The sequence below is a fragment of the Acidimicrobiales bacterium genome, from assembly GCA_035546775.1.
In the GTDB taxonomy this organism is placed as follows: Bacteria; Actinomycetota; Acidimicrobiia; order Acidimicrobiales; family JACCXE01; genus JACCXE01.
This window is the reverse complement of the sequence record DASZWD010000065.1, coordinates 1-51,802: the sequence shown is the minus strand read 5'-3', so window position 1 is coordinate 51,802 and position 51,802 is coordinate 1. Positions and strand designations below refer to the sequence as shown.

Here is a 51,802-nt window from a genome sequence, read left to right as displayed (position 1 = left end):
CCCTCCTCCGATTCTTGTGATGTTGAAGGAGGGTCTTTGCCTTCCAACATCACAAGTTCGGGGGTTTCGAGGTCGGGGCGGTCGTCGAGCAGCGTCATCGCAGGGCCAGTCCGAGGGCGTGGGCGAAGGCGGCTTCGAGTTGCTGGCCGGGGCTGACCTGCACGACCTGAGCGCCGATCTCGCGGGCGCGGCGCGCCGCGTTCGGATCGGCGTCCTCCCACCGCACGAGGGCGACGACCAGCGACGTCCCCTTCTCGATCAGCAACCGCACGCGCGACGCCGTCTGACGGTCGAAGCCCGTCGACACGATCACCATGTGCATGTCGCCGCGGCGCTCGGTGATGACGCGCTCGACGGCGTCGTGCACCGACGCGTCGCTCAGTTGCAGGCGCGCCAGCTCGTCGAGCATCGCGATGCGGGCGCGGCCGCCGCGCAGCTCGGGCGCCAGCACCGCGTCGTTGCTGGCCAAGCGCACCGAGAAGCCCTGCTTGATGTTGTACGCCCCGAGCGACGCAGTGGCGCGCACGGCGAGTTCGAAGGTTTCCGACGGGTCGCCGGGGCTATGCGCCTTGCGCTGGTTGTCGATGACGAGGGTGACGCGGTCGGTGATGCCCTGCTCGGACTCGCGCACGAGGTAGCGACCGGTGCGCGCCGCCGCCGTCCACACGATGCGGCGCGGGTCGTCGCCGGGGACGTAGTCGCGCATGCCGTAGAACTCGAAGCCCTGCGGCCACGGCTTGCTCACCGGCGGCCGGAACGGCGGGTCTTCCCACATACGGGTGAGGGGGCGGTCGAAGATGGCGTCGGTCGTCGGGTGCACGATGACCTCGACGGGCTCGGTCAGCGGCTGCTGGTGACGGGCGAGGCCGAACGGGTCGGTCCATTCCGCCGAGAGCGGACCGAGTTGGTACACACCGCGCAACGCGGGGCGGATGGCGTAGGTGTGCACGAACTCGTTGCTCGGGCCGACGACGGGTACGGGCACGCGCACCGCGTCGGCGAGGAACGGCGACAGGTGCTCTTCGAGCACGAAGGCCCGCAGCGCCCGCGGGGCGCGCAGCGTCACCTCGACCTCGGCGAACTGCCCGACGCGCATGCGCGTCGGCAGAGCGGAGCGCTCGGCGACCAGGCGGCGCTTGCGGCGCGACGTCGCCGTCGCCGCGATCACCATGGCGACCCCGGCGTAGACGAGCAGGAACAGGGCGCGACCGCCGAGGGCGCGCGCCAGCAAGAAGCCGGCGCAGCTGCCGACGAGCACGACCGCGCCCGTCGGGGTCAGCCCCGTGTATCGCTCGACGAATGCGCCCACTGCGACGGCTTACGAAACGACGCCGAGGGGGACGGGGATGCGGGCGAGGATGCGCTCGAGCACGGCGCCCACCGTCTCGTCGCGCAGCTGCGCGTCGGGGGTGAGGATCAAACGGTGCTCGACCACGGCGTTGACGAGGGCGCGCACGTCGTCGGGCAGCACCACGCCGCGGCCCTGCGACGCGGCGCGCACCTTGCACGCCTTCACCAGGCTGATCGACGCCCGCGAGCTCGCGCCCATGAGCAGCGACGGATCGGTGCGCGTCGCCTGGCACACGTCGACGATGTACATCTTCACCGGCTCGGGCAGCTCGACGTCGTGGGTGAAGCGCTGCATGGCGATGATCTCTTCGGTCGCCGAGACCGGACCCAGGCGCGTGATCGCCTCGCTCGACGCGTTGGCGTCGAGCAACTCGCCCTCTGCCTCGCGGTCGGGATAACCGACCGACAGCTTCAACAGGAAGCGGTCCAGCTGCGCTTCGGGCAGCGGGAACGTGCCCGCCATCTCGAGAGGGTTCTGCGTGGCGAGGATGAGGAACGGCGTGGGCAGCGGATGCGTGTGGCCGTCGATGGTGACGTTGCGCTCCTGCATCGCTTCGAGCAGCGCCGACTGCGTCTTGGGCGTGGCGCGGTTGATCTCGTCGACGAGCAGCACGTTGGCGAACACCGGGCCTTCCCGGAACGTGAAGGTGCCGGTGCGGGCGTCGAGCACGGGGGCACCCGTCACGTCGGAGGGCAGCAAGTCGGGCGTGCACTGGATGCGACTGACCCGGGCGTCGATGGAAGTCGACAGGGCGCGGGCCATCATCGTCTTGCCCGTACCGGGCATGTCCTCGAGCAGGCAGTGGCCGTCGGCGAGCATGGCCGTCAGCACGAGGCGCAGCGCCGCTTCCTTGCCCTTGATGACGAGCGAGGCGTTGTCGACGATGCGCTCGAACGCCTCCTGGAATGCCTGCGCGTTCATGGTGGCGCGGCGCGTACTGCGCAGCGCCCGAGCGGTCGTAGCCATCTTCTTCGGGGTTCCTTTCATGCGGACTGCAGTTCTTTGCCGAAGTACGCGCCGCGTACGTCGGGGTCGGCGAGCACGTCGGCCGGCGGGCCCTGCGCGATCACCGCGCCGGCGCGCATGGCGACGAGGCGGTGGGCGACGGACGCCAGCACGTTGACGTTGTGTTCGATGATCAGCACCGCGCAGTCGAGGTCGCTCGAGATGCGCGTGACGAGCGGGCCGAGCACGTCGATCTCGCCGTGGGCGAGGCCCGACGCCGGCTCGTCGAGCAGCAGCACCTTGGGGCGCGCTGCCAGCTGGCATGCGAGGTCGACCATGCGCCGGGCGCCGAGCGACAGCGCGCCCACCGGCGTGTCGGCCGAGGATTCGAGGCCGAGCAACTCGAGGAGGCCGTCGACGCGCTCGTCGACGCGGCGCTCCTCGGCGCGCGCCGGCGGCAGCCACAGGCCGGCGAACACCGAGCTCTTCGTGGTAAGGCGCGTCTCGAGGGCGACGGCGATGCAGTCGCGCACGGTCAGCGACGGGAACAGCCGCACGTTCTGATACGACCGCATCAGGCCGAGGGCGGCGCGACGATGCGGAGCCAGTGTTGTGATGTCGGTACCGAGCAACCGCACCGCCCCGCCGGCCAGCGGCAGCTCGCCGGTCAGGCAGTCGAACAGGCTCGTCTTGCCCGCCCCGTTCGGGCCGAGAATGCCGACGACTTCACCGGCGGTCACGTCGAAGGCGACGTCGTCGACGACGCGCACGTCGCCGTAGGCCGCGCTCACGTGGTCGACCTCGAGGACGGCGTCGCGCTCGCCGTGCAACAGCCGCTGCGCCCGGGCGATCTCCGAGCCGCCGCCCGTGGCCGCGCCGCCGGCGCCGAAGGCCACGCTGGCGAACAACTCCGGGTGCTCGCGCAACGCGGCCGCGGGCCCCGAGTAGCGCACGCGCCCGCTTTCGAGAAACAGCGCGTTATCGGCGAGGTCCATCGCCGTGCTGATCGACTGTTCCACCACCACGATCGCCACCCCTGCAGCCCGCAACTCCGCGAGGGTGGCGAGCACGGTGTCTAGCACTTCGGCCGACAGCCCGAGCGACAACTCGTCGATGAGCAGCACCCGCAGCTGCGGGCACAGCAGCGCTTGCGCCAGCGCCAGCACGTGCTGCTCGCCGCCCGACAGATTTCCCGCCGCGGTGTCGAGGCGCGCCGCCAGCACCGGAAAGCGCGTGAGCACGTCGTCGATCGACGCATCACCGGCGGCGACGGAGAGGTTGTCGCGCACGGACAGCGTCGGCAGCACGGCGTCGTCGCCCGGCACGTACGCCACGCCTGCGGCCGCCCGCGCCTGCGGGAACCACGTCGTCACGTCGACCCCGCCGACTTCGACCGTGCCGTGCGCCGCCGGTTCGAGTCCGGCAAGCGCCCGCAGCAACGACGTCTTGCCGGCGCCGTTCAACCCGACCACGGCGAGCACCTCGCCCGCCGCCACTGCGACCGAAACCCCGGCGAGCGCCACCGCCCCCCCGTACGCCACGTCCAGCCGATGACACGCAATCACCGCCCCATCCTCCGAACTGGTCCTGTGGGCGACCGGGTCTCGGTCGCCCACAGGACCAGTTCGGGCCGCGGCGGCGGTGACGCCGTCGACGGGACGCAGGCGCGTGCCTTCGACGGGGCCGTACCCGTCGCCAACGATGCGGTAGCGAACGGGCACGACCGGGGCCTGGGCGCCGCGATCGGCGACGGGGATGCGTTCGCGCCCGTCGACGCCGCGCAGGCGCAGCTGGTCGTTGCCCTGCAGGTGCATGACGACGCGCACCGCGGCGTCGCGCAGTCCCGCCACCATGCCAGCCAGACCGCCCGGACGGACCGACAAGACGATGAGGGCGCCCGGGCCGTTGAGGAAGCCGACGAGCCCGGCGCTCACCATCGCCAGCACACCGTTGACCGTGGCGCCGAGCACCGGACCCGAGACCGCGCTCAAACCGCCGATGACGACCACGAGAAACAGCCCGGCGCTGCCGACGGCGGAGAACGCGTTGGGTTGCGCACCCCCGAGCGAGTACGCCAGCAATCCGCCGCCGAGGCCGGCGAGCAGGCCGGCGACGGCGAAGCCTTCGAGGCGCAAGCGCGTCACGTCGACGCCAAAGGACGCCGCGGTGCGCGCGTTGTCGCGCGACGCGATCAACGCTCGCCGCAAGCGGGAGCGTCGGAGGCCGAGCACGATCGCCAGCGCGCCGAGCAAGACCGCCACGGCGAACCAGTAGAAGTAGCGGTCGCTGCCGAAGTCGAGGCCGAGCATGACGGGCCGCGGGAGGTCGGTCGGCAGGGCGCGCCCGAGCAATTGTCCGTCGCTCAGCAGCACCGCCGGGACCGCGAGGGCGAAGGCGAGGGTCATGATCGCCACGAACGGACCGGGCAGGCGCAATGCCGGCAGCCCGACGAGCGGCGCGATCGCCGCGGCGGCGAGGGCGCCGAGCACCAACGCGATCGGCATGGGCACGTGCCACGAGGCGCCGGCGAGGGTCGCCACGTAACCACCGACGGCAGCGAAACCGAGTTGGCCGAGCGACACCTGGCCACCCCAACCGGAGAGCACGAGCAGGCTCAGGCCGATCACGATCTCGGCAACGACGACGATGCCGAGACTCAGCTGTCGCGGCGTGGCCACCAGCGGATAGCTGAGGAACGCCATGCCCACGACGAACGACGAGCCGCGCAAGAGCCCGTGCACGCCCGGCGTGATGCGGACGTCGTCAGGCACCGGTGCCGGTTCAGGCGCGGAGGTGAACACCGATTCGGCGTCGCGCTCGGCGCGGCTGGCGCGGCCGCGCTGGATGAACAGCGCCACGCCGATGATGACGACGAGGGATCCGGCGAACTGCACGTGCGAGTGGAAGTTCCAGAACATCGCCTGGTCGAGCACGCACAGCAGCACGGTGGCGACGAGCGACAGACCGATGCTGGTGAGCCGCGCCAGCACCACCGCGGCGAGCACCAGGGTTAGCGAACCCATGTCGAGGCCGACGACCGGCGCGCTCGATGCGAGCACCACGCCGAGCACGCCGGCGGCGCCGCTGAGCAACGCGGCGACGACCCACGGCGACGCCGTCTCGCGCACGATGTCGACGCCGAGGGTGGCGGCGCGCTCGGCGTTGGCCGCGGTGGCGCGACTCACGAGGCCGCGGCGCCCGACACGGAAGCGCAGCGTCAACGCGCCGAACGCACCGACGGCGACGACGACCGCGAGGATCTCGTAGAGGTGGAAGCGCGCCCCACCGCTGAGCGTGAAGCCGAGCAGTGTGTGGCCCGGCGCCAGGAACCGCGACGCTTCGGGCACGGGCGGCTTGCCGTTGATGCCCGTCCCCGGCCGCGGACCGTAGGGCAGCCACGACCAGATGTGGTGGCCGAAGAACTTCGTCGGCCGCGTCGTGAGCAGTCCCGGTGCGCCGCCGAGCCACACCGCGAGGGCGAGCGTCGCCACCGTCGGCACGATGCGCGGGGCGCGGGCGAATCGCGCCGCGATCTGCACGAAGGCGAGGCGCCCGGCGCCCCGGGCCAGCACCAGCGCCAGCGCGCCGCTGATGACGATGTTGAGCGCCAGCGCCCACGGGTGGTGGTGCAGCAGGTACGCGCGAAAGAGGTCGGGGTTGTGCTGCAGCTGCGACATCGACGCCCCGTGCGGGCCGAGGCAGTGGCACAGGCCGTTGCCGAGGACGGGCCACTGGTTGTAGAGGACCCAGGCGTAGAACAGCGTGGCGGCGAACGCGCCGAGACCGAACTGCGCGAAGCTCAGGACGCGGGTGCGCGAGTAGAGCAGCGAGATGCCCATCGCATGGAGGCCCAGCACGCAACCGGTGACGACGCCGAGCCCCGCAATTCCGAGCGGCAGCCCCTGCGGTCCGAGCGCGACGAGACCAATCAGTCCTCCGACTAGCAGCAGCTCAGGCCGCCCCCGTACCTTACTGATCAATCGTTCGGTCAGAAGTCGTACATTGCCTTGCTTGCTCGGAACTGTCAATATTCTCGCGAGAAGTCGTCGGAACGATCGTTAAGTTATGGCCCTGGACTCCACCGAAACCGCCACGCTCCTGCCGCCGGGCATCGACCTGCCACCGGCGAAGCGCCGTCTCTACGAGACGGCGATGGAGCTGTTCGGGCGCGACGGCTACCACGCCGTGTCGATCCGCGACATCGCCACCGCCCTGGGCCAGCAACCCAGCGCCATCTACTTCCACGTCACGAGCAAGCAGGAACTTCTCTTCGAACTGGCGCTGATGGGCCACCGCTCGCACTTCGAGACGATCCGCAACGCGCTGCTCGACGCCGGCGCCGATCCGCACGACCAGCTGCGTTCGGTCGTCGCGGCCCACGTGCGCGGTCACCTCACCTACCCGTCGATGGCGCGCCTCACCAATCGCGAGATGCGCGCCCTGCCGCCCGACGAGCTCAAGACCGTCCTCGACATCCGCACGCAGACCGAGCAGATCTTCATCGACGTGCTCGACCGCGGCGTCCGCCTCGGCGCCTTCCACTGCGATGACACCTTCCTGGCGGCCAAGGCCATCGGTGCCATGGGCGTGCGCCTCCCCGAGTGGTGGACGCCCGACGGGCCGCGCACGCCTGAGCAGATCGTCACCGCTTACACCGAGTACGCGCTCAAGCTGACCACGTAACTCGGGTCCAACGGACTGACTTTCGACTCTGGTCCGGGTCCCGCGCCCGCCGCAGGCTGGCGGCATGACCTACGCAGCCAATCACGAGTCAGACGAGTGGCAACAGGCGCGTAAGCGAGTCACCGAACGGCGCGACTTCGGCGCGCACGTCGTCACCTACGTCGTCGTGAACGCCTTCCTCGTCGTCGTGTGGTCCATCACGGGGCACGGCTACTTCTGGCCCGTGTGGATCCTCGCCGGGTGGGGCATGGGCCTCGTCCTGCACGCCTGGGACGTGTTCCTCCGTCGCCCGGTCACCGACTCCGACATCGAAGCCGAACTCCGCCGCCGCCACGACTGACGTTCAGCGCACGACAACGTGGTGTTGTCGCGCTCTCGTCACATCTAGCGCAGCGTGCGGCGGATGCGCTTGTAGCGCCGGGCGTTGCCTTCGAGTTCGTCGAGGAACTTGGACAGGCGCGCCACCTTGTCGCGCACTTGACGCTGGAGTCGCTGGTTGATGGCGATGGCCTCGGCGACGATTTCCGAACGGCGACCGTCGGGCTGGCCGGCCGTCCACTCGGCCCGCAACGCCGCCAGTTCGTCTTCGGCCGTCAGGACTTCGGCGATCTCGTCGAGGTTGAAGCCCATCACCGACTGGAGCTCGCGGATGCGAACGACGCGGGCGATCTCGTCGTCGCTGTAGTGCCGGCTGCCGCCGTCGCGCGGTTGGGCGCGCACGAGGCCACGCTCCTCGTAGTAGCGCAGCGTGCGGCTCGAGATCCCGAGGTCGCGGGCGACACGACTGATCGGCGTACTCATGCCAGCACGAACTCGTCGCCCACCGGTTCCTCTTCGACGTGGACGTACTTGCCGCCGCGCAGCCACGACGCCGCCGCCGCGATGATGCACATGATCAGCGACGCGGTGAACGCGATCCGCAGGCCATGGATGAACGGCCCCGAGATGAGCTGCGGGAAGAACGTCTTGCCCGTGAGATGCGCCGCGCTCGCGGCTGGCAGGGAGTGCAGCGTCTGCGCGCCGAGCAACTTCTGCATCGGGTTGTAGCCGAGGAAGGCGGCGAACAGGCTGCCGACAGGCGGCAGGCTGGCGATGGCGTGTGCCTGGGCCGGTGGCAGCCCGCTGCTGACGAGGCCGTTGTACATCGTGTGGGGCAACACGCTGGCGAGGCCGATGATCATCAGCGAGAAGAACACGCCGATGGACAGGACCTGGCCGCAGTTCATAAATGTGGCGCGCATGCCCGACGCCGCCCCGCGCTGCGCGGCGGGCACGCTGTTCATGATGCCCGTCGTGTTGGGCGCCGCGAACAGGCCGAAGCCGATGCCGTTGAGCAGCAGCAGGAAGGCGAAGACGGGATACGAGAAGTTCGCCGGCAGCGCCATCAGTGCGGCGAAGGTGACCGCGGCGAGCGCCATGCCACCCGTCGAGAACGGGCGGGCGCCGTAGCGGTCCGAGAGCCACCCCGACACAGGCCCGGCGAGCAGGAAGCCGACGGTGATTGGCAGCATGAAGATGCCGGCCCACAGCGGTGTGCGCTCGAAGCTGTAGCCGTGCAACGGCAGCCAGATGCCCTGGAGCCAGATGATGAGCATGAACTGCAAACCGCCGCGACCGATCGAACTCAACAGGCTCGCCGCGTTGCCCATCGAGAACGCCCGGATCTTGAACAGGTCGAGGTTGAACATCGGGTCGTCGACCTTGGTCTCGATGATGCAGAAGGCGATCAGCAGCGCCACGCCGCCGATGAGCTCAGCCAGCACCGTCGGGCTCGTCCAACCCATGGTGTGGCCGCCGTAGGGTTGGATGCCGTAGGTGATGCCGACGAGCACGGCGATGAGCCCGGCGGCGAAAGTGATGTTGCCCCACCAGTCGAGCTTGGCCGTCGACGTGGTGCCGACTTCCTTCAGCTTCATGTACGCCCACACGGTGCCGAACAGCCCGAAGGGCACGTTGATCCAGAACACGAGGCGCCACTGGATGTCGGCGAGGATGCCGCCGACCACGAGCCCGATGAACGAACCGGCGATCGCCGCGATCATGTTGACGCCCATCGCCATGCCGCGCTGGTCGACGGGAAAGGCGTCGGTGAGGATCGCCGTGGAGTTCGCCATGAGCAAGGCGCCGCCGATGCCTTGCACGACGCGCAGCACGATCAGCTCGATGGCGCCGGTACTGCCCGTCCCGGGTGTCAGCGACAGCGCGATCGACGCGATGGTGAACACGAGAAACCCGGCGTTGTACATGCGGACCCGACCGAAGATGTCGCCCAGGCGGCCGAAGGTGACCACCAGCACCGCCGTCACCACGAGGTATCCCATCAGCATCCACAGCAGGTAGCTGATGTTCGACGGCTGGAGCGGGTCGAGCTTGATGCCGCGGAAGATCGCCGGCAGTGAGATCAGCACGATCGACGAGTCGAGCGCCGCCATGAACATCCCGAGCGTCGTATTCGACAGGGCCGTCCACTTGTAGCGGTCCGGCCGGGTTTCCACCGCCGTCATCCTGCAACTCCTTACGTTGACGTGCACGTCAACTTAGCACGATGCGGGCGGCTACCTCGTTGGGGTCGAAGGAGTTGGCGTCGATCGTCACGTCGGCGACCGAGGCGAACAGCGGGTCGCGGCGCGCCGCTTGCTCGCGGAGTTGCGCCGCGACGTCGTCGTCGAGCGGGCGATACGACTCGGCGCGCACGCGCTGGGCCAACACGTCGGCGTCGGCGCGCATCCACACCACGAACGCCGATGCCAGCGCCGTCCGGCAGTCGGCGAACTCGATGGTCGACGAGGCGGCGGCGATCACAGACGGCTCCGCAGCGCGCAGCGCTTCAAGCAAGAGGTGCCGCTCGCGCTCGTGCAGAGCGTCGATCCCGTCGCGCCGCGCGATCTGCGCCGCCGTCATTCCGGTCTCGTCCTCGAGCTGGCGGTCGCTGTCCACAAAGCGACGGCCGGCGCTCGCCGCCAGCGCCTGACCGACTTTTGACTTACCCGCCGCCATCAGGCCGACGACCACGACGTGGTCCGTCAGGAGAACTCCGGCATCACGTCGCGGGCGAAGGCCTCGACCTGCTTGCGGCCCTCGCCCGGCCAGCCGCAGACGAGGTAGCCGGCGCCGAAGTCGCGCCACTTGCCGGCGTGTTTGCGCGCCGTGTCGAGGTCGTCGAGCGAGAGCGACCCGGCGCGCATGATCGAGCGCGGGTCGCGGCCCGCCTGCTCGGCCAGCTCGTCGACCCGCGCGCTGGCGTCCGCCAGCTGGTTCGGCGATCCGAACGAGTGCCACACGTCGGCGTACTTCGCCACGAGCGGCAGCGTGCGCTTGGGACCCGCGCCACCGATCCAGATCGGCGGCCCCGGCTGCTGCACCGGTTTCGGATTGATGCGAGCGTTCGACAGCGACACGACCTTGCCGTCGTACGAGACCGTCTCGCCGGTGAAGAGGCGCTTGGCGATCTCCAGGCTGTCTTCGAGCAGGTCGAAACGCTTGCCCGTCGCCGGGAACGGGATGCCCAACTCGTGGTGCTCCTTGTCGAACCAGGCGGCGCCGAAGGACAACTCGAGCCGGCCGTGCGACGCGTGGTCGATCGTGACCGCTTCGGCGGCGAACACCGACGGATGGCGGTACGTCATGCCGGCCACCAGCAGGCCGAGGCGGATGCGCGACGTGACGCCGGCGAGCGCGGCGAGCGTCGTCATGCCCTCGAACGTCTCCCCCGGCCCGTCGCCGTACATCGGCTGGAAGTGGTCGAAGCCCCACACGCCGTCGAAGCCGAGGTCCTCGGCGAACTTCGTGCGGCTGACGATCTCGTCGAACGGCATCCGCTGTTGCGCGACATCGAGTCCAAATCTCATGCGCCGCACGCTACGCGGTGTATGGCCGCGGCAGCTGCGGCTTTCAAGCACCGTTACCGGGTTGAATCAAGCGCCGATGCCGGACGATCACCCCGCTAGGGGTGCTCGAAAGCGGCGGAAGCGTCGGGGACGCCGAAGCGTGACGCGCGTGACTCGGAGTACGGGGCGGGTCGGTCGTCATAACGTGCGGGCATGCAAGGTCCGATGGAGGGGATGAAGGTCGTCGAGGTCGGCATGTGGGTGGCGGGGCCGGCGGCCGCGGCGATCCTGGGCGACTGGGGCGCGGACGTCATCAAGATCGAGCCGCCTGACGGCGACCCGTTCCGCGGGTTGATGTCGGCGTTTGGTGGCGACGGGTCGAGCCCGCCGTTCGAGCTCGACAACCGCAACAAGCGCAGCGTGGCGCTCAACCTGTCGACCCAAGAGGGCCGCGCCATCGCCCAGAAGCTGGTCGCCGACGCCGACGTGTTCGTCACCAATGCCCGCCCCGTCGCCCTCGAACGCGCCGGGCTCGACTACGACGCGCTGCACGCCCTCAACCCGCGCCTCGTGTACGCGCAGGTCAACGGCTACGGCATGGAAGGCGAGGACCGCGACCGCGCCGCGTATGACGTGGGCGCGTTCTGGTCCCGCGCCGGCGTGGCCGCCGCCCTCGCACCTGAGGGCACCGATCTGCCGTACCAACGCGGCGGCATGGGCGACCACATGGCGGGCATGGCGGCGGCCGGCGGCATCGCCGCCGCGTTGCTGGCCCGCGAGCGCACCGGCGAAGGCCAACTCGTCTCCACGTCGCTCATGCGCATCGGCATGTACATGATCGGCTGGGACATCAGCATGTCGCTGCGTCTCGGCGTGCCAACCACGCCGATGTCGGTGAAGTCGCCGCCCAACCCGCTGATCAACGGCTACACCACCGGCGACGGCAAGCGCTTCTGGATGCTCGGCCTCCAGGGCGACCGCCACTGGCCCGACGTCGTGCGCGCGCTGGATCGACCCGAGTGGGCCGACGACCCGCGCTTCGACAACATCGTCGCCCGCGCCCTCAACTCCGCGGAACTGGTCAAGGCGATGAGCGACGTGCTCGCCACCAAGACGCTCGCCGAGTGGGGCGAGATCTTCGACCGCGAGAACGTGTGGTGGGCGCCGGTGCAGGAAGGCCACGACGTCGTCAACGACCCGGTCGCGCTGTCGGCGGGCGGCTTCGTCGACGTGCCCGACGCCAACGGTGGTGAGCCGATCAAGGGCGTCGCCTCCCCCGTCGACTTCTTCGGCACGCCGGCGGGCCCGCGCGCCACGCCGCCGGAGTTCGCACAGCACACCGAAGAGGTGTTGCTCGAACTCGGGTATGACTGGGATCAGATCATCGGACTGAAGGAAGGAGGCGCGATCCCGTGACGCCGCAACTCGTGCGCGTGCAGAACTTCATGTTGTCGCAGGACGGGTTCGGCGCCGGCACCAACCAACGCCTCGACGCCCCGTTCGGCGACGCGTCATCCCCCGACGTCAAGCTCCCCGGCGACCTCGGCGCGTGGGCCTTCGCCACCGCGCATTGGGGAGGCGGAACGAACCCGAACGGGACGCTCGGTCTCGACGACTACTTCACCCGCGACTTCCCCTTCAACATCGGCGCCGAGATCATGGGGCGCCACAAGTTCGGTCCCCAGCGCGGCCCGTGGGAGGACTTCGACTGGGAGGGCTGGTGGGGCGACGAGCCGCCGTTCCACACGCCGGTGTTCGTCCTCACCCATCACCCGCGCCCGAGCTTCACCCTCGCCGACACGACGTTCCACTTCGTCGACGCCACGCCCGCGGAGGCGCTGGCCCAAGCCAAGGAAGCGGCGAACGGAAAGGACGTACGCATCGGCGGCGGCGTCAACACCGTGCGCCAGTTCGTCGACGCCGACCTCATCGACACCATGCACGTCGCCGTCGCACCCGTCGAGATAGGCGCGGGCGAACGGCTGTGGGAGTCACCCGACGAGCTGCGCGACCGTTTCAACATCGAGTCGGTGCCCAGCGTCAGCGGCGTGACCCACCTGCTGTTCTGGCGCCGCTAGCTGTAGGTGACGCCGCCGCGTAGAGCTGGTCGACCTCGGAGCGCCCGAGTCGCTAAACCGTGTCGCCATGACACGCGGCATGGCAGTGGTGACGGGGGCGAGCAGCGGCATCGGTGAAGCGACGGCGCGACGGCTCGCGGCCGAAGGGTTCGACGTCGTCATCGGCGCGCGCCGAAAGGACCGGCTCGACGCGATTGCGGCCGACATCGGTGGGCGCGCCATCGCGCTCGACGTCACCGACGAAGACAGCGTGTGCGCCTTCTGCGAGCAGATCCCCGAGTGCCGCGTGCTCGTCAACAACGCCGGCGGCGCCCTCGGACGCGACCACGTGTCGGAAGCGAACGCCGACGAGTGGGAGACGATGTACCAGACCAACGTGCTCGGCACGATGCGCATGACGCGGGCGCTGCTGTCGAAACTCGAAGGCAGCGGCGACGGCCACGTCGTCATGATCAACTCGATCGCCGGCCACGAGGCATACGTAGGCGGCGCCGGATATAACGCGGCGAAGTTCGGCCTGCGCGCGGTGACAAAGGCGCTTCGCCTCGAACTTGTCGGCACGCCGGTGCGGGTCACCTCGATCGACCCCGGCATGGTGGAGACCGAGTTCAGCATCGTGCGCTTCCACGGCGACGAAGACAAGGCCGCCGCGGTCTACGCCGGTATGACGCCGCTGTCGGCCGACGACGTCGCCGACTGCGTCGCCTTCGCCGTCACGCGGCCGAGCCACGTGAACATCGACACCATGCTCGTCATGCCGCGGGATCAGGCGTCGGCCAGCGTCGTGCACCGTCGCGCCTGATCACAGGGCGCGCTCGCGCACGATGGCGGCGACGTCGAGGCGCCGGATCGTCCGGCGAGCGGGCACCTGCATCGCCAGTGCAATGACGATCAGCGCGGCCGCGAGGAGTGGCGGCGTCGCCGGCCGCAACTTCAAGCTGAAGTGGTACAGGTCACTGTCGAGCGATGCCATGAGCCAGCCCGCCGTGAGCCAGCCGGCAAGGAGACCCGCCGGGATCGCCGCCAGGACGAGCAGCACGTTTTCGCCGGTCATCATGCGGGCGAGCGTGACGACCCGCCCACCGGCGGCGCGCAGCGTCGCCAGCTCCACCGTGCGTTCCGACAGGTTGACCGACAGCGTGTTGAACAGGACTACGAACGCCAGCACCGATCCGAACACGAGCATGACGCCGACGATGGCGTAGAAGAGCCCGAGGAGTCGGCTCACCGCTTCCTCCGACGCCCGGGCATCGCGGAACGCCACGACCTCGGGGAGCGCCGTCAGTCCGCGACGCATCTCCACCCGGTTCGCTCCCGCCTTGTAGCGCACCAGTGCCGATGCGACCGCCACGTCGCCGGCGACCATGCGCGTCGTCGCCACCGTCGCGTAGGCGGGGCCACCAATGGGTTCGTTCACGAAGCCATCGACGCGCAATCGGGTGGGGGCGCCGTTGGGTGTCGCGATGTCGACCGCGTCGCCCGCCCGCAATCCGAGCGTCGAGCGCAGCCCGTCACCCAGGAGAAGCGACGTCGACGGCAGCGCCGAGGCGAAGGCGTGCATGGTGGTGTGCGGCGACAGCCCGGTGAGCACCGTCTGGTACCGATGGCCGGCATGGCTGAGCACGACCGGCGCCTCAACTGCTTGCTCCACCGCCGCAACCCCCGGCACGGAGGCGATCGCCGACAACGTCGCCGGGGTCGGCGGGCTGGCGAAGAACAGTTGGGCGTCTTGACGCTGGATGCGGTGGAACTCGTCGTGGAGCACGAGCGACACCGTGTCGAGCAGACCGAGCGACGAGAGGACGAGCACCGCCGCCAGCGCGACACCGATGCCGGTGGAGAAGCCGCGGCGCGGGCTGCGGGCGAGGTTCCGCAACGCCAGCCGGGCGCGGACCGGAAGGTCGCGTAAACCCGGGAGCCGCTCGGCCGCCACGCGATGACCCGTTCCCGAAGGCGCCACGCCCCGCATGGCCTCGGCGGGAGGCACGCGCGTTGCCGAGTGCGCCGGCCCGAGAGCCGCCAACGTCGCCGCCGCCGTGCCGAAGAGCAGGCCGATCACCGGCGTTGCCGGGTGGAAGGTCGCGATCGTCAGGGGAATGCCGAGCGCGGAGGTGTAGCTGTGGGTGAGCCAGACCGCGAGCGCCAGCCCTCCGACTGCGCCGACGAGCGACCCGACGCCTCCGGCCACGGCGCCGTAGGCGACGTAGTGCCGCAGCAGGCGCCGACGCGGATAGCCGTTGGCGCGCAGCATGCCGATCTGGCTCCGTTGACCCCTGACCAAGCGCCCGAGCAGCACGTAGGTGGCGAGTCCGGCGGCCGCGAGGAAAAGCAGCGGGAACAGCAGCGCGAGTTGGCCGAACCCCGCCACGTCCTGTTGGAGCGCGGCGTTGGACGGCTGCTGATCACGCAAGACCACGTCGGCGCCTTTGGTGGCGGCCGCCGCGTGCACGGTGCGCGCGAACTGCGGTCCCGCGGCGCCCGAGGCCCGCACGAGCACCTGCGGGGTGACGAACGGACCGGCCACCGCCGCGATCAGCTGCGGGTTGGCGAACGCGACCCCGAACTCGTCCGACGAGGTAAGCAGGTCCTCGCGGTCGCGCGCCGGCCACAGGTACTCCGGCGACGTCGCGATGCCCACGATCGACAGCCGGCGCCACGAGGACCCGTAGACCTCGATGCTGTCACCCACGGCAAGGTGGAAGTGCTCGGCCATGTGCCGTTCGAGGACGACCGAATCAGCGTCACCGCGACGCAACCTCGTCCCGCTCTTCAGCTGGAGGGCGTCGATGGTTCTCGGACCCACCGATGGGCCGACGAGCCGACCGATCAGAGAGTGCGCCGATGCGCCGCTGCCGATGCGAAAGGGGACGTCGGCTTGGACGCGGGTGGCAACCGCACCTATCCCTGGTGCGCGCCGAAGCCGTGCCGCGACCGCATCGGTGTTGGCACCCGAAATCGTGGCGTCGGCGAAGTTGAGTCGCGCGTAGATCGCCGCGTACGACGACTTGAGGTTCCCGTAGCTGTCATAGGCAGCGCCGAACACCGCGATACCCAGACCCAACGTGAGCGCGACCGCGCAGAACTGCAACCACTGCCGGCGCGTGTCGCGCACCAGCTTGCGGGCCAGGAGGCTCACCACTCCAGTTCCTCGGCCGGCAGCGGATCGCTCACCTTCTCGTTGCGCCGGATGAGGCCGCCGTGCAGGGACACGACGCGATCGGCCATCCGGGCGATCGCCTGGTTGTGGGTAACGACCACCACGGTACGTCCGTCGTCCTGGTTGACGCGGCGCAGCACCGACAGCACCTGGCGACCGGTCGCAAGGTCGAGCGCGCCGGTCGGCTCGTCACACAGCAGGATCGGCGGATCCTTGGCCAAGGCCCGGGCGACGGCGACGCGCTGCTGTTCCCCGCCCGACAGGGCGGCCGGGAAGTGGTCAACGCGGTCGCCGAGCCCGACGGAGTCGAGCAGGGCCGCGGCGCGGTCCTGCGCACCGACGAGTTCGGCGATGAGGGCGACATTCTCGACCGCGGTGAGGGTCGGGACGAGGTTGAAGAACTGGAACACGAACCCCACGGTGGTCCGCCGGTACTCGGACAAGCCTTCGCTGTCCAGCTGTGTCAGGTCGGTGCCGTCGACGCGTACGGTGCCGGCCGTTGCGACTTCGATACCGCCCACCACGTTGAGCAGCGTCGTCTTTCCCGACCCGCTTGGTCCGAGCAACACCACGAATTCACCGGCGTTGATCGTGAGGTCGACACCGGCGAGCGCGTCCACGGCAACCGCGCCCGAGCCGAAGCGGCGGCGCAGTCCGGACAGTTCGACCGCGGCCCCACCCGAGCTCATCGCCGTGACCGCCAATCGGCGCGGCGCCGTGGACTCATCGACGCCGCACCGATTGCCCACCCGTCGACGGCGAGGTCGGGATCGATCATCCGATGCAACATGACACCGTCGAAGAGGGCGATCAGCAACCCCGCCAGCGCAGCCGTGTCGGCAGCGGCGACGTCCCGCCGCGATGCAAGTGCTTCGGTCATCGCGGCGCGGGCCGCCTCCATCGCCGCCGCCACCAGCGGCCGCACGTCGGAATCACCGAACGCCTCGATCGTCAGCTCGAACAGGACGCGCACCGCCGGGTCGCCGAGGTCAAGGGCGTCCAGCCAGCGCAGGACGTCGCCGATGCCGGCGCTGACGGATTCGGCGTCGCGCACGAGGGTCATCGGCACGTCCAGGTCGGCGCCGAGCATGCCCAGCGCCGCTTCGGCGAGCAGCTTCGACTTGGTCCCGAAGTGGTAGTGGACGAGCGCGTTGTTGACGCCGGCACGTTCCGCAATGGAGCGGGTTGAGACCTTCCGGAACCCGCGCTCCGCCAGCAATTCACCCGCCGCGGCGAGAAGCCGCTCACGCGTCGCTACCTTCGGCTTGGTCGACATTGGTCACTGGTTTAGTCAATGACCAATGCCGACGCAAGCGGCCCCCTCAGTGACGACTGCAGTCCCGTTCGGCAGTGCGCAAGAGCTGGTCGGACCATTGGAGGATGTCGTTGTTCTGGATCTGCACCGCCATCACCGACAGTCGCTTTCGCCGATCCTCCTCCGCCGACTCGATCGCCGTTTCGATGGCCGTCGCCGCCGCCGGAACGTCGTAGGGATTGCAGAGGAACGCATCAGTCAACTCGTCAGCCGCTCCGGCGAACTCGCTCAGTACCAGCGCGCCGGCGCCTTTCACCGCCGCCTGCGACACGACGTACTCCTTGGCGACCAGATTCATCCCGTCGCGCAACGGCGTCACCAGCGCCACGTCGGCCGCGACGTAATACGCCATCAACTGCGACTGGCTCACGGCGCGATGGATGTAACGGAACGGTACGTCGTGGCCGGGCGACGTGAACCGTCCGTTCAGCCGCCCGACCGCGCGCTCGACGTCGGCGCGCAGTTGCTGATACTCCGGAACCCGCTCTCGACTCGGCGGCGCGACCTGCACGTAGACGATGCGCCGGCGCAAGTCGGGGCGTCGATCGAGCAGGTATTCAAGCGCCGCCAAGCGCTCGGGGATTCCCTTGGTGTAGTCGAGGCGCTCGACGCCGAAGAGCAGAATCCGGTTTCCCAGCCGACCCCTGAGTATCTCGGCCATGCGGCGTGTGTGCGGGTTCGCCGCTTGGGCGCTGAACGCGTCGAAGTCGATCGAGGCCGGAACGACGACGGTCCGGGGAGCGGCGCCGAAGCCGAATTCGGCCCAGGCGCCGCCGAAGCGCTCGGCGTCACCGCGCGTATGGAAGCCGACAAGGTCGGCGCCGCCGAGCCCAAGCAGGATCTCCTCGCGCTGGGGCAACCGGCGGTAGATCGAAGGCGCCGGAAACGGGGTGTGCAGGAAGAACGAGATCGGGTTGTCGACGCCGGCCTCACGCATGAGTCGAGGCGTCAGCAGCAAGTGGTAGTCCTGGATCCAGTACGTCGGTCGACCGGGCAGCCGTTTGCCGGCGATCGTCGCGGCAAGCGTGAAGGCTTTCGCGGCGTCCTGATACGGCTTCCACCATTCCCGGTTGAACACCGGCGGGACCACCCCGTCGTGAAACAACGGCCACAGCGTGCGATTCGAGTAGCCGGCGTAGAAGGCGTCGGCCTGGGGCCGCGACATGCTGAAGGTGTAGATGTCGAAGTTCAGGCCGTCGATACGCCGCGGCGGAGCATTGCCGCGTCCGCCACCGTCCCAGCTCACCCAGGCACCGCCGCGCGCGTCGAGCGCCTTGCTGACGATGGGGGCGAGACCACCCGGCGAACGCGACCAGCCGCCGGACGAGAACGACACCGGCGGTCGACTGGTGACGGCCACGACTGCCGGTGCCTGATGGGCTTGGCCGCCCCCGGACCTGGACAACGCATCGGGCGGAGATGACGGCGGCTCGCGGTCCGTGACCGAATCAAACGAGCTCGCGTCCAGGTCCGAGGGCATACGTGAACCGTGCCAACATCAGCTCGCGGTCACCTCGCGGTCGGGTAACGGTTTGGTGACGTTTCTCGGTGGCCTACAGGCTGGCCTTGTATCCCAGACCCCGAACGGTGAGCACGAAGCGGGGCTTCGCCGGATTGGGCTCGATCTTGGCGCGCAGCCGGTACACGTGTACGTCGACGAGCTTCGTGTCGCCGATCGACTCGTACCCCCACACCGCCTCGAGCAGCTGATCGCGCGAGAAGACCCGCCCCGGCGCGGCCACCAGTTCGCACAGCAGCCGGAACTCGGTACGGGTGAGATGCACCGGCTCGCCGTCGACGCGCACGACCCCCTCGTCCGGGATCACGTCGATGCGGTCGCCGAGGCGCACAACGACGGGGTTGACCCCGAAGCCGTTGACGCGCCGCAGCATGGCTCGGATGCGCGCCGAAAGCTCTTTCGGCTCGAACGGCTTGCACACATAGTCGTCGGCACCGGCTTCGAGACCGGCGACGATGTCGAAACTGTCGGTACGCGCGGTGACCATGATGATCGGGACGTCGCTGGTGGCCCGGAGTCGCCGACACACCTCGAACCCGTCGAAGTCAGGCAGCATCACGTCGAGCAGTACGCATCCGTACGCCCGGCTCGCGAACACAGCCAGGGCCTGCTCGCCGTTGGCGGCGACGTCGACGTCGTAGCCCTCGTCTTCGAGCAGGTGGCGCGTTTGCGAGCGGATGTCGGGGTCGTCGTCTACGAGAAGAATGGATCGCATGGGCCTAGAGCAGCGACGCGTAGTCGTCGCGGGACACGGGCTCGGACGTGACGGTGCCGTCCGCGCGCGGCACGTCGACAGGCGCGCCGCCGAGGGTGAAGGTGACCTGGCCCACTCCCGGCCGGGCGGTCAGCGAGCAAACCACCTGCGCGATCGCCAGCAACTGATCGTTGCCACCCAAGGTCGACACCTCCGGAGTCAAGTCGACCGCCACAACCCCGCCGCGCAGCTCGACCCGGTCCACGAGGTCCGGGCCGCCGAAGGCGGTGCGCAGCCGGGGCACGTCGGCGGGTGACTCGGCCAGCGCGTTCACCACGTCGCGCAGGGCGACCGGGGACTCGAGCGAACGCTCGACGGTCACGAGTCGTTGATCTTGCACGAAACAGAGTGCGACCGGCTCTGCCGCCTGCGGCGTCGTGGTGGCGACGAGCGGGCGCGCGTTCTTCTTGAGCAAGTCGAATGGAACGGAGCGGCGGTCGACGACTCGCGGGCTTGCCTGCGTCGTCACGCCGCAGGCGGCGAAAGCCGCGGCGAACATGACGACGCACAGGCGCAGGGGCTTAGGCATCGGCGCTCACCGGGAGTTCGACGACGAAGCGGGAGCCACCGCCAGGCGCGTCCTCGACCCACACAGAACCTGCCTGCAACGCGACGTGCTCCGCCACGAGTGCCAAGCCGAGGCCGGTGCCCGATCCCGTACCCGCGTCGAGTCCCGCGGCGCCGCGCGCGAAGCGGCCGAAGATCGCCTGTCGCTCGGCCGGATCGACGCCGGGCCCGCGATCGTCGAACTGGATGCGGACCATCCCTGCTTGGCCACACTCGACCGATATCGCGGAGGTTCCGCCGGCGTAGCGGGCGGCGTTGTCGATGATGTTGCCGATCGCCTGCGCGGCGCGTCGCCGGTCCGCCACCATGGTTCGGGGTGCGCCGGGCGCGACGGTGACTACGTCGGCCGCGAGTCCGTGCGACGTTGCCAGCCGCGTCACGAATGGCTCGATGGGAATCGGCTCGAGGTCGAGGACCGCAGTGCCAGCGTCCATGCGCGAGATCTCGAGGAGGTCCAGCACCATCCGTTGGAACCCCTCGATCTTTTGTGACAGAACGGTGAAGGCCTCGATGACTTGGGGTGGCAGTTGTTCTCGCCGTCGTTCGATGATCTCGACCGCGGCCGCTACGGCCGTGAGCGGGGACCGCAGTTCGTGGCTTACGTCGGCGGCGAAGCGTGCCTCACGGTCGATGCGCGTCTCCAGCGCCTCGGCCATCGAGTTGAAGGCGCGGAACAATCGGCGGAAATCCGGATCTGCCGCCTCGTCCAGACGCGTGTCGAGCGCGCCGTTGGCGATCCGCTCCGCCGCGTCTTCGACGGGCACGAGCGGCTTCACGAGCTGGCGCGCCGATGCTCGCCCGAGCAGGGCCGCGACCACGGCCGAAAGGGCAGCGGCGCCGAGGAGCACGCGGCCCACCAGCGACAGCGTGCGGTCGAGGTCCGCGAGCGGGAACACCTCGAAATACGAGGCGTCCACTGCAGCGAGGTGCACGCCGACGACGAGTTGGAGCGTCGAGTTGCCCGAGCGCACGCGCTGATGCGCCGCGGCACCTCCGTCGACCTTGGCGATGAGCGCAGCCGGGAGGGAATTCGCTCCGACCGCGACCGAGTTGGAGAACCACTCGCCGCGGTAGTGCACCACCTGATTCGACGCAGCACCCCCGCCGAGGCCGTTGAGGAACGTCGACAGGTCGGGATTGTCGCCCCGCAAAACGGTTCGTACGAGGCGTGCGTTGACATACGCCTGACGCTCGGCGGCGGACTCACGCTCGGCGATCAGGTATCGGCGCGCGACGAAGTACGTCGACGCCGCCATCGCGATCGCGACGCAGAGCGCCGTGACGGCGAACGCCGCCGCCGCCCGACGGCGCAGGCCGAGCCGCGGTCGAATCCTCAACGGGGAGGTCGCATGCCGTCACTCCAAACCTTTGTGACATCCGACTTCGCCACCGTATCACTTGTATCTCTACACTTAATGCTGTGAAGCACCCTTCTCCGGCGGAGGCACTGCTGGTGGCGTCACGGGCGCTCGTAGGAGTCGCCGCACGCTCCGTCGCCGATATCGGCGACGTCACGCTCCCGCAGTTCCGAGCCCTCGTGCTCGTGTCGTCGCGGCCGCGCACCACCGTGTCGGACCTCGCCGCCGCGATCGGCATTCACCCCACGTCGGCGACGCGGTTGTGTGACCGACTCGTGCAGAAGGGGCTGCTGCGGCGCACCGAGGCAGTCGACGATCGGCGCCAGACCGAACTCCACCTCACCGAGGCCGGCCAGCGGATCGTCGACAAGGTGACCGCCCGGCGCCGGCGCGACTTCGACGCCATCGTGGCGCGCATGGGACCGGCCGCCGCCCAGGCAGCGACGGAGGCTTTGCTCGCGTTCGCCGAGGCGGCCGACGAGGCGCTGACCCACGCGGATGTCTTTGGCTGGGACGCGTCATCTCGATGACCTGGACCCGAAGGGCCGCCGAGTTTCGGCGCAACCACCGCGACCGCCTGCGCCAGTTGGCACACCAAACGCGCCAGGTCTTGCTGCTCGCCGGCGCGACCGGCGCAGCGACAGGCCTGACGGTCGCGATCTTTGACCGCCTCACCGCCGACGTGTTGCTCGACGCAGTCGTGCGCGCCCCACTCGCGGTACAAGTCGTCGCGCCGCTGCTCGGACTCGTCGTCGCGGCGGCCGCGCTCCGGACCGTTGGCCAGGGGGTTTCCCCCGCCACCTCCGACGAGTACATCCGCGCCTTCCACGACGACGGCGGCGATCTGCGACCGCGCCAGGCGATCGCACGTGTCATCGCGTCGATCGCCACCCTCGGCTCCGGGGGTCCGATGGGTTACGAGGGTCCGTCGCTGTACGCCGGCGCGTCCATCGGCGCGGCGCTCGAGCGGCGCATCTCGAAGGTGTTCAATCTGGCCGAGCCGAACGTGTTGCTCGTCTGCGGCGCCGCCGCCGGCGTGGCGGCGATCTTCAAGGCTCCCGTGACGGGCCTCGTCTTCGCGCTCGAAGTGCCGTACCAAGACGACGTGGCGCGGCACATGTTGTTGCCCGCCGCGATCAGTTCGGCGACGAGCTATCTCGTGTTCGCCGCCCTCGCCGGCACAGAGCCAATCCTGCCGGTCGCCGGGCGACCGCCGTTCAACTTTGTCGATCTCGGCGGGGCGGCCGTGATCGGCCTCGTGTGTGGACTCCTGGCGCGGGCGTTCATCGTCATCATCCGGGAGGCGAAGCACTTGTCGTCGCGGGGCCACCCCGCGCTCCGTATCGGGATCGCCGGCGGTGTGCTCGGGAGCACGGTCCTGCTCGGACACATCCTTTCCGCTCAGAACCTCGTCCTCGGCCCGGGGTACGGCGCCCTGACCTGGGCGCTCAACCCGAACCGGGCGATCGTCGCGCTCATCGTGCTCGGCACGCTGCGCGTCGCCGGCACCGCCGCCGTCGTCGGTGGTGGCGGCGCCGGTGGGCTCTTCATCCCGCTCGTCATTCAAGGCGCCCTGGTCGGCCGCGCCGTGGGTGGGTTGTTCGAGGCCCAGACGACGTCACTGTTCCCCGTCGTGGGGATGGCGGCGTTTCTCGGTGCCGGTTACCGCGTGCCGCTGGCGGCGGTCGTCTTCGTCGCCGAGTTCACCGGACGACCGGGCTTCGTCGTACCCGGCCTCATCGCCGCCGTCGTCGCGCAGTTGGTGATGGGACGGGCATCCATCTCGGCCTACCAGTCGCCCGGACGCGTCGGCAATCTCGAACAGCGCCTGCGGCTGCCCGTCACGACGGCCCTCGATCTCGAAGCGCGCGTGATCGCACCCACCGACACCGTGGACGACGTGTTCTCGCAACTCCTCCAAGCGCGCCAGCAGTCAGTCGTCGTCGTCGCCGGTGACCGGTATTGCGGGCTGGTGGTGGCCACCGACTTGGCCCACCTCGACCGCGGCGAGTGGGCCACCACCTCCGCCGCCGACGTCATGCGCTGCGACGTCCCCACCGCCCAGCCATCGTGGACCGCCAGCGACGCCGTCAGGGCGATGGACGACGCGGGCGTCGACCGCTTAGCCGTGTGCGACGGCGATCGCTACATCGGCGTGGTGGCGGCGGCCGACATCGTCCGACTCGGCGAACTCGTCACCGACCGCCGACGCCGCCACTAGCCCACAGCAGCTGCGCCAGATGGAGCGGCGTTGCGTCCACGCCCGACTGCTCGATCTGGGTGCGGCAGCTGAATCCGTCGGCCAGCGCCACGTCGCCGGGCGCCGCCTCGCGCAGTTCGGGCAGCAGCACGCGCTCGGCGCACGCCATCGACACGTCGTAGTGGCCGCGCTCGAAGCCGAAGTTGCCGGCGAGGCCGCAGCACCCGCTGTCGAGCACCTCGAGGTCGGCGCCGGCGGATTGGAGGATCGAGACGTCGGCCTGGTTCCCGAGGATGGCGTGTTGATGGCAATGCGTCTGCACGCGCACCCGCGTCCCGTCGAGCGGCGGCGGCTCCCACCCGGGCGAGTGGTCGTGCAGCAACTCGGCGAAGGTGACGGTGGCCTGCGCTAGGCGGGACACGTCGTTGTCGCCCGGGAGCAGTTCGGCGGCGTCGCTGCGGAACACCGCGGTGCAGCTCGGTTCGAGGCCGAGCACGAGCCCCCCGGTGCGCACGTGGCCCGACAGCGCGCGCACTGTGCGGCGCAGGACGCGTCGAGCGACGCCGAGTTGCCCCGTGGAGATCCAGGTCAATCCGCAGCACAGCGGCGCCGTCGGGATGTCGACGGCCCAACCGGCGGCTTCGAGCACGGCGACCGCGGCGCGGCCGATCTCGGGGCTGAAAGCGTTGGTGAACGTGTCGGGCCACAGCAACACGCGGCCGCGCGCGCCGGGCGGCGACGGCGCGCGCCGCTTGGCCCAGCGCCGCAGCGACTCGGGGGCGAAGCGCGGGATCTGCCGTTCGGGTGCGATGCCACCCACGCGCTTGGCGAGGTCGGCGACGGGCCGCGGCCCCACCGCGGCGTTGACGGCGCGCGGCGCGCCACTCGCCAGCTGCGCCCACAGCGGCAGCCACCCCATCGAGTAGTGCGAGGCCGGACGCAACCGCCGCGCGTAGTGGTGCGCCAAGAACTCGGCCTTGTACGTCGCCATGTCGACACTCACGGGACAGTCGCGCTTGCATCCCTTGCACGACAGGCACAGGTCGAGGGCGTCGCGTACTTCGGTCGAGCGCCAGCCGTCGCTGATGGCGCCGCCGCGACCACCGCCGTCGAGCATCTCGAACAGCAGGCGCGAGCGCCCGCGCGTCGAGTGGACCTCGTCCTTGGTCACCATGTAGCTCGGACACATGACGCCACCGTCGGCGTGGCGGCACTTGCCCACGCCGGCACAGCGCAGTGCGGCGCGCGCGAAGTCGCCCTCGTCCTCCGCGAACGCGAAGTACGTCCGGCCGGCGACGTGGCGGTAGTCGACGCCGAGGCGTAGCTGACCGTCACGCGGGTTCGGCTCGACCACCTTGCCGGGGTTCATCCGGTCGTGCGGATCGAAGATCGTCTTGACGTGCCGGAAGACGTCGACGATGTCGTCGCCGAACATGATTCCCAACAAGTCGCCTCGCGCCTGCCCGTCGCCGTGCTCGCCCGACAGCGAACCACCGAATCGATGCACGAGGCGCGCCGCCTCCTCGGTGAAATCGTGGAAGTCGGCGACCCCCTTGGCGGTGACGAGGTCGAAAGGAATCGAGCAGTGCACGCAGCCCTGCCCGAAATGGCCGTACACCGACGTACCGTCGTAGTGGTACTTGGCGAAGAGGCGGAGGAGTTCGCGGAGATAGTCGCCGACGTCCTCCGGCGCGACGGCGGAGTCCTCCCACCCGGGCCAGTAGTCGACGCCGTCGACGTGGGCCGTCGCCCCGAGTCCCGCCTCGCGCACGGCCCAGAGTTCCTCCTCGTGGTTCGGGTCGTCGTAGAACACGACGGTGTCGTCGTTACGGGATCGGCCGATCGACGCGAGCATCTTCGCCGCGGCGTCGTCCGCCTGCTCGGCTGTATCCCCGCCGAACTGAACCAGCAGCCAGGCGTTGCCCTTCGGCAGCAGGTCCACCGCCTCGGCGTGCAGGTGCTTGCGCCGCTCCAGCTTGATCAGCACGTCGTCGAGGCCCTCGAGGGCCACCGGCGCGCACTCGACAATCCCAGGTACCGCGTCGCCCGCCGACGCGATGTCGTCATAGCCCAGCATGACGAGCGTCTTCGCCTTGAGGGTGGGCACGAGGCGCAACTCGGCGCGCAGCACTGTGACCAGCGTCGACTCACTGCCCACGAGCATGCGAGCGATGTCGAACTGGTTTTCGGGGAGCAACGAGTCGAGGTTGTAGCCCGACACCCGGCGCGGGATGTCCGGATAGGTGCGCCGTATGAGTTCGCCGTACTCGTCACGGACGGCGCGCAGGGCTCGGTACACCTCAGCCCGCCGGTCGCCGTCGCCGTCGCCGACAATGCGGCCGTATTCCTCGTCGTCGGTCGGACCCACCCACATGCGGGTGCCGTCGTAGAGCAGCACTTCAAGCCGCGCCAGGTTGTCGACGACCTTGCCGGTGCGTTGTGCCGTGGACCCGCACGAGTTGTTGCCGATCATCCCGCCGATGGTGCAGTGGTCGTGCGTCGCCGGCTTCGGCCCGAATTCGAGCTGGTAGTCCTTGAGCTGATCGTTGAGTTCGTCGAGGACGATGCCGGGCTCCACGACGCACGTACGCCGCGACGCATCCACCGACAGCAGCTGGTTGCAGTACTTCGACCAGTCGATCACCACGGCGACGTTGGTGCACTGACCGCCGAGGCTGGTGCCGCCACCGCGGGAGAAAACGGGCACGTCGAAGTCGCGGCACACGGCGATCGCTTCGGCGCCCGCGTCCACGGTGCGCGGGATGACGACGCCGATCGGCGTCTGGCGGTAGTTCGACCCGTCGGTCGAGTAGGCGCCGCGCGTCATGGCGTCGAAGCGCACCTCGCCGTCGACGCGCGCCGCCATCTCGGCCTCGAGCCGCGCGACGTCGACGGCCATCAGGAACGCAGTTCGGAGATCTTGTCGCGGGCGATCGACGCCAGCGTCGCGGCCTTGTGGGGTTGGCCGCGCAGGAACGCTTCGGTGAAGTGCTTCGCCTGGTCGTACTTGACCTTGCCCGGCATCGGCGGTTCGTTCGGGTTGACGTCGCAGTCGACGATGCCCGGACCGGGATGCGACAGCAGGCCGGCGATGGCGTCGTGCACCCGCGCCGGATCCTTCACCTTGACGCCGTAGCCGCCGCACGCCTGCGCCCAGGCGGCGAAGTCGGCTTCGGGCTCCTTGTGGCGCACGGCGTACTCCGGGAAGCCGAGCACCATCTGCTCCCACAGGATCATGCCGTAGGCGTTGTTGTTGTTGACCACCACCTTCACCGGCAGGTTCTCGCGCATCGCCGTGAGGAACTCGGCCATGAGCATGGCGAGGCCGCCGTCGCCCACGAAGGCGATCACTTGGCGATCAGGGAAGGCGCGCTGCATGCCGATGGCGTACGGGAGTCCCGGAGCCATCGTGGCGAGGTTGCCCGAGAGGTAGAACTCGCGGCCACCGCGGATCGTCCAGTGGCGCGCCGCCCACGTGGCGATCGTTCCGGAGTCGCACGTGAGGATGGCATCGTCGTTCGCCAGATCGTTCACGCAGCCGATGAGGTACTGCGGTGCGATGGGATCGCGCTTGACGTTTTCGAGCGCCTTCATGTCAGAGCGCCACTCCTCCATCTGTTCCTGGCACTTCGACAGGAAGTCGCCGTCGCCCTCGTGCAGTAGCGGCAACAGCGCTGTGAGCGCCCGCTTGGTGTCGGCGACGACGCCGGCCTCGACCGGCAGGCGCAAGCCGATGAGCGCTGGGTCGGTGTCGACCTGCACGACGGTGGCTTGACCGGGCGCCGGCAGGTGCTTGGTGTACGGGAACGACGTGCCGACCATAAGCAGCGTGTCGCACTCCTCCATCAACTGCTCGCTCGGCGCGGTGCCGAGCAGGCCGAGGCCGCCGGTGGTGAGCGGGTGGTCGTCGGGCACGACCGCCTTGCCCGGCAGCGTCTTGACGATCGGGGCGTGCAGCCGTTCGGCAACCGCGATCACCTGGTCGCGGGCGTGCAGCGCCCCCGCCCCGACGAGCATGGCGACCTTGTGGCCGCGGTTGAGCACCCGCGCCGCGGCTTCGAGTTCGTCCGGCGCCGGCGACAGCGGGGTGCGCGCAAGGTTGGGCGCGGTGGTCGGCGGATGCGCCGGGGCGACGTGGCGGTACGGGTCCTCTTCGAGCGCGGCGACCTGGATGTCGTTGGGGAACGTGAGGTGGGCGACGGTGCGCTTGGTGAGGGCGTTGCGGATCGCGATGTCGACGACGCCGGGCACCTGCTGGGGGTTGGAGACCATCAGGTTGTAGGCCGCGACGTCCTGGAACAGGCGATCGAGGTGGACCTCCTGCTGATAGGCCGTACCGAGGACCGACGTCTCCTGCATGCCCGTGATGGCGAGCACCGGCGCGTGGTCGAGCTTGGCGTCGTAGAGACCGTTCAGGAGGTGGATGGCACCCGGACCCGAGGTGGCGACGCACACGCCGAGACGACCCGTGGCTTTGGCGTATCCCGTCGCCATGAACGCCGCGGCTTCCTCGTGATGGACGAGGACGAATCTGACCTTCTCCTCGAGCCGACGGAAGCCCTCCATCAACCCGTTGATCCCGTCGCCGGGAAGTCCAAAGACGGTGTCGACGCCCCATTCCGACAACCGTCGCGCCACACATTCGCCAACGGTCTCTTTCACCTTCAGGTTGTACCCGCCGGGCTTCACCGGGTACACGACAAATGTGAGCAAAGTCACAACCGTCGACGCAGCGGCCTACACCGTGCCGCTGCCCCAACCCGAGGCCGACGGCACCTTCGCTTGGGACGCGACGACGGTGGTGATCGCGCGCGTACACGCCGCCGGTGAAGTCGGCATCGGCTTCACCTACGGCGCGGTCGCCGGCGTTGACGTCATCACCGGCGTGCTGGCCCCGCGCGTCGTGGGTCGCGACGCCTTCGACATCCCGCGGGCGTGGCGCGCCATGGCCGACGCGTTGCGCAACCGCGGCCGGCCGGGCGTCGCGTCGACGGCGCTCGCCGCGGTCGACGCCGCGCTGTGGGACCTCAAGGCGAAGCTGTTCGGCGTCCCGCTCGTGCGCCTGCTCGGCGCGGCGCGCGACGGCATCGAGGTGTACGGCAGCGGGGGGTTCGTGAACCTCGACGACGACGTGTTCGCCGATCAGCTCACCGGTTGGCTCAAGGACGGCATCACGAAGGTGAAGATGAAGATCGGTGTGGGGGCGGGCGCGGACGTCGACGAGGACGTGCGGCGGGTCCGCTTCGCCCGCTCCGTCGTGGGCGACGGCGTCGAGTTGTTCGTCGACGCCAACGGCGCCTACGACCGCAAGCAGGCAGCACGCCAGTGCCGCGCGTTCGAAGATCTCGGCGTGACGTGGTTCGAAGAGCCGGTCACCTCCGACGACCTCGAGTCGCTCGGCGTGCTGCGCGACCTCACCGCCATCGACATCACCGCAGGCGAGTACGGCTACCTGTTGCAATACTTCGCCGAAATGCTGCGCGCCGTCGACGTCATCCAACCCGACGCATCACGGTGCAGCCTGAGCGAGTGGCTGCGGGTCGCCGCGCTGGCGGCCGCCAACAGCCGCGAGGTGTCCGCCCACTGCGCGCCGTCGCTGCACGCCCACCCGGCGTGTGCTGCGCTCAACACCCGCCACATCGAGTACTTCGCCGACCACACTTACGTCGACCCGTTGTTGTTCGACGGCGTGCTCACCCCCGTCGACGGCCGGTTGTGGCCCGCGCTCGACCGGCCCGGGTTCGGTCTCGAACTACGCGGCGACGCCGAGCAGTACCGGGTCAAGTGATGCACGCCAACGGCCGCTACCCGCCGATCCGTGACTACGCGTTCATCAGCGACTGCCACGCATCGGCGCTGGTCTCGCGCCAAGGTTCGATCGACTGGTGCTGCATGCCGCGGTTCGACTCGTCGCCGGTGTTCGGTCGCCTGCTCGACTGGGAGCGCGGCGGCTTCTGCCGCATAGCGCCGGTTGAGGAGTTCGCGACGACGCGTCACTACGTCGACCAGTCGCTGGTGCTGTCGACGATGTTCGAGACCGACACTGGTGAAGTCGAGCTGATCGACTGCTTCACCACCCGGCGCGGCGGGGCGCAGTCGCCTTACCGGCAGCTGCTACGCGTGGTGGAAGGGCGCCGCGGGCGCGTGACGTTTCGCATTCACCTGGCGCCCCGGTTCGACTACGCCGAGGTGAGGCCGTGGGTGCGCCACCACGGCGCGGGCATCTACACCGCCATCGGAGGCAACGACGCGCTGGCGATCCGGTGCGATCACGAGTTCGAACTGGTCGACGCCCACGACCTCGTGGCCGAGTGTTCGGTGCGCCCCGGCGAGCGCGTGCGGCTCGCCGTTCATTACCTGCAACCCGAGACGATCGACCCCGAACCGCCCGAACCGCCCTCGGCCGAAGAACTCGACGCCCGGCTCGACGCGACCATCGCGTGGTGGAAGCGATGGTCGCGCCGCGCCACGCTGCACGGTGCGTACGCTCCCGACGCCGTTCGGTCCGCCCTCGTGCTGAAGGGTCTCACCCACGCGCCGACGGGCGCGGTCGTGGCCGCGGCGACCACGTCGCTGCCAGAAGCGCTCAAGGGGGAACGCAACTGGGACTACCGCTACAGCTGGATCCGTGACTCGCACTTCACCGTGCGCTCGCTCGCCGAGCTCGGCTACGACGCCGAAGCCGACGGCTTCCGTCGCTTCGTCGAGCGCTCAGCGGCGGCATCGGTCGAGTCGCTCCAGATCATGTACGGCGTCGGCGGTGAACGCCGGATCCCCGAGCTCCTGCTCGACGACCTCGACGGCTACCGCGGCTCGCGTCCGGTCCGCATCGGCAACGCCGCGTCGCGCCAGATGCAGTTCGACGTGTTCGGCGATCTGCTCGACCTCTCGGCGCAATGGCACGACCGCGGCAGCTCGCCCGACGACGACTACTGGCGCTTCCTCGTCAGCGTCGTCAACTTCGTGGCCGACCACTGGCGCCAGCCGGACAAGGGGATCTGGGAGATGCGCGGCCGGCCCAAGCACTTCGTGTACTCGAAGGCGATGTGCTGGGTGGCGCTCGACCGCGGTGTGCGCTTGGCGAAGGAGTGCATGCGCGATGCGCCCGTCTCGCGCTGGGAGCGCGAGCGCAAAGCGTTACGCCGCGTGCTCGACGACGACGGTTTCAACGCGCGCCGCAACGCCTTCACCCAAGCGTTGCGCGGCCGCGCCCTCGACGCGTCGGCGCTGCTGCTGCCCGCGTTCGGCGTCGTCGCCTACGATGATCCACGCATGATCGGCACGGTTGACGCCATCCGTGAGGAACTCATGGACGGTCCCCTCGTACGGCGCTACCGGACAAAAGACAGCCTGTCGGGTCACGAAGGCACGTTCTTGCCGTGCACGTTCTGGCTCGCCGAGTGCCTCGCCTATCAGGGACGTACCGCCGACGCGCAAGAGGTGTTCGACGCCGCCTTGGCCACGACCAATGACGTGGGTCTGTTCGCCGAGGAGTTCGACGAGCAGCATCAAGTGGCGCTGGGCAACTTCCCGCAGGCGCTGACACACCTGAGCCATATCACCGCTGCAGTAGCGCTGACGCGGACCGCCACTTGAGCCGCGCCGTGTGCGTGGCCGCGCGCGCCAGCGTGGCGGCGTTTTTCGGCAGCGTCTTCAGATACGCCGGGTCGAGGAAGCCACCGGCGATGGCGTCGAAACGACCATGGGCGCCGAAGTCGCGGTCGTCGTCGGCGGGCTTGTACAGATTGACGGGGTCGTCGGGCCGTCGCAGTTCGTCGGTGAACTGTCCCTCCCACGCGCCGAACGCCCCGAGATTCACGGCGAGTTGCGGCGTCGCCCGCGCCAGGATCGTGAGGAACTTGTTCCACGAACCGAGCACCTTCGAGCGCCGCGGCGTCAGCGCCGTGGCGACAATCGCGTCCGCCGCCACCTCGGGTTGGTAGATCGGCGGCACGGGCATGGGGCGATGCGGCAGCGTGTCCTCGCCCCAGTCGAACTGTGGCGTGTTGACGGCGGGCAGGTGCACCATCGCTAGGCGCACGCGACTGCGCTGGTGCGTCAACTCGGCCTGCACCGACTCGACGAAGCCGCGGCAGGCGAACTTCGACGCGCAGTACGGCGCCTGAAGCGGGATGCCCACGTACGCCAGCGCCGAGCCGACGTTGACGATGGCGCCGCGATCCCGGGGCGCCATGCGCTTCAGCGCGGCGCGCGTCCCCCAGACCTGTCCGAGAAACGTGACTTCGACCGCCCGGGCAAAGTCGTCCGGCTCGACATCGCTGAACGGCGAGAACACGGTCGTCATGGCGTCGTTCACCCACACGTCGATGGGTCCAAGCGCGTCTTCGATCTCACTCGCAGCGATGTCGACGGCGCGCCAATCCGCCACGTCGACGGAGCATGCGTGCGCCCGCCGCCCGGTAGAGGTGACATCCGCCGTCGCTCCTTCCAAGCCGGCCTCGCCGCGGGCGATGAGACCGACGTCGAAACCCTTGTGTGCGAACGCGATGGCGGTGGCGCGCCCGACACCTCCCGACGCTCCTGTGACGACTGCTACTGGCATGACAGTTGGATACCCGTTTCCGCGTGCTAACTAGATCGCCATGCGACGGTTGATCGGAGCCGCGCTCGCCGTCATGGCGCTCGTGGCGTGGACGGCGCCGGCGCGGGCACAGGCGCCGGCGACACGCGGTCCGCTCGAAGACGTCACGTTGCGCGGCCGCGTGCTGAACGGCGACGGGTCGCCCGTCGTCAACACGCCGGTGCGCGTCGACGCCGTCAACGACAGCGGCTTCGCCATTGCTGGCTTCTTCTTCACCGCCGGGCTGAGCACGCTGGCGTGCTTCTCCGCGGAGACGCGCGACGTGTGCCCCATCCCGAACAGCAAGCGCTTCGCGTCGACAACCGACGGCCGCGGCAACTACGCGTTCACGTTCCACAACGCCCATCACCGCGGCGAGCAGACCGACACCGACTACATCCTCTCGATCGGGGTGGCGTCCAAGCACGCCGCCGACCAGGTGGTGGTGGCGTCCTACGAACTCGAACTGAAAGACGCCGTGCACACCGCCCCCGACCTGCGCCTGTGGGACCCGGCGGTGACCCTCGAAGCCGAGCAGCGCGACTTCCGCGTCGAGTACGCAGCCCGACCGTCGAGCAAGAACGGCGGGCAGGTGCTGATCGCCGGTAAGGCGGCGGCCGGCGTGAGCGTCGACGATCAGGGGCGTATCGACGCCCGCGCCGTCGAGGACCAGCCCTTTGCCTTCGTGGCGCACGCGTCGAAAGACGAGCGGGCCGCCGGCACCATCTACCACCAGCGTTTCACCGCCGCGCCTGTCGAGGGTACGGGTACCCTCGTGCCGCTGTCGCGCGGCGCGGCGTGTACTGCGACGCGGTCGGACGGGGCGAGCGCACACTGCGGCTACACCGACGGTGACCTCGTCACGCCGGGCGTCGTCGATCCGAACCCGTGCGTCTTCGCCACCGACACGCAGTGCCAACCACCGGTCACGAAGGTGACAGTCGACCTGGGCAGCAGCGAAACGGTCGGCGAGGTGCGCGCCCGCTGCACGTGCACCCTGGAGGCGTCGAGCGACGGCGCTACGTGGTTCAACCTGCCGGCCAGCGGCACGTTCGGCGCCCAATCGATGCGCTACGTGGCGGTATCGGGTGCGTCGCTGGCGACGATTCCGGAAGTGTCGGTCTGGGCCCCGTGGCCCGACAGCGGCGGGGCCATCCATCTGCCCGGGCTCGGCGGCGGCAAGAGCGGCGACGCGGGCGGCGGTGCGCACCCACCTTGGCTGCTGGTGATCACCGCGCTCGTGGCCCTGGCCTTCGCCACCCGCACCATCGCAGACCGTCGCCACGCCCGGGTCCCCTCCTGACTTCGTCCGGGTTATGGACACCTGTCGACCCACAACCGCACGAAGTCGCGGACTTTGAAAATTCGTTGGTGACGGACGCGCGCCGCGCGTACCTTGCGCCCGTGCACGCAGTGATCGGTCGTCGCCGATTTCCCGACCCCCGGGCCGCTTTGGCCGCGTGGGGTCGTCGTCGCGTCAGCGCCTGACTCCGCTCGGGTCGCGGGCCGGGGGGTTGCCCGCCCGCCACCGAACCCAGGAGTCTTCGTGCCCATCCACCTCACCGCTGACCAACTGGCGCGCGACCTCGCGTTGCGCGACCTGACCGATCCCTCCGCCGGCCCCCACGCCATCCAGCACCTCGTCGACCTCGCCGTCGACGCACTGCGCGACGCGTGGAGTTGCGACGTGCGGCACGCGCCGGGACCGCGCGTGGTGCCCATCGCCGACAACTACGACCGCCTCAACTTCACCCCCGACGCCGCCAGCCGCGACGCCCGTTACACGCGCTACGTCGACGACGGCCACATGTTGCGCAGCCACTCGAGCGCCATGGTCCCACCCGCGCTGCGGGCCCTCGCCGCTGATCCCGTCGACGACGTGCTGCTGGTGTGCCCCGGCATCGTGTTTCGGCGCGACGCCATCGACCGCCTCCACTCCGGCACGCCGCACCAACTCGACCTGTGGCGAATCGCCCGTCGCCCCCTGGGCAACGCCGAGATGGACGAGATGACGCAGGTGCTCGTCGGCGCCCTCGTCCCCGGCATGCAGTACCGCGCCGAGCCGCGGGTGCATCCCTACACGCTCGACGGTCGTCAAGTCGACGGCCGCCGCGGCGGCGAGTGGGTCGAGGTGTGGGAGTGCGGCGTCGCCCACCCCGCCGTGCTCGGCTCCGCCGGGCTCGACGGGTGGCACGGCCTGGCCCTCGGTCTCGGCCTCGACCGGTTCTTGATGTTGCGCAAGGGCGTCCCCGACATCCGGCTGTTGCGCTCGAGCGACCCGCGCGTCGCCGACCAGATGCTCGACCTCGCGCCTTACCGGCCGGTGTCGTCGATGCCGGCGGTTCGGCGCGACGTATCGGTCGCGGTGGACGCCGACGACGACGTCGAGGACCTCGGCGACCGCGTACGCGACGCGTTGGGCGACGACGCCGACGCCGTCGAATCGGTCAGTGTGTGCGCCGAGACGCCCTACGACGCGCTGCCGGCGTCGGCCGTCGCCCGCATGGGCATGCGGCCGGGGCAGAAGAACGTGTTGGTGCGCATCGTGCTGCGCGACCTCGAGCGTTCGCTTACCGATGCCGACGCCAACGCGCTGCGCGATCGCGTCTACGCCGCGCTGCACTGTGGTTCCGCCCACGAATGGGCGGGTACAGGGAGGCCATGTTGATGATCCTGCTCCTCGTGCTCTTGGTGCTGCTCCTCGTGGGCGGCATCGGCGGCCCGCGCTACTACCGCCGCCGCGGCGGTACCACCGTCATCGAACGCGACGACTTCTAACAGCCACCTCTAATCCCCGCGAACTTGTGTTCTGTGGCACCCGAAACGTGTGCCACAGAACACAAGTTGGCATTAGCTCTTCTTCTCGCGGACGACGTCCTTCGGGTTCTTGTCAGTGCGGAGGCGCACGAAGCGCGGGTGGCGCATCTTGCCGTCGCTCGTCCATTCCATGAACGCCGCCTCGACGACGATCTCGGGACGCACCCAGTGCGCGTCCTTGCGCGGCAGACCCGTTCCCGCGGTGAAGGGCGGTGCGTCGATCTCGATCGCTCGCATCTGCGCGTGCATGTCTTCGAGCAGTCTGTTGCTGAACCCGGTGCCGATGCGGCCGGCGTAGACGAAGTCGTCGCCGTCGTAGTAGCCGACGAGTAGTGCCCCAAAGCCGGAGCGGTGACCGCTCGGCTCGGTGAACCCGCCGACGACGAGTTCCTGGGACGCGTCGCATTTCATCTTCAGCCACTGCTTGGAGCGTTTGTGTTCGTACACCGACGACCGCCGCTTGGCCATCACCCCTTCCCAGCCCTCGCGACAGGCGCGCTCGTAAGCGGCGATGCCGTTCTCAGGTAGCGGCTCGACGAGCACGAGCGGCTCGACCCAGCCGAATTCGGTCGCCAGCAGGTGCTGGCGGGCGTAAAGCGGAAGCTTCGTGATGTCGTAACCGTCGAAACGAAGGATGTCGAACACCGCGTACTGCGATGCTTCGTCGCCCGACGCCCGCGGCGCGCCGGCGCGGCGATCGCCCCACAACACCTCACCGTCGACGACGAAATCGTCGAACCCCTGCGCCACCAGCGTGGCTTCGATCAGCGGGAAGCGGTGGCGGATCTTGTTGCGCGTCAGCAGCTGCGCCTCGCGGTCCTTGACGAAGGCGAGGAAGCGAAAGCCGTCGAGCTTGCGCTCGAATTGCCACTCGGGGTCGTCGAAGCGGGCGTCGGTCAGCGTCGCCGCCATCGGCTCGATCCACGTGGGCGTCGGCGTGCGCGTCACCTTGACCCGCAGGTCCGGGTCGAGCGCCTCGAGCCAGTTCACGAGTGCATCATCCCCCCTGGGGGGAATAATCAGTCGCATGGAACGCGGCACCGTCCTCACCACCGGCGCGAACTCGGGCATCGGCCTCGCCACCGTCGTCGAGTTAGCCAAAGTCGGCTTCCACTCGGTTGGCAGCGTGCGCTCCCAAGAGAAGTCCGACGTCGTGATCAAGGCCGCGGCTGACGCCGGCGTCGCCGGCAAGGTCGACACGATCATCCTCGACGTCACCGACGCCGACGCATGCGCGTCGGTGATCGAGTCGCTGCCGCCGCTGTCGGGGCTCGTCAACAACGCCGGGTTCGGACTCACGGGCGCCGTCGAGGACGTTTCCGACGACGAAGCCCACCTGCTGTTCGAGACGATGGTGCACGCCCCGGTCCGCCTGGCGCGCCTGGCCATCCCCGAGATGGTCCGCAACGGCGGCGGCCGCATCGTGAACGTGTCGTCGATCGCCGGGCGCACCACGTCGCCGCTCGCCGGTCACTACACCGCGGCCAAGCACGCCCTCGAAGCCTTGTCGGACGCGCTGCGCATCGAGGTCGCGTCCCGCGGCGTGCACGTCGCCCTCGTCGAACCCGGCGGCTTCAAGACCAACATCTGGGACGACATGGAGCGCGACATCGCCAACCGCGAACAGGCCGGGTCGCGCTTCATCGCGGCGTACCGCCGCTCGATGAGCGGCCAGCGGGTGCTCGAACGCTTGATGGGCGATCCGACGCAGTGCGCCAGGACGATCGCCACCGCGCTGACGACGCGCCTGCCGCGCGCCCGCTACCTCGTGGGAGCGGACGCTCGCGCCCTGCTGCTGGCCGACACGTTGACGCCGACGCCGATCAAGGACTTCTTCCTCCGGCGCGGCCTCGATCTGTAGACCGCGTTACGAGTAGTTGCTCGGCGTGTCCTCGAGGATGACCGTCTTGGTCTCGAGGAACGGCAGCAGACCCTCGATGCCGCCCTCGCGGCCGATGCCCGACTGCTTGAACCCGCCGAAGGCGATGCCGAAATCGGTACGGAACGCGTTGTGCCCGACGGTGCCCGAACGCAACTGGCCTGCCACCTCGCGCGCCCGGTCGACGTCGTTGGTGAACACCGACGCGTTGAGGCCGTAGATGGTGTCGTTGGCGATGCGCACCGCGTCGCGCTCGTCGGCCGCCGGGATGACCGACAACACTGGGCCGAAGATCTCCTCCTGCGCGATCACCGAGCCGTTGTCGACGTTGCCGAACACCGTCGGCTCGACGAAGTAGCCGCGCTCCAGGTGCGCCGGGCGGCCACCGCCGGTGGCCAGCTGCGCGCCGGCATCGACGCCCTTGGCGATGTAGTCGAGGACGCGGTCGCGCTGGCGCTCGGCCACGAGCGGACCCATTTGCGTCTCGGCGTCGAAGGGATCGCCCACGCGCACCTGCGAGAACGTCGCCGCCAGCGCCTCGACCAGTTCGTCGTGACGCGAACGCGACACCACGATGCGCGTCAGCGACGAGCACACCTGCCCGGCGAGGAAGCACTCGGCGCGCGACAGCGTCTTGGCGGCGACCCCGAGGTCCATGTCGTCGAGGATCACCGCCGCGGACTTGCCGCCGAGTTCGAGCGTGCAGCGGGCGATGCGCTCACCGCAGATCGACGCGATGCGCCGGCCGGCGGCCGTCGACCCGGTGAACGTGATCTTGTCGACGCGCGGGTCGCGCACCAACAGTTCCGACACTTCGCGATCGGCGGTCAGCACGTTGAGCACGCCGGGCGGCAGCCCGATCGCCTCGGCCGCTTCGGCGACGACGTAGGCCTCGCCCGGCGCCTCGGGCGACGCCTTGAGCACGACGGTGCAACCGGCGATCAGCGCCGGTGCCACCTTGTTGGCGATAAGGCCGAGCGGCGCGTTCCACGGGATGATCGCGCCGACGACGCCGACGGGCTCGCGGACCAGCAGACCGAACTTGCCCCCGGCGCTCGGCGTGGCGCGCTCTTCCCACGCAAACGTGTTGGCCAGCCCGGCGTAGTAGTTGAACGTCGCCTGCGCACCGAGGCCGGCGTACTGCGCCACCTTGTGCAGCGCGCCCGACTGGCGTGGCCAGATCTGGCCGAGGTCGTCGTTGCGCGCCGCGATGCCGGCCCCGAGCGCCTCGAGGTAACTGGCGCGCTCGGCGTGGGTCATACGTGGCCACGGACCTTCGTCGAAGGCGGTGCGCGCCGCGCTGATGGCGCGGTCCATGTCGGGTGCCTGCGCTTCGGCGACGCGCATGAAGACCTGCTCGGTCGCCGAGTCGATCACCTCGAAAGCCGAGCCCGACGACGGCGCCACCCATTCACCGCCGATGAAAAAGTGGTCGGGGTTGGCCAGCAAACGCAGCTCGTCTTGTACGGACATCGGACCCTCCTGGTGGCTTCGTTCCGCCGACGGTAGTTCGTTTACTGTCGGCGTGATGCGAGTGGTCGTGATCGGAGCGTCGGGCGGACTGGGCCGCTGCATCGGTGTCGGATTGGCACACAAGGGGGCGCAAGTCGCTCTCATGGCGCGCCGCAAGGACCGCATCGCCGACGCCGCCGCCGAAGCCGGCAACGGCGCACTCGCCATCGCCTGTGACGCCACCGACGCCGCGTCGTGTGCCGCCGCGATCGACGAAGCGGCCACCGCGATGGGCGGTATCGACGGCCTCGTGTACACCCCCGCCGTCGGCCCGCTCACCCGCATCGAGGACATCGACGCCGACACGTGGCACCGCACGTTCGACACCAACGTCGTGGGCGCGGCACTCGCCACCGGGGCCGCACTCCCGCATCTCAGGGCGTCGAATGGCACCGCCGTGTACCTGTCGTCGGTCAGCGCGTCGTTGACGCCGCCGTGGCCCGGCCTGGCGTCCTACGCCGTCACCAAGGCGGCGCTCGACAAGCTGGTCGACGCCTGGCGCGCCGAGCACCCGACCGTCGGCTTCACCCGTCTCGTCGTGGGCGAATGCGCCGGCGGCGAGGGCGACGCCATGACCGAGTTCGCCAACGGCTGGGACGGCGAGCTGGTCTCGGAACTCATGCCGCAGTGGTTCGCCCGCGGCTACATGAGCGGCACGCTCATGCCGGTGCAGCGCCTCGTCGACGCCGTCGACCTGGTCCTGCACGCCGGCGCCACCGACGCCATCCACTCCCTGATCGTCGCTCCCCGACCCCCCGCCTGACCCGCGAGTCAGACGGCGCTGCCGAGGTACGCGTCCTGGACGGCCGGGTCCTTGCGGATCTGCGCCGGCGTGCCGCTGGCGATGACGGTGCCGAAGTTGAGGGCGTAGATCGTCGAGCACAGCTGCATGACGAGGTCCATGTCGTGCTCCACGAGCAGCACGCCGATGCCGTCGTCGCGCACCGCTTCGAGCACCGTCGACAAGCGTTCGGTTTCGGATTCGTTCAACCCCGACGCCGGCTCGTCGAGCAACACGATCTTGGGACGCGTCGCCAGCGCCCGGCCGAGCTCGACAAGACGGCCCTGGCCGGTGGGCAGGGCGTCGGCGCGCCGGTCGGCGACGGGCACGAGGCCGAGGCGGTCGACGATTTCACGCGCCGTGGCCGCGGCTTCGCCGATGCCGCGGCGCTGGGCGCGCCCGGCGATCTCGGCCGCGGTGCGGATGTTGTCGAACGCCGACATCGAGCCGAACACCTCGAGGCGCTGGAACGTGCGCGCCATGCCGCGCGTGGCGCGCTTGTGCACCGGCTCGTGCGACACGTCGGCCCCGTCGAGCACCACTTTGCCGCTGCACGCCTGCACGCCCGACAGCGCGTTGAACGTGGTCGTCTTGCCCGCGCCGTTCGGTCCGATGAGGCCGACGATGGTGCCGGCCTCGACGTCGAGGCTTACGTCGTCAACGGCTTGGAGTCCGCCGAACCGAACGCGAACTCCGCGGGCTTCGAGCAGTGCCATTCGTCTCCTCCTTTGGCGTGAGCGCGTCGGTCAGCGACGAAATGGCGGCGACGAGTTCGGCGTGGTCGCGCTGGCGCGCCGCTTCGTGCACGCGCGCCTCGCGGATGCCGGTGACGAACCAGTGACTGAAGAAGCTGAGCGCGCCGATGATGCTCAGCGCGACGCCGAGCAGGCCGCCCGAGATGAGGTACGGCACCTGCTCTTCGACCAGGGTGGAGCGACTGGCGCCGATCCAGCCGAGGACGATGGCGGTCAACCCGAGGGTCATCAGCGCCCCCGACGCGACGAGCAGGAACTGGCGCTGGCTGACGATCGAGCCGTCGCCGCGCGCCGCAAGTTCCTCCGCGCCGGCGGCCAACCGCTCGTCGCGGTCTGCGATATCGGTCATAGCTCCTCACGATCACACGATTCGGCGCCGGTGGGCGCCAGTACGCCGTTGGACAGTCGCGCCAGCGCTTGGCCGAAGAACGGTTGCAGCAACAACGCGATCAGCAACAGCCCGCCGATGCCGGCGCCGAAGGGCGACACCGGATTCGTGGTCGCCGCTGTGGTGGTGCGCGGCAGCACCGCCGCAGGCTGACGCGGCACCAGCGCGCCCACGTCGGGCGACGACGGGATGTCGTAGTTGCCGAGGTCCGCACCCAGGTCGGCCACGGGTAGCGCCGTGTCGTCGTCGAAGATGGCGGCGCTCGTCGTCGCCAGCGAGACGTCACCGCGCGCCAGCTCGATGGCCGCGACGTTGCGCGCCTGCAGCGCGACCTTGATGTCGTCGACCGACGGCACCATCGGCACCGGGCTGGCGATCGACGGAATGGCGTCGAACAGTTGGGCGAGCGCCGAGATCGACCGCGTCGAGTTGTCGAAGTCGATGCGCAGTCCGCCGGAAGCCAACCGCCCGTGCGACGAGTCCGACAGCGGAATCGGCGCCGAGACCGTGATGTGCAGGCCGGCACGCTTGAGCGCGTCGTTGAGGCTGGCGCCGAGGCTCTTCGGCACGGGCAGGGCACTCTTCGGGACGTGCACGCCGTCGCCGTCGATGGTGACGGGCCGCCCGGCGATCTTGGCGCCCACGATCTTCGTGCCGCCCTCGAGCTTCGGTGTCTTGCCCGCGCCCTGCGACGTGGCTGTGAGATCGGTCACCACGGAGTCGATCGTCAGGAGGTTGAACACGTCAATGCCGCTCACCTTGGTGAGCGAATGCGTGATCACGGTGTCCCCGCTGATCTTCGTCGTGGCCAGTGCCGACGCGGTCCCGAGATTGACGAGCGGCGGCGCTTGCACCGCCGGCGCCGACGCGCTCGCACGTGACCCGTCGGGCTCGGCGCGGACCGTGGCGTTGAGACCCGGCGCCGGATTGGACTCCGCTGACGGCTCCCCGAAGCCGGAGTTCGCCGACACGCGGAACGGATAGGTCGGCAACGTTCCCGACGGGTACTGCGACGAGAACAGCGTGAGCAGGGCGTCGGGGTTGTAGAGGAGGTCGCCCGGATCTAGCACCGAAGACTGCGCGAACGTCGAAGGACCGCTCGAGATCGTCGCCACGGCATCGGGCGAACCGATGTCGATCAGCGACGGCAGCGGCAGCAGCCCCTGTGGTGTGTAGTCGACCTGTAACGCCGAGCCGGCCGCCGTGCCCTGGTAGCCACCGAGCGCAGTGTCGGAGGTTTGTGCGCCCACCGAAGCGGTCGGGGCAAGGGCGACAGCGCCCACGAGGAGCGCGCCAAAGAGCCGAAGCTTCACTTGTCGGCCCCCAGGTAGGCGCGGTACACCGCGTCTTCGGCGCCGGCGCTCGGCCCGGCGTAGGTCACGGTCCCGTGCGCCATCACGTAGGCCTCCGACGCGTACCGCAGACCGACGCGCGCGAACTGTTCGACGACGAGCACCGAGACACCTTGCGCCGCGACGTTGGCGACGGTCTCGTACAGCTCGGCGACCACGAGCGGGGCCAGCCCCATCGACAGCTCGTCGATGAGCAGCACCGACGGCTGTGCACCGAGCCCGCGCGCGAGCGCCAACATCTGCTTCTCACCGCCCGACAGATTGCCCGCCAGTTGCGCGTGGCGCGCCTTCAGCTGCGGGAACAACGTGAACGCCACCTCTTCGATCGCCGCGGCGGATGCGCCCGCCGACGCGGCGACGATGAGGTTGTCGCGCACACTCAGGTTCGGGTACACGGAACGACCTTCGCGAATATGGCGGATACCGATGCGCGTGAGTTCGTCGGCGCGCGCACGGTTGACGTGCCGGCCATCGACATGACGGCAACCGCGCGTCGGCTGCATCAGCCCGCTCATCACCGCGAGCGCCGTCGTCTTGCCGGCGCCGTTGGGGCCAAGCAGCGCGGCGACGCGGTGACGCGGCACGGCGATGTCGACGCCGTGCAGAACCTCGATGCGCCCGTACGCCGCCCCGACTCCCAGCAACGCCAGCGGCGAAACCTCGGCCGCCACCGCCGTCGTCATACGGCCTCCACCGCCGACTGTGCGACCGCGGCGTTCGGGCGCGCCGTGCGCGGCAGGCGGCGCTTGATCTGACGCACGGCGTCAAGGCCGATGCCCGCGAGCCCGTTCGGCTGACGGCCGAGCGTGATCGCCGCGGCGGCGACGCCGATGAACACCACGCCACCTATCGACGGGAAGGTCGCCTCTGCATAGTTCAGCAACGCAAACAGCGCGCCGGCGACCAGCGCGCCCGCCACCGTCGTGATGCCGCCGACATACGCAAACAACACGATGACGAGGCTGTTGATCGGATCGAACTGCAAGCCCTGCGCCGCGCCCTGCCATCCACCGAAGAGCGCACCGGCGCATCCGGCGATGAAGGCCGAGAACGCGAAGACCGCAACCTTGGTCGTGCGCACGCCCAGTCCCAGCGACGCGGCTGCCAACTCGCTGTCGCGGATCGCGGTCAGCCGCCGGCCGAACCAGCTCCGCCGCAAGACGCCGATGAGCACGGCGAACACGGCGAAGATCACGGCGCACCAGATCGCGAACGCGGCGTCGGACCCGAGGTTGATGCCGAAGATGCTGGGCCGGCCGACGCCGAGGCCGCCTTGTCCGAGGATGCGTTCGTCACCGAGGATGAGTTCGCGGCCGACGAGCGCGACGCCAAACGTGCTCAACGCGAGGTGCAGTCCGCGCAACCGCACCGCAGGCAACGCCACCAGCGCGCCGACGACGGCGCACAACAGTCCGCCGAGGAGCATCCCGGTGAGGGAGTGTCCGTGCGAGATCGATCCGGTAACGAAGGCGCCGAGGCCCACGAACAGGTACTGCGTCAGCGACACCTGGCCCGACAGCCCCGTCAGCGCAACCAGCGACAAAGCGATCGTGGCGATGACGAGCGCGCCGACGACGTGCCGGCGCTGCTCGGCGGGAATGGCGTTGACGAATACCGCCACAAACACGACAAGGGCGACAGCGGAGAGCAAGGACTTGCGCAGCGTCGGTACCGCCGGCTCGTCGCGCCCGACGATGCGACCAACGGATAGGCGGAACGACGGGACCAGCAAAACGGCGACGATGAGAAACAGGCCGGGAATGGCAAGCCGGAGCCGGAGGAAGAACGCCTGGTCGGGATACAGCCAGCTGACGTTGGTCAATTCTTGGATCAGCCCGAGTGCCAGCGCGCCGACGATCGTCATGGGAAAGCTGGTGAGCCGTCCGATCATCGCCGCGCCGTACGCGTTCAGCACGAGGAGGGTGAGCGCGATGGCGCTGAGGTTCTGGCCACCCGCGAAGAGCACCCCGCCGAGGGCGGCGAGCATGAAGCCGATCATCCAGCTGAACCGCGCCACGAAGAGCGAGCGGACGCCGTCGAGGCTGGCCAGCTCCCGATCGTCCACGACGGCGCGCATGCGGGCGCCGATCGGTGTGTTGAACAACAGGACGCGGAGGCCGATCGCGACAGCGATTGCGATGACGACCTGCGCGATGCGGTCGTACGTGATCGGCACGGACGCGATGACGATGCGGTGGTTGCCGAACAGGTACGGCGACAGGCGCGCCTCACCGGGATCGAAGGCGCGCAGCGCGATGCCGAGCAGTCCGACGGTGAGCGCGATCGTCACGACGAGCGATGTCGCGTAGTCCGCACCCTGGAAACGACGCAGCAGCCGTTCGACGACCACCCCGGCGAGCGGCGCGCCCACGAACACGACCGCCACGATCGCGAGCGGTGTCGGCCAGCCGTCGTTGACGTGCAACTCGTAGAAGCCGAAGGCCGCCAGCATGCCGACGGCGCCGTGGGCGAAGTTGAAGACGCCCGTCACCGTGTAGGTGAGTACGAGGCCCATCGCCGCGATGGCGTAAATGCAGCCCAGGATGAGACCGAACAGCGTGAACTGCAGCAGCTCGGTCATTGGCAGATGAAACCCGAATCCGGCACGAGCCGCTGCCACTTGCCGTTCTTGACCTGCATGCCCACGAAACAGCCGTTGGTGAGCTCTTTGCCGAGGCGGATCGGGCCGAACATGCCGCCGGCGTCGAAGGTGTCGACCGAATTCATCTGTGCGACGAACGCCTCACGCGTGATCGGACCTTTGAGAGCTTCAAGGTTGTCGAGGAAGGCTTTCGCCCCAGCCCACGAGTCTTCGGCGAACGCGTCCTTGTCGAAACTCGGTGACGCGCGATTCATCCATTGCACGAACGCCGCCAGTTCCTTGTTCGAGTTCGCCTCTTCGATCGGCAGGCTGCGCAGCCACGTGATCGCGCCTTCCGACGCCGAGCCCGTCGCTTGGATGAAGTTCGTGCCGTACGTGTACACGAAGTACTCGGGCCACTTGAGGCCCTTGTAGCCCGTGTCCTGCATCGAACGCGCCATGGACTGATTGGAGTCGACGGTACCGATGAAGAAGAGATAGTCGGCGCCGCTATTGGCGACGGCGCGCGCGGGCGCGTCGTAGCTGAGCGTGCTCAACGGCAACTCCTGGACCTGCACGATCTGGATGCCGGCGGCCTTCATCAGCCGCTCCTGCAGCTGAGCTTCGAAACGCGACTGGTCGACGGCGAGATAGGTGACGCTCGCCTTCGTCGCACCGTGATCGTGCAGGAACTTGTACTTGCCGATCACCGCGTTTTCGTTCTCGTATTTGGGGTTCATGTCGAACACCGTCGGCAGATCGGCCGAGGCCTGTTGGCCGGGGCCGTTTACGACGGGTATCCGGGTTTGACGAATCACGTCGACGCCGCCCACGTCGCCGAGAGCGAACCCACCCGCGACGCCGAACACCGAGTTCGACATCTCCGTGATGATCGAGCGGTATTGGCCGTTGTCGGTGCCGTCGTCGGCTTCTTTGAGGACGAGTTTGCGCCCGCATATCCCGCCGGTCGCATTGCGGTACGCCACGTAGGCACGCGCTGCGCCTGCGGCCGAGGTGCCGATTCCAGGAGACGGGCCGGTGAGCGACGAGATCGAACCGATGCGGATCTCGGTGTCGGTGACGCCAGGCGCCGTCGAAGGAGCAGCGCACGGCAGTTTCTTCGACACCGCGGAGACGCCGTTGCTCCCGGTGCCGGAAGACGCCGGTCCCGAACCGGTGCTGCCGCTTCCGGTGTCGGTGCCGGTTCCTCCATCAACGCTGTCGTTTCCCGCTCCGGCGGAGGACCCGCCGTCGCTGGCCGCGGGCCCCGACTGAGCGAGCGTCGACACGCGGCGGCGCATGTCGGCGCGCTGGGCGTCGTTCCACCGGGCGCCACACGCCGTCAGCGGCAGGAGCGCAACGACGACAACGATCGAAAGCCTCCGCTGCACCAGCCTGTATTCCCTCCCGCGACGATAAGAGTCGCACTCTACAATCAGTAGAATGCCATTTCCACGCGCAAACTACTTTGACATCGTAATAGTTTGCCCCGCGTCCCGCCCGCCCTCGGAAGGAGTTCGGGTTGAGCCAATCCGCGCTGAGTAAAGAGCTGTCGGCGAGCCTGCTGCTCGACCCAGCCGTCGTCGCCGACCCGTATGCGTTCTACCGACGGCTGGTGGCGGAGACGCCCGTATGGCGCATACCGGGCACCGACATCGTTCTCGTGACGTCGTTTGCGGCCGTCACCGAAGCCGCGAATCGCGTGGCCGACTTCTCCTCCACCCTGCACGGGATTGTGTACCGCGCCGACGACGGTACGCCCGCGGTGATGCCGTTCGACACCGGGGGCATGGACGCCCTCGCCACCGCGGATCCCCCGGTGCACTCGCGCCACCGCGGCGCGGTGTTCCCCGAACTCGTCGCTCGTCGCATGGCGACCATGCGGCCCGACGTCGAGCAGCTCGCGGAGAACCACATCGACGCATGCCTCGCTCGAGGCCACGTGGAGTTCATGCACGACGTCGCCAACGCGGTTCCGATTCGCGTGGTCACCGACCTGATCGGCTTCGCGAACGCCGACCCCGACATGTTGCTCACGGCCGCCTTCGAGTCGACCGCCACGATGGCGGGAACCCAGACGCGCGACGAAGTCGGCGTCCGCATGGGGAACTCGATGCTGAGCCTGGGCTGGATCACCGACCAAGTGTCCGCCAGCACTCCTGACACTCCGGGACTGCTCGGCGCGACGGCCACCGCCATCGCCAGCGGCGACCTCACGGAACTCGAGGCGATCGTGATCATCCAGACGCTGCTGAGCGCCGGGGGCGAGTCAACCACGAGCTTGCTCGGCAACGCGGTCGCGCAGCTGGCAACCGATGAGGCCTTCCAGACGCAACTGCGCGAGAAACCAGAACTCGTGACGCCGTTCGTCGAAGAAATGCTGCGTCTCGAGTCGCCGTTCCGCTACCACCTCCGCCACGCAACGCAGGACACGGAACTGCTCGGAACGCCAGTGCCCGCGGGCGCGACGGTGCTGCTCATGTGGGGCGCAGCGAACCGCGATCCGGCGGTGTACGAGCACCCCGACGAAGTCGTACTCGACCGTGCGTCGCCCCGGCACCATTTGGGGTTCGGTCGTGGCATCCACCTGTGCGTTGGCGCCCCGCTGGCTCGCCTCGAAGCCGACGTCGTCCTGCGATGCGTGCTGGCCAGGACCGCGAGCTTCGCACTGGACCCGTCGGATCCACCGGAGCGCGAGAGCAGCCTCATGGTGCGGCGCTTCCGCCGCCTGCCCCTCGTGGTTTCGGCGGCGTGAGCGTCAAGGACTTCGACCCCGAACTCCGCCTCCTGGCCCGAGTGCTGCCGCGTGCGGTGATCGGCCCGCGCACGCTGCCCGTCTTACGACGCGCCGACGCGCGTGTGCGCGGTCGCACGTGTGCCGGCGTCGAGACGACAACTGATGGTGATCTGTCCTTCCGGCTCCATCGCCCGGCCACCGAACCGCGGGGCGCGCTGCTGTGGATGCACGGCGGTGGCTTCGTGATGGGCACCGCGGCGCAGGACGACGCGTTCTGCCGTGTCATCGCGGCGCGCCTCGGGCTGCTCGTTGCCGCCGTCGACTACCGACTCGCGCCGGAACACCCGTTCCCCGTGCCGCTCCAGGACTGTCACGACGCGCTCGAGTGGTTGGCTAAGCGCGACGACGTCGACGCCGACCGCATCGCCATCGGTGGTGCGAGCGCCGGTGGCGCGCTCGCCGCAGCACTCGCGCTCCTGGCCCGCGATCGCGGCGTCGTCCGGCCCGTGTTCCAACTGCTGTCGTATCCGATGCTCGACGATCGCGTCGCCGCGCGCGCCGACGTCGACGACCGTGATGCCCGCTTGTGGAGCAACCGCAGCAATCGCTTCGCGTGGTCGGCGTACCTGGGAACGGACCCCGGCTCGCCCTCCGTCAACGGCCTCGCGGCGCCGGCCCGTCACCCCGATCTCGGCGGCGTTGCCCCCGCGTGGATCGGCGTGGGCTCGCTCGACATTCTTCGCGAAGAGGACTGCACCTACGCCGCTCGACTCAACACTGCCGGCGTGAAGTGCGAGGTGCTCGTCGTCGACGGAGCGTTTCACGGTTTCGACAGCGTGAGCCCACGATCGGCGATCACGCAGCGCTTCCGTGACGCGCAAGCGCGCGCTCTGCAGAAAGCCTTTGATGATGCGTCCGCTGCCTGAACTGAACTTCTCGAACCGCGGCTTCTGGACGTCGGGCGAGGACGGCGTGTTGCGCATCGACAGTTGCGGCGCCTGCGGCGCGCTGGTCCACCCGCCGGCGCCCATCTGCCAGGTGTGCCGCAGCCGCAACCGCACGCAAACTGCCGTGTCCGGCAACGCCACGGTGATCGGCTGCACCGTCAACCATCAGCAGTGGCTCCCGGCGTTCCCGCCGCCCTACGTGATCGCCAACGTCGCCCTCGACGAGGACCCCTCCGTCCGCCTCACGACGAACATCGTCGACTGCACCCCCGAAGACGTGCATATCGGCATGCGGGTCGCCGTGAAGTTGGAACAGCACGAAGACGTGTGGCTGCCGCTGTTCGTGCCGACCGGCGAGCCCGACGGCGAAAACCCGGTGCCGGCGCCGACGCGACGGACGCCACGGGCACCGCTCACCACCGAACGCTTCGAGCACAACTCTGTCATCTCCGGGATCGGCCGCTCGCGCTACGGCCGGCGCCTGATGGTCAACCCGTTGTCGCTGACGATGGACGCGTGCCTCGCGGCGATCGCCGACGCCGGCCTGACAGTCGACGACATCGACGGGCTCTCGACCTACCCGGGGGCGGCCGGTATGGGCATGAGCGAAGGCGGCATCACCGCGGTCGAGGACGCGCTGCGCATCCGGCCGACGTGGTTCAACGGTGGCGGCGAGATTCCCGGGCCCGCCGGTTCGCTCATGGCGGCGATGCTGGCGATCAACGCCGGGCTGTGCCGGCACGTGCTGTGCTTCCGCACCGTCTGGGAAGCCACGAACGCCGCGCTCGGGCAGGTCCGCGCCAGTGGCGTCGGCGGTGGCCGCGTCTCGGGCATCAACGGCGAGTGGCGCGCCCCGTTCGGCGCGACCTCGGCGGCGAACTGGCTGGCGATGAACGCGTCGCAGTACATGCACCGCTACGGCGCGACGCGCGAGTTGCTGTCGTGGATCGCCATCAACGGCCGTACGAACGCCGGCCGCAATCCGCACGCCGTCTACCGCGACCCGATGACGCCCGACGACTACTTCAACGCCCGCATGATCACGACACCGTTCGGGTTGTTCGACTGCGACGTCCCGATGGACGGGTCCGTCGCCGTCGTAGTGTCGGCGACCGACACCGTCGCTGACCTCGCGTCGCAACCGATCCGCGTCGACGCCATCGGATCGCAGATCCTCGAGCGCGTTTCGTGGGAGCAGGACACGGTCACCCACGAGCCGCAGGTCATCGGCCAGTGCGCCCACTTGTGGTCACGGGCGTCGCTCACGCCCGCCGACGTCGACCTCGCGCTCATCTACGACGGCTTCACGTTCAACGCCGTGACGTGGATCGAGGCGCTCGGCTTCTGCGAACTCGGCGGCGCGCAGGACTGGCTCGACGGCGGCCGGCGCATCGCCCTCGACGGCGACGTGCCCGTCAACCCCCACGGCGGCCAGCTCTCCGAGGGCCGCACCCACGGCTTCGGCCTGATCTACGAAGCCGTTGCCCAGCTCCGCCACGACGCCGGAGAACGCCAGGTCAGTGGGGCCGAAGTCGCCGTGGTCACCAGCGGCGGTGGCACCCCGTCGGGCGTCATGTTGCTGACGCGCTAAACCCCGCACCAGCACGCAATCGGCCGTTGCTCACCCGCCGAGCAGTCGCGCCAGCCGCGCCTTCTTCCGGTTCTCGCGCACGATCCACGCGACATCGGCGTCTTCGCTCTGCGCCAGCTTGTCGAACGCCGCCAGCCCGTCGTCGGGCGACGCCGCGACGGCAACGCTCCAGCCGTATCCCAATGCTTGGCGCAGCGTTCGGGTCGCGGCGCTCTTGCGGGTGGTCGACGGCGAGCGCGCCAGGTCCGTCGTGACGCGGCGCAGCAACCTCAGCGCGCGGCGCGCGTAGGCGCGGCGACGTAGCAGGCGCGGTTCGCACACGGCCGCAACGGCGGCGCGACGAACGAGCGGATCAGCATCTCCGGCCCACGTCTCCGCGATCGAAAAGGCGCGCTCGAGATCGTCGTCGCCGGCGCGTTGCAGCGCCATGGCGACACCCTCGCGCACGCGCCACCGCTCGTCGGAGGCGGACTCGTGCAGCACGCGCACGTGTCGAAGTTCTCCGGCACCGACGTGGCGGCCGAGGGCCACGAGGCCACACACGGTGGCGAACTCGTCGCCCGTCGCGATGAGCTCGGTCGCCCGGATGGCGTCGGCTTCCTCGCCGCAGGCGGCCACCAGCTCGAGGTTGCCGCGTGGCCCCGGCAACCCACTGTGCGCCGTGAGATACGGCATCCAGTCGGATAGTCCGGCGAGAGCGGCACGATGTTCGGAGACTTTGGTCATCCGATGCCGGCGCTAGCCGACGATCACCGGCAGCTTTTCCCAGCCCCGCACGGTCGACGTGCGCGCCTGCACGGCGTTGTCCCAGTCGACTTCCCACTCGGGGAAGCGCGTGAGGATCTCGTCGAGGGCGATGCGGCCTTCGAGGCGCGCCAGCGCGGCGCCGAGGCAGAAGTGGATGCCGAAGCCGAACGACAGGTGCTGCTCGGCGGCGCGGTGGATGTCGAAGCGGTCGGGGTCGGGGAACTTGCGCTCGTCGCGGTTGGCCGATGCGTTGAGCAACAGGATGGCGCTGCCCTGGGGCACGACCTGGCCGTAGTGCTCGACGTCGGCGGTGACGTAGCGCGCCTGCACCGGCGACGGCGGCTCGTAGCGCAACAGTTCTTCGATCGCCCCGCCGAGCAGGCTGCGGTCGGCGACGACTTCGGCGCGCTGGTCAGGGTGCTCGGCGAGCACCTTGCCCGTCCAGCCGATGAGGCGCGTCGTCGTCTCGTTGCCCGCGCCGGCGATCAGGGTGATGTAGCCGAGGATCTCCTCACGCGTGAGTTTGCGCAGGGTGCCGTCGCGGTCGACGAACTCGGCGTTGAGCAAGTCCGTCATGAGGTCGTCAGAGGGATGCTCGGCGCGCCAGTCGATGTAGTCCGAGAACTGGGAGTCGCTGCCGTAGGACGCGCCGTCGAAGCTCGGGCGGCCGCCGTCTTCCTCGATGCGCAGGCCGGCGTCGATGGTGTCGCGGATCGCCTGCTGGTCGTCTTCCGGAATGCCGAGGAGCATGCCGATCGTGCGCATCGGCATGGTGGCGCCGATGTCGGCGATGAAGTCGAAACCCCCGGCCCCGACGAGCGGGTCGAGACTTCGGGCGCAGAACTCGCGGATCTTCGGCTCGAGCTCGGCCATCCGGCGGGGGGTGAAGACGCGGCCGAGCAGGCCGCGATGCAGATCGTGCTCGGGCGGGTCTTCGAAGATGAACACACCCGGCGGCATCTCGATGTCGGCCTTGATGAGTTCGAGCAGGCTGCCCTTGGCCGACGAATACGTCTTGGCGTCGATCAGCGCGGTACGCACGTCCTCGAACCGGCTGAGGGCGAAGAACTCGTGCTTGTCGTTCCAGTACAGCGGGTGCTCGTCACGCAACCGCTTCCACACCGGATAGGGATCGGTGTCGATCTCGAAGTCGTAGGGGTCGTAGTAGACGTCGGCGGCTGGCATGACGGAACTGAACGTTACATTGTCGGAGAACCGCGTTCTCAGGAGGCGTGCCGTGCGGATCGGTGTGATGGTCGGCCCCGAGCGCGGGCGCTACGCAACCAAGGTCGAACGGCTGCGCCGCGACGCCCGCTGGGCGGAAGGCGCGGGCTTCTCCACGATCTGGGTGCCTCAGATCCCCGACGAGTTCGACGCCCT

43 protein-coding genes are annotated in these 51,802 nt (G+C 69.3%); 16 read left to right on the top strand and 27 right to left on the bottom strand.

Going from position 1 to position 51,802, the window contains the following annotated elements:
• Positions 1-94: 94 nt before the first annotated feature.
• Genes VHC63_16575 through VHC63_16565 form a run of 3 tightly spaced genes read right to left on the bottom strand, consistent with a single transcriptional unit; the run spans position 95 to position 6,276 of the window.
• Entirely contained in the window at positions 95-1,309 is a 1,215-nt protein-coding gene (locus VHC63_16575; GenBank protein HVV38225.1) for a DUF58 domain-containing protein, read from the bottom strand.
• Positions 1,310-1,318: 9 nt separating this feature from the next.
• A complete protein-coding gene (locus VHC63_16570) occupies positions 1,319-2,317 on the bottom strand; it encodes a MoxR family ATPase (protein ID HVV38224.1) in 999 nt (332 codons plus the stop codon).
• Positions 2,318-2,334: 17 nt separating this feature from the next.
• Complete coding sequence (locus tag VHC63_16565; protein HVV38223.1) at positions 2,335-6,276, bottom strand: ATP-binding cassette domain-containing protein; 3,942 nt, start codon at positions 6,274-6,276, stop codon at positions 2,335-2,337.
• Between the two features lie 85 nt (positions 6,277-6,361).
• Between VHC63_16565 and VHC63_16560 the strand changes: the two genes are divergently transcribed.
• Together VHC63_16560 and VHC63_16555 are read left to right on the top strand one after the other, a co-directional pair.
• Positions 6,362-6,979: a TetR/AcrR family transcriptional regulator gene (locus VHC63_16560; protein HVV38222.1), complete on the top strand. Its 618-nt coding sequence runs from the start codon at positions 6,362-6,364 to the stop codon at positions 6,977-6,979.
• Positions 6,980-7,043: 64 nt separating this feature from the next.
• A complete protein-coding gene (locus tag VHC63_16555) occupies positions 7,044-7,319 on the top strand; it encodes a 2TM domain-containing protein (GenBank protein ID HVV38221.1) in 276 nt (91 codons plus the stop codon).
• Positions 7,320-7,363: 44 nt separating this feature from the next.
• On the opposite strand, the gene VHC63_16550 is transcribed toward VHC63_16555, so the two are convergent.
• From VHC63_16550 to VHC63_16535, 4 genes are read right to left on the bottom strand one after another with little or no spacing between them, the layout of a single operon-like run.
• Complete coding sequence (locus tag VHC63_16550; protein ID HVV38220.1) at positions 7,364-7,780, bottom strand: MerR family transcriptional regulator; 417 nt, start codon at positions 7,778-7,780, stop codon at positions 7,364-7,366.
• Positions 7,777-9,483 (bottom strand): MFS transporter, encoded by a 1,707-nt coding sequence (locus VHC63_16545; GenBank protein ID HVV38219.1) that lies wholly within the window; start codon positions 9,481-9,483, stop codon positions 7,777-7,779. The genes VHC63_16550 and VHC63_16545 overlap by 4 nt, the downstream gene beginning before the upstream one ends.
• 28 nt (positions 9,484-9,511) lie before the next feature.
• Positions 9,512-9,991 carry a shikimate kinase gene (locus VHC63_16540; GenBank protein ID HVV38218.1) on the bottom strand — a complete coding sequence of 160 codons (480 nt, stop codon included), beginning with the start codon at positions 9,989-9,991 and terminating at the stop codon, positions 9,512-9,514.
• Between the two features lie 11 nt (positions 9,992-10,002).
• On the bottom strand, positions 10,003-10,827 hold the full coding sequence (locus VHC63_16535; protein ID HVV38217.1) for an LLM class flavin-dependent oxidoreductase: 825 nt from the start codon (positions 10,825-10,827) through the stop codon (positions 10,003-10,005).
• A 192-nt stretch (positions 10,828-11,019) separates the two neighbouring features.
• Between VHC63_16535 and VHC63_16530 the strand changes: the two genes are divergently transcribed.
• From VHC63_16530 to VHC63_16520, 3 genes are all read left to right on the top strand, one after another.
• Positions 11,020-12,222 carry a CoA transferase gene (locus tag VHC63_16530; GenBank protein ID HVV38216.1) on the top strand — a complete coding sequence of 401 codons (1,203 nt, stop codon included), beginning with the start codon at positions 11,020-11,022 and terminating at the stop codon, positions 12,220-12,222.
• Positions 12,219-12,884, top strand: coding sequence for a dihydrofolate reductase family protein (locus VHC63_16525; protein ID HVV38215.1), 666 nt, complete (start codon positions 12,219-12,221; stop codon positions 12,882-12,884). The genes VHC63_16530 and VHC63_16525 overlap by 4 nt, the downstream gene beginning before the upstream one ends.
• Positions 12,885-12,951: 67 nt before the next feature.
• Positions 12,952-13,686 carry an SDR family NAD(P)-dependent oxidoreductase gene (locus VHC63_16520; GenBank protein ID HVV38214.1) on the top strand — a complete coding sequence of 245 codons (735 nt, stop codon included), beginning with the start codon at positions 12,952-12,954 and terminating at the stop codon, positions 13,684-13,686.
• On the opposite strand, the gene VHC63_16515 is transcribed toward VHC63_16520, so the two are convergent.
• The 7 genes from VHC63_16515 to VHC63_16485 form a co-directional block, all read right to left on the bottom strand.
• On the bottom strand, positions 13,687-16,020 hold the full coding sequence (locus VHC63_16515; protein HVV38213.1) for an FtsX-like permease family protein: 2,334 nt from the start codon (positions 16,018-16,020) through the stop codon (positions 13,687-13,689). It abuts the gene before it with no gap.
• Positions 16,017-16,730, bottom strand: coding sequence for an ABC transporter ATP-binding protein (locus VHC63_16510; GenBank protein ID HVV38212.1), 714 nt, complete (start codon positions 16,728-16,730; stop codon positions 16,017-16,019). The genes VHC63_16515 and VHC63_16510 overlap by 4 nt, the downstream gene beginning before the upstream one ends.
• Complete coding sequence (locus tag VHC63_16505) at positions 16,727-17,317, bottom strand: helix-turn-helix domain-containing protein (GenBank protein ID HVV38211.1); 591 nt, start codon at positions 17,315-17,317, stop codon at positions 16,727-16,729. The genes VHC63_16510 and VHC63_16505 overlap by 4 nt, the downstream gene beginning before the upstream one ends.
• Before the next feature lie 46 nt (positions 17,318-17,363).
• Positions 17,364-18,716, bottom strand: a complete 1,353-nt coding sequence (locus tag VHC63_16500; protein HVV38210.1) for a trehalose-6-phosphate synthase — start codon at positions 18,714-18,716, stop codon at positions 17,364-17,366.
• Positions 18,717-18,909: 193 nt separating this feature from the next.
• The gene (locus VHC63_16495; GenBank protein HVV38209.1) at positions 18,910-19,590 is read right to left on the bottom strand and encodes a response regulator transcription factor; all 681 of its coding nucleotides are present in this window, start codon (positions 19,588-19,590) and stop codon (positions 18,910-18,912) included.
• Between the two features lie 4 nt (positions 19,591-19,594).
• The gene (locus VHC63_16490; GenBank protein ID HVV38208.1) at positions 19,595-20,158 is read right to left on the bottom strand and encodes a GerMN domain-containing protein; all 564 of its coding nucleotides are present in this window, start codon (positions 20,156-20,158) and stop codon (positions 19,595-19,597) included.
• Positions 20,151-21,533, bottom strand: coding sequence for a HAMP domain-containing sensor histidine kinase (locus tag VHC63_16485; protein ID HVV38207.1), 1,383 nt, complete (start codon positions 21,531-21,533; stop codon positions 20,151-20,153). Before VHC63_16485 ends, VHC63_16490 begins: the two co-directional genes overlap by 8 nt.
• An 83-nt stretch (positions 21,534-21,616) precedes the next feature.
• Between VHC63_16485 and VHC63_16480 the strand changes: the two genes are divergently transcribed.
• Together VHC63_16480 and VHC63_16475 are read left to right on the top strand one after the other, a co-directional pair.
• Positions 21,617-22,084: a MarR family transcriptional regulator gene (locus VHC63_16480; GenBank protein HVV38206.1), complete on the top strand. Its 468-nt coding sequence runs from the start codon at positions 21,617-21,619 to the stop codon at positions 22,082-22,084.
• Positions 22,081-23,775, top strand: a complete 1,695-nt coding sequence (locus tag VHC63_16475) for a chloride channel protein (protein HVV38205.1) — start codon at positions 22,081-22,083, stop codon at positions 23,773-23,775. The genes VHC63_16480 and VHC63_16475 overlap by 4 nt, the downstream gene beginning before the upstream one ends.
• Here VHC63_16475 and VHC63_16470 read toward each other — a convergent pair.
• Together VHC63_16470 and VHC63_16465 are read right to left on the bottom strand one after the other, a co-directional pair.
• Complete coding sequence (locus tag VHC63_16470) at positions 23,750-26,653, bottom strand: FAD-linked oxidase C-terminal domain-containing protein (protein HVV38204.1); 2,904 nt, start codon at positions 26,651-26,653, stop codon at positions 23,750-23,752. The genes VHC63_16475 and VHC63_16470 overlap by 26 nt on opposite strands.
• On the bottom strand, positions 26,653-28,467 hold the full coding sequence (locus tag VHC63_16465; protein HVV38203.1) for a thiamine pyrophosphate-dependent enzyme: 1,815 nt from the start codon (positions 28,465-28,467) through the stop codon (positions 26,653-26,655). Before VHC63_16465 ends, VHC63_16470 begins: the two co-directional genes overlap by 1 nt.
• On the opposite strand from VHC63_16465, the gene VHC63_16460 reads away from it, so the two are divergent.
• Both VHC63_16460 and VHC63_16455 read left to right on the top strand, forming a co-directional pair.
• Positions 28,460-29,542 (top strand): enolase C-terminal domain-like protein, encoded by a 1,083-nt coding sequence (locus tag VHC63_16460; GenBank protein ID HVV38202.1) that lies wholly within the window; start codon positions 28,460-28,462, stop codon positions 29,540-29,542. The genes VHC63_16465 and VHC63_16460 overlap by 8 nt on opposite strands.
• Positions 29,542-31,350: a glycoside hydrolase family 15 protein gene (locus tag VHC63_16455; GenBank protein ID HVV38201.1), complete on the top strand. Its 1,809-nt coding sequence runs from the start codon at positions 29,542-29,544 to the stop codon at positions 31,348-31,350. Before VHC63_16460 ends, VHC63_16455 begins: the two co-directional genes overlap by 1 nt.
• Here the strand turns inward: VHC63_16455 and VHC63_16450 are convergent.
• Positions 31,313-32,317, bottom strand: a complete 1,005-nt coding sequence (locus VHC63_16450; protein ID HVV38200.1) for an SDR family oxidoreductase — start codon at positions 32,315-32,317, stop codon at positions 31,313-31,315. The genes VHC63_16455 and VHC63_16450 overlap by 38 nt on opposite strands.
• A 40-nt stretch (positions 32,318-32,357) precedes the next feature.
• Between VHC63_16450 and VHC63_16445 the strand changes: the two genes are divergently transcribed.
• Both VHC63_16445 and VHC63_16440 read left to right on the top strand, forming a co-directional pair.
• Positions 32,358-33,638 carry a hypothetical protein gene (locus tag VHC63_16445; GenBank protein ID HVV38199.1) on the top strand — a complete coding sequence of 427 codons (1,281 nt, stop codon included), beginning with the start codon at positions 32,358-32,360 and terminating at the stop codon, positions 33,636-33,638.
• Positions 33,639-33,881: 243 nt separating this feature from the next.
• On the top strand, positions 33,882-35,003 hold the full coding sequence (locus VHC63_16440) for a hypothetical protein (protein ID HVV38198.1): 1,122 nt from the start codon (positions 33,882-33,884) through the stop codon (positions 35,001-35,003).
• Positions 35,004-35,185: 182 nt separating this feature from the next.
• Here VHC63_16440 and ligD read toward each other — a convergent pair whose 3' ends face one another.
• Positions 35,186-36,142 carry a non-homologous end-joining DNA ligase gene (ligD, locus tag VHC63_16435; GenBank protein ID HVV38197.1) on the bottom strand — a complete coding sequence of 319 codons (957 nt, stop codon included), beginning with the start codon at positions 36,140-36,142 and terminating at the stop codon, positions 35,186-35,188.
• A 37-nt stretch (positions 36,143-36,179) separates the two neighbouring features.
• Between ligD and VHC63_16430 the strand changes: the two genes are divergently transcribed.
• Positions 36,180-37,013 (top strand): SDR family NAD(P)-dependent oxidoreductase, encoded by an 834-nt coding sequence (locus tag VHC63_16430; GenBank protein ID HVV38196.1) that lies wholly within the window; start codon positions 36,180-36,182, stop codon positions 37,011-37,013.
• Between the two features lie 6 nt (positions 37,014-37,019).
• Here the strand turns inward: VHC63_16430 and VHC63_16425 are convergent, their stop codons facing one another.
• Positions 37,020-38,504, bottom strand: a complete 1,485-nt coding sequence (locus VHC63_16425; protein ID HVV38195.1) for an aldehyde dehydrogenase — start codon at positions 38,502-38,504, stop codon at positions 37,020-37,022.
• A 55-nt stretch (positions 38,505-38,559) separates the two neighbouring features.
• Between VHC63_16425 and VHC63_16420 the strand changes: the two genes are divergently transcribed.
• The gene (locus VHC63_16420; protein HVV38194.1) at positions 38,560-39,306 is read left to right on the top strand and encodes an SDR family oxidoreductase; all 747 of its coding nucleotides are present in this window, start codon (positions 38,560-38,562) and stop codon (positions 39,304-39,306) included.
• Positions 39,307-39,314: 8 nt separating this feature from the next.
• Here VHC63_16420 and VHC63_16415 read toward each other — a convergent pair whose 3' ends face one another.
• The 6 genes from VHC63_16415 to VHC63_16390 are packed head-to-tail and all read right to left on the bottom strand — an operon-like array spanning position 39,315 to position 45,791.
• The gene (locus tag VHC63_16415) at positions 39,315-40,040 is read right to left on the bottom strand and encodes an ABC transporter ATP-binding protein (GenBank protein HVV38193.1); all 726 of its coding nucleotides are present in this window, start codon (positions 40,038-40,040) and stop codon (positions 39,315-39,317) included.
• Positions 39,982-40,428: a hypothetical protein gene (locus VHC63_16410; protein ID HVV38192.1), complete on the bottom strand. Its 447-nt coding sequence runs from the start codon at positions 40,426-40,428 to the stop codon at positions 39,982-39,984. Before VHC63_16410 ends, VHC63_16415 begins: the two co-directional genes overlap by 59 nt.
• Complete coding sequence (locus VHC63_16405) at positions 40,425-41,780, bottom strand: choice-of-anchor P family protein (GenBank protein ID HVV38191.1); 1,356 nt, start codon at positions 41,778-41,780, stop codon at positions 40,425-40,427. The genes VHC63_16410 and VHC63_16405 overlap by 4 nt, the downstream gene beginning before the upstream one ends.
• Complete coding sequence (locus tag VHC63_16400; GenBank protein ID HVV38190.1) at positions 41,777-42,502, bottom strand: ATP-binding cassette domain-containing protein; 726 nt, start codon at positions 42,500-42,502, stop codon at positions 41,777-41,779. Before VHC63_16400 ends, VHC63_16405 begins: the two co-directional genes overlap by 4 nt.
• On the bottom strand, positions 42,499-44,400 hold the full coding sequence (locus tag VHC63_16395; GenBank protein HVV38189.1) for an ABC transporter permease: 1,902 nt from the start codon (positions 44,398-44,400) through the stop codon (positions 42,499-42,501). Before VHC63_16395 ends, VHC63_16400 begins: the two co-directional genes overlap by 4 nt.
• A complete protein-coding gene (locus VHC63_16390; protein HVV38188.1) occupies positions 44,397-45,791 on the bottom strand; it encodes an ABC transporter substrate-binding protein in 1,395 nt (464 codons plus the stop codon). Before VHC63_16390 ends, VHC63_16395 begins: the two co-directional genes overlap by 4 nt.
• A gap of 131 nt (positions 45,792-45,922) precedes the next feature.
• Here VHC63_16390 and VHC63_16385 point away from each other — a divergent pair, with 131 nt between their 5' ends.
• From VHC63_16385 to VHC63_16375, 3 genes are read left to right on the top strand one after another with little or no spacing between them, the layout of a single operon-like run.
• The gene (locus tag VHC63_16385) at positions 45,923-47,155 is read left to right on the top strand and encodes a cytochrome P450 (GenBank protein HVV38187.1); all 1,233 of its coding nucleotides are present in this window, start codon (positions 45,923-45,925) and stop codon (positions 47,153-47,155) included.
• Positions 47,152-48,063 (top strand): alpha/beta hydrolase, encoded by a 912-nt coding sequence (locus tag VHC63_16380; GenBank protein HVV38186.1) that lies wholly within the window; start codon positions 47,152-47,154, stop codon positions 48,061-48,063. Before VHC63_16385 ends, VHC63_16380 begins: the two co-directional genes overlap by 4 nt.
• Positions 48,047-49,675, top strand: coding sequence for an OB-fold domain-containing protein (locus VHC63_16375; protein HVV38185.1), 1,629 nt, complete (start codon positions 48,047-48,049; stop codon positions 49,673-49,675). The genes VHC63_16380 and VHC63_16375 overlap by 17 nt, the downstream gene beginning before the upstream one ends.
• 30 nt (positions 49,676-49,705) lie before the next feature.
• Here VHC63_16375 and VHC63_16370 read toward each other — a convergent pair whose 3' ends face one another.
• Both VHC63_16370 and VHC63_16365 read right to left on the bottom strand, forming a co-directional pair.
• Positions 49,706-50,401 carry a DNA alkylation repair protein gene (locus VHC63_16370; protein ID HVV38184.1) on the bottom strand — a complete coding sequence of 232 codons (696 nt, stop codon included), beginning with the start codon at positions 50,399-50,401 and terminating at the stop codon, positions 49,706-49,708.
• 12 nt (positions 50,402-50,413) lie between these two features.
• Positions 50,414-51,607 (bottom strand): cytochrome P450, encoded by a 1,194-nt coding sequence (locus tag VHC63_16365; GenBank protein ID HVV38183.1) that lies wholly within the window; start codon positions 51,605-51,607, stop codon positions 50,414-50,416.
• Between the last annotated feature and the right edge of the window lie 195 nt (positions 51,608-51,802).

Excerpts from the sequence above, each read along its gene's own strand:
- VHC63_16550 (HVV38220.1), bottom strand. The coding sequence starts at position 7,780 with ATGAGTACGCCGATCAGTCGTGTCGCCCGCGACCTCGGGATCTCGAGC.
- VHC63_16470 (HVV38204.1), bottom strand. The coding sequence starts at position 26,653 with ATGGCCGTCGACGTCGCGCGGCTCGAGGCCGAGATGGCGGCGCGCGTC.
- VHC63_16425 (HVV38195.1), bottom strand. The coding sequence starts at position 38,504 with ATGTCCGTACAAGACGAGCTGCGTTTGCTGGCCAACCCCGACCACTTT.
- VHC63_16510 (HVV38212.1), bottom strand. The coding sequence starts at position 16,730 with ATGAGCTCGGGTGGGGCCGCGGTCGAACTGTCCGGACTGCGCCGCCGC.
- VHC63_16535 (HVV38217.1), bottom strand. The coding sequence starts at position 10,827 with ATGAGATTTGGACTCGATGTCGCGCAACAGCGGATGCCGTTCGACGAG.
- VHC63_16395 (HVV38189.1), bottom strand. The coding sequence starts at position 44,400 with ATGACCGAGCTGCTGCAGTTCACGCTGTTCGGTCTCATCCTGGGCTGC.
- VHC63_16445 (HVV38199.1), top strand. The coding sequence starts at position 32,358 with ATGCGACGGTTGATCGGAGCCGCGCTCGCCGTCATGGCGCTCGTGGCG.
- VHC63_16520 (HVV38214.1), top strand. The coding sequence starts at position 12,952 with ATGACACGCGGCATGGCAGTGGTGACGGGGGCGAGCAGCGGCATCGGT.
- VHC63_16370 (HVV38184.1), bottom strand. The coding sequence starts at position 50,401 with ATGACCAAAGTCTCCGAACATCGTGCCGCTCTCGCCGGACTATCCGAC.
- VHC63_16555 (HVV38221.1), top strand. The coding sequence starts at position 7,044 with ATGACCTACGCAGCCAATCACGAGTCAGACGAGTGGCAACAGGCGCGT.
- VHC63_16415 (HVV38193.1), bottom strand. The coding sequence starts at position 40,040 with ATGGCACTGCTCGAAGCCCGCGGAGTTCGCGTTCGGTTCGGCGGACTC.
- VHC63_16495 (HVV38209.1), bottom strand. The coding sequence starts at position 19,590 with ATGCGATCCATTCTTCTCGTAGACGACGACCCCGACATCCGCTCGCAA.
- VHC63_16505 (HVV38211.1), bottom strand. The coding sequence starts at position 17,317 with ATGTCGACCAAGCCGAAGGTAGCGACGCGTGAGCGGCTTCTCGCCGCG.
- VHC63_16450 (HVV38200.1), bottom strand. The coding sequence starts at position 32,317 with ATGCCAGTAGCAGTCGTCACAGGAGCGTCGGGAGGTGTCGGGCGCGCC.
- VHC63_16375 (HVV38185.1), top strand. The coding sequence starts at position 48,047 with ATGCGTCCGCTGCCTGAACTGAACTTCTCGAACCGCGGCTTCTGGACG.
- VHC63_16475 (HVV38205.1), top strand. The coding sequence starts at position 22,081 with ATGACCTGGACCCGAAGGGCCGCCGAGTTTCGGCGCAACCACCGCGAC.
- VHC63_16570 (HVV38224.1), bottom strand. The coding sequence starts at position 2,317 with ATGGCTACGACCGCTCGGGCGCTGCGCAGTACGCGCCGCGCCACCATG.
- VHC63_16530 (HVV38216.1), top strand. The coding sequence starts at position 11,020 with ATGCAAGGTCCGATGGAGGGGATGAAGGTCGTCGAGGTCGGCATGTGG.
- VHC63_16410 (HVV38192.1), bottom strand. The coding sequence starts at position 40,428 with ATGACCGATATCGCAGACCGCGACGAGCGGTTGGCCGCCGGCGCGGAG.
- VHC63_16545 (HVV38219.1), bottom strand. The coding sequence starts at position 9,483 with ATGACGGCGGTGGAAACCCGGCCGGACCGCTACAAGTGGACGGCCCTG.
- VHC63_16400 (HVV38190.1), bottom strand. The coding sequence starts at position 42,502 with ATGACGACGGCGGTGGCGGCCGAGGTTTCGCCGCTGGCGTTGCTGGGA.
- VHC63_16365 (HVV38183.1), bottom strand. The coding sequence starts at position 51,607 with ATGCCAGCCGCCGACGTCTACTACGACCCCTACGACTTCGAGATCGAC.
- VHC63_16455 (HVV38201.1), top strand. The coding sequence starts at position 29,542 with ATGCACGCCAACGGCCGCTACCCGCCGATCCGTGACTACGCGTTCATC.
- VHC63_16430 (HVV38196.1), top strand. The coding sequence starts at position 36,180 with ATGGAACGCGGCACCGTCCTCACCACCGGCGCGAACTCGGGCATCGGC.
- VHC63_16420 (HVV38194.1), top strand. The coding sequence starts at position 38,560 with ATGCGAGTGGTCGTGATCGGAGCGTCGGGCGGACTGGGCCGCTGCATC.
- VHC63_16490 (HVV38208.1), bottom strand. The coding sequence starts at position 20,158 with ATGCCTAAGCCCCTGCGCCTGTGCGTCGTCATGTTCGCCGCGGCTTTC.
- VHC63_16560 (HVV38222.1), top strand. The coding sequence starts at position 6,362 with ATGGCCCTGGACTCCACCGAAACCGCCACGCTCCTGCCGCCGGGCATC.